We start from the raw sequence: 48,115 nt of genomic DNA on the forward strand, positions 1-48,115 counted from the left end.
CTCAGTACCATTCCCATGATGAGCATCCCAATCAAGGATCATGATCCTTCTCATGCCGCGTCTTTGCAGATGCCGAACCATAATGGCAACATTATTTAGATAACAAAAGCCTGCCCCACTGGCTTTTCCCGCATGATGACCGGGGGGTCTTGCGAGAACAAATGCATTTTTGACTTCCTGATTTAATACTGCATCAGCTGCTTGTATTGCTCCTCCTGCAGCGAGTAATGCATCATGAATGAGATCTTTCGGAATAATCGTATCAGCATCAATTATTCCACCATGAACAGAAGTTTCTTCTAAAAATCGCAGATATTCTGCGGAATGAACTAACAGAACATCATCCCTTTTTGCAGGTACCGGAGAAATGAGTTTAATCTCAGGAAGATCAAAAATTCCTTCTTCTTCTAATTGATCCAAAGTATATGACAGACGCTCTCTTCGTTCCGGATGAGTGTGACTTTGTTCATGCATAAGATAGGCATTATCATAAACAATACCGCAGATCATAATGCCTCCACAGTAATTCCGGGAGTTATTCCTAAAATTATATCAGTAATTTTTGCAGTCACTTTCCATCCACGAATTACATCATACGAGGAAAAATGAAAGACTGTAACATCTTTAACATCCTCTTCCGGTGCCCCTTCTGAAATAGCCAGATTCTGCACCAATTCTTTTGCATATGCCAATAAATCCTCATTATCCATGATATGAACATAGGGACTTTCTTTTCCATTCACCGTCATGCGTTTTTTTTCAGTATCCACGTGAATATGAACTTCAAGACATAACCGTGATACTGCAGCACCAACTGCATTTGCCGAACCAGCATGCTCTGGAACAATTCCGAGGACCTGTGCGCGTTCGGATATATCCGAGAGAAGATAATGAGCTAGATATCCGGTTCCAATAATCGCAGAAGGCCGGTATTCCCTTACTGCTGATGAAACCATTTCCAGATAATATTGAACAATTTCATGGGCAAGGTCAGGATCTATCACATGAGATCTACTCTCGTCTCCAATCCGTGCTCCACATACATTCAGTGCATCAGTCAGCGTGGGCTCACCTCCCCCAAATGAGCGTGAATTACCGACCCTGAATGAACACAGGTTCTCTCTTATACAGGAATCACCACCATACGGTATACTCCGTGCCTCAACTGCGTTAATCAGGGTTTTAGAATTTTCAACAATTACAGTATTAAAAAGAGGTTTTCCGTTTACAAGAGGCACTAACTCGGTAGTAGTCCCACCAATATCAATAACAAGACAGTTTTTATTCCGGGTCAGATAATATGCCCCGTTCGCAACAGTTGCCGGACTTGAATGATAAAGTAATGAAGGATTCTGGATGGCACGCTCCGGAGAAGTAAGACCTCCGGTTGAAGTTACAAAGAAAAAATCCTTTCTTGTTTGCTTTATTTCTTTAATTAATCCAGCAACTTTATTTTTTATTCTCGCATTCAGAATTGTTGTCTTTATTCGGGCAGGAAAATTTAACGCTCCAATCGGCGCACTTACAGCAATCTTATCTGGAGAGATATAATCAGAAACAATAGAAAATACCTGTTGTTCAAGAGAATCATTTCTTACTGAAAATTTTCCGGAGATTGCAACTGCTTGAGCATGTGAACTTTTCATAAGGGTTTTAATTTCTTCAGGATTAACAGGTTCAACCACATCACCTCTATGTGATACAGCACCCTGAATTGCACCAGGATACACGAGACCCGGACCCGGTATGGTAATACTCTTTATCATTGCAGGGGGACCCGTGAGTATTTCATTGAGCGGCTGAGAAGAACTAACGGCAAGGCGCCCATTTGATGAAATATTCTTTAGAGCAGCACTTACACCTTTAGAATTAGGAACTTTATATGTCTGAATAAGAGAATCGATGATAGCAATATCAGTATTTGTCCCCCCAATATCAATTCCGGTAAACATCTGTTATCACGGTTTTTTAGATTCCCAAAATATATCAGATGATGCATATACTTCTGGGAGAAAAACACAATAGGATCATCGCAATGAGCAGCAACTGTCAGGAAGGGGAAAAATTGCTCAAAAAAGGAGTTGCTGCAGTATTTTTTACTCCTAAGACCCGGTTTATTACCAAATTTTATATTACAAACTTCCGACTTATCATAAAAAATCAAAAACAACAATATATTAAACTCTCTTATGAACACATCCATGAAATTTACGTAGAGAATGAACGCTACCTCTGCATACGATGTAATACTCCTATGCGATTTTTTAATGGGAAAGAAGAATACGTCCGCATTTTTATGCATGGCCTAAAGAGAAAAGAAGGTGGAGGTCTGACTCTGCTTGATGATTCCAAATGGCCGAAATACTGGAAAAAATTCATCAATATTCAGATAAATCAATATCAATCAGAAATTGCCCGAAAAAAACATCAAATGCAGGAGGAAGAAGAAGACCTCTTTCTTATTGAAGGTGTGGTCCGATCAAAAGAAGGGCTTGATCAATTTGAAATAGTCAAAACACGTGAAAGACTGAATCTCTGGTTCGATGATTTCTATTATGAAAACTGCATGTTATATGCAACAAATAACCGGCTTATTATAAAAATTAAATCAGGAGATTTTGTAATAGTTCCTTATTCGGTTATTTATACATTCCAGACAGATAAAGACTATAAAATTACTATTAATTTCTCTTTTCCCCAGGTTGTTGAGGGGTTCGATAACGAAATCTCAAAAATGTCCATCAAAAGAATTCCTAAAGATGGGGAAGATTATCCGGCAAAAATTCAGGAGAGGTGGATAGAGGAATGGAATGAATTCTTCAAAAAAGTAACATCTCAGTTTCAAGAGCACAAAGGAGCAGTCAGCAGAGATGAGATGCTCGAAATGCTGATTGAAATGAAACACAGCCCCACAAAATATACGCTTTCCACCTATGCCAAACAGGGATGGGATAGAGCATGCGGCCTTGCACTTGAACGTTTTGGATACGATAGTGCAGATTTGTTCATTTATATGAATTTTGTCCTGAAAGAATACGAAGAGATGAAAACACGTTCGATGGCTGAACCAGACCCGGCAAGACAGGAAGCATACAGGGGCTCTGAGATGGCATATAGTTCAATTCTTGCGTATATTAATCACCATACAAAAGCCCGCTGATCAATGGAGATATATACTCGCCCGGATATTTTGGTTATGGATCCTGAACAGGATGGCCTGATGATGATAGCATCACTCATGGCAGTTTCTGCACGGACGGCACCTAAAGGTAAAGGTGTTGACACAATCGTAACGAGAATAATATCAGGAGATGACTTAAACCGCCTTGCTGATGAAATGATTACTTTAGGAGAAAAAACCGGACTTCCTCCTTTTCCTCGTGATGCAAAAAATGTCCGTAATAGCGGTTTATGCGTTCTCATTGGATGTCGGGGAACAGAAGATCTTGGCCTGAACTGTGGAGGCTGTGGTTTTCAGACATGTAAAGAAATGCGGGACAAATGTAAACAAAATCCAGTGAAATCTCTTTTTTATGGCCCTAATTGTGTTATCCGGATGGCAGATTTGGGAATTGCAGTTGGATCAGCTGCAAAAACGGCACAAATACACAATGCTGATAATAGAATTCTATTCACTGCAGGTGTTGCTGCGCTTTCACTACAAATGTTAAGTGATTGTACCTGTGCGTATGGCATCCCGTTATCAATAACCGGGAAAAATATCTTTTTTGACAGGAAGATAAACTGATGACAATTTTAAAAATCCGGGGGGGAGATCTTGATCTGGTTGAATATGACTTTACCTCTTTTCATCCAGGTGAAAACATCAATACCTGCGGATATGAAAAAAAATATTTTTTAAATCCCTCTGCAGAGCCAATCAAAACACGAGTTCCGGGTAGAATTCATCTCACTGTACTTGATATGAACCGTTTTGCACCAGGACATGCAGGTGGAGGAGGTATTGGTTTTGCGATTGAAGTTTATGCAGAGGTTGAACTTTCCTGCATTTCAGGGGAACATATTATCCATTATTCAAGACCGGCTATTATCAGACATTTCCTGGAAGTATTTTGTAAAACCGTCGGATATTCAGAGGGTTTTGAAGTAAAAGCAACAGATCATGATTATAAACATGTTGGTCTTGGATCTACCTGTACTATCCTTACTGCTCTTGCAAATGCAGCAAACCGTGCTATTGGGAATCCACTAACTCAGGATCAACTCCGGATACTAATCGGAAACAATTATGTTGAAGAGACTGAAGGTGGACTGATAGCATATGGATTTGAAACCGGTGTCGGGCCTGCAGTAAGCACACGAGGAGGTATGGCAATTCTGGGAGATAACCTGACTGTTGTTCATCAACATTCATTCGCTCAGGGAAAAAATGTCCACATTGTCATCCCTCCTTCCTCGATTTCATCAGCAGGAGAAGAAGAATTTTCACTTCTCATGAACAAAGCACGCTCTCTTGATTACCGTGACAGAGAGCTTAAGGCATATATTATTCTGATGGATTTTATCCCCGCATTAAATAATAATGACATAAAAAAAATGGGAGATGTTATGTGGGAGATTGAATTTCGGGGATCTAAAAGAGCAGAAATTGAACACCATTCATTTGAACTTTATCAATATATGCACCAGCTACGAAAAGCAGGTCTTGAATTTGTCGGGATGAGTTCTGTCGGGCCTTCAATTGCAGTGATTACAGATCTCTCAAAAGAAGCATTATCAAAAATATTAGACCCGTTGGATCTGAAAATCGCGGTTAGTACCCATGTTGATAATGCTGGTGTGATATATCTTTGAATGCCCCCGAATAATTTTATATAAATTTAATCTGGTGTCCTGTTTTGAGAGATATTAAACCACTTGGCTGCTATATTTCCGGAGGACTTATATGGTTTTCTCCGGTTATAAGCAGGATTCTTCGAATCCTTATTCCTTTTTTACTTGCAGGGTGCCTGACCGGAGCAATATTTTATTTTTATGAATATTCTTCTGCACTTGAACTGGGTGGTCTGCTTTTATTATATTTCATTCCTCCAGCAGGAAAAGAGAGTATTATTCCTACAGCAATTGCTTTGGGATTTCCATTTCAGATAGTATGTACATCAATTGTACTGATAGACATCGCTTGTTGTCTTTTTATGATATGGAATTTTGAGTTGATCTGCAGAATTACTTATCTTGGCTCAATAATTCAGCATCTCATCAGGAAAGGTGAACAATACCTCTCAGAACACCAGTGGGTTGAACGTCTCTACTTCGTCGGACTCATTTTATTCGTTTTTTTTCCACTTCAAGGAACCGGATCGGTTTCAGGATCGATAATCGGAAAAATGCTGGGTATGAAACCCTTGGAAATTCTTGGATCGATCACAATCGGTTCAATTATGTCCAGTTTTTTAATTGGTTATTCAGTATATGCGCTAAATGAATATCTTGACATTAATATCTGGTATATTGTGGGAGCGATTGTACTTCTGCTTGTGGTAATCCCCGTGATTTCATATTTTATTATCAGGAGAGATAAAAAACCCGATAATAAAAAGAATATTAAAAACAAATAAGAGTATTTATCCTAAATCACTTGTTAAAATAAGGTTTTTTCAAATATTAAAAATCAATCAGATTTTTAATAATATTAAAAAAATCCATTCAGACAATATCAAACCATTTAATTTGTTGTGAGTGTACCTTGGATCCTGCATTACTGCTCAAAGGAGTCCTTTTCTAATGCATGAATATAGTATAGCATATGACATTGTTGTTACATCCCGGAAAGCAGCACTTGAAAACAATGCACAGTACATCAGCAGTATATATGTGGATTTTGGTGAGTTAGCAATCATAAACCCAGAACAAGTAGAATTTTTATTTAATACAATCGTTGAAGATGAACCTTTGTTTAAAAATACTAAACTTGTTTGTACTATTGTTCCTCCATTAACCCGTTGTTCCTGTGGATATGAAGGAAATGAAATATTTGTCTGCCCAAAATGTGGTCAGTTACCGGTATTAGAAAAAGGAAGAGAAGTAGTTGTTACGAAAATCGAAGTTGAGGCTGAGTAAATGAAAATATCATTAATGCATGGTGCTGGAGGAGAAGTGATGGGAGAAGTCATAGACCTTTTCTTAAAAATTTCTAATACCAATGCCGGAGGTATAGGCCTTGAATCCCTGGATGATGGTGCAGTTATCCCTATAGGAAATAAACAATTAGTATTTACCACAGATTCACATGTTGTCCGGCCATTGTTTTTTCCTGGCGGGGATATTGGGAGAATATCTGTTTGTGGTACCATCAATGATGTTGCTATGATGGGCGGTAAACCCATTGCCTTATCCTGTGGACTTATCCTTGAAGAAGGATTTGAATTTGATGATCTATCCAGAATTATTGATTCTATGGATAAAGCATTAAGTGAAGAAAATGTTTCCCTTGTCACAGGAGATACAAAAGTTCTTGAAAAGGGTGCTCTGGATAAAATTGCCATTAATACGGCAGGAATTGGGGTAGCAGACACCATCATTCGTGATAATGGACTAATGCCAGGCGATAATATTATTGTTTCCGGAACGCTTGGAGATCACGGATTTGCAGTACTTGCCAGCAGAGAAGAATTTGATTTCGCGGATCAGATTATATCCGATGTGGCACCTCTCTCCGGTATGGTGCAATCCGTTTTAAAAATTGGAAAAATCAATGCAATGAAAGATCCTACCAGAGGAGGATTTGCAAGTGCCATAAATGAAATGGCAAAAAAATCCGGGGTGATGGTCAGGATCCATGAAGAAGAGGTTCCGATCAGATCATCTGTCCGAGCAGCATCTCAGTTACTGGGTATCGATCCTTTGGAAGTTGCAAATGAAGGGAAAGTTGTAATGGGTGTCCCTGCAGAAGACACTGAAGCCGTTTTAAAGGCACTTCGGTCACACCGATATGGTCGTGATGCTGCAATAATCGGAACGGTTACGAAAGGAAAGGGAGTCATTATGGAAACCACTGCAGGAGGAGAACGCTTTATTGAGACTCCTATCGGTGATCCCGTTCCTCGTGTCTGTTAATTATTTTCTTTTTTTACTGATTATTAGAGAAAGACCAATACTCATCAGAACCAGCCAGAATGGAAGAGGAGTTTCCTTACCTGCCCCATCATCAGAATTTCCATATCGTGGAGGAACACCAAACGCCTTAGCTGCTTTATCAGATAATTCAATAGAACTACCGGAATCTGTGCTTATTGTGACTTTTTCAGATGATTTGTAACTGTACGGATAGACTTTAAGATATATTTCTGATACTGAATCCGAAATTGTAATGGTTTCAGGAACTTTTCCCATTTCGTCGTTTACTTTAACAACAGCCCCATCTTCTGTCGTTTTATATTCTAATACATAATCTTCATTATCAGAACTCTGTATAGAAATCGGAGTTGAATTCGTTAAAATAAGGAAATATGCAGGAGAATCTCGGGAAACTTCAGTGCTTGCGGAAATACCGGTAATTTTTCCGGATTTTTCCTTTGATATTTCTTTTTTTTCATTACCTTCATCAGTGTTGATTTTTGTTGGTTCGGTAGTAATTTCAGCGGTTTTTTCCGGGGTTTGAACTTGCTCAGTATCAAGTTGACGATAGTTATCTTTCTCTTCTGAAACTATTGTATACGTTCCGATAAAACCATCATAATCAGAAAAAGAAATTGAATATGAACCTGGTTCTTCTATGGGCAATTCATAGTCAACTGCCCCATGGGATACCGGAATCGACTCCGGACCAAAAAGAGTCACTTCATCCTTCTTAACTTCCATTTGAATGGCATTTTCTTTATAGCCGGAAATTTTTGCTTCGATATCCAGTTCTTTCTCAAATTCCTGCCAGGTAGGAGAAGTAAATGTAATCAGGTCAGATCTGTCTACCAGTTTTATTACCCTGAGTGAACGTGAACCTGCCGAAAAATCGCGTTTGGATTCAGAAAGACCCTCAACCTTATAATTGCCCTTTTCAAGTCCTGTTGTTTGAAATGTAACATTAAAAGAATTATCACCTTTTTCAGTTATCTCTATTGATTGCCTCTCAATTTCTACCGGAACATTAATAGATTTCGAAAAAACGATGTCAACTCTATCAGGTGGAGGGGTGTTCGTAGATCCAGAGACATTAATAGGTTCACCTACCTTTACCTGTGCTGGCGCATCGATGGTAAGATAATATGCGCTTACCGGACTGGAAAATATAACAAATAGAACCAGTATTATTAATGTTAGAACAAATCGGTAATTCATGAGTAATAACCTCTGAAAAGGATGGTGAATATTGTGGAACTCAACAACCTAATTAATTGTTGGTATGTGCAATGAATATCCATCTACTAATGAGAAGATTCCAGGAACAACCATCATGAAACCTATTAAAAAACCCGAAGACCCACTGGCAATTTGGAATGGCCAGGATCGTATCGCAGATAATATTCTTACCAGTGTGACAGCAATTATCCGTTCGGGAGGCTGTTCCTGGAACAGGTGTAAAATGTGTCAATACAGACACGAACGCTTTGTAGGAATAGAAACTGGAGAATTAATCAGACTCATGTCAGCCCAGTTAAATAAACTTGAAGAAGAAATCAACAAGGTAAAACCTCAGGTAATAAAATTATACACATCGGGTAGTTTTCTTGATCCTGCAGAAGTTCCATCAGAAATACAGGACAAAGTCATCAATCTGGTAAAAGGAAAAACCCTGATTGTTGAATCGCGATGTGATTACATTAATAAAGACAAACTGAAAATGATGGTTGAAACCCTTAAAGAAGAGAATGATTCAGCAGATCTTTTTATTGCAATAGGTCTTGAAACCACATCAGACATTATCAGAGAGAAATGTATTGACAAGGGGCTTTTATATAGCGATTTCCAGAAAATGACTGAAGTTATCCATGCCTGTGGAGCAAAGGTAAAAACATATCTTTTGCATAAACCGCCATACCTTACCGAATCAGAAGCTCATTCAGACATGATGAAATCAATAAAAGAAATTATTCCAATAAGTGACCTTATATCAATGAACCCCTGCACAGTCCAGAGAAATACTCATGTCGAATCCATGTGGAAACAACAGGCATACAGACCCCCATATCTTTGGAGTGTAGCTTCAATCCTGGCAGGTTCTAATGCACATGTTACCTGTGACCCGATTGGAGGAGGGCAAACCAGAGGCCCGCACAACTGCGGCAGATGTGACTCAGTAATTCTGGATGCAATTAGAGATTATAATTTGAGTGCTGACCGGGATCTGATGCAATCAGTTATGGAGATGGACTGTTCCTGTAAAAAAGAATGGGAATATATAATGAGTGAAGAAAAATCCTGGACTATGCCCCTAACCAGGTAAGTTTTTTTATTTTTTTTGCAGGTCGTGGAGTTGTTCAAGTAACATGGGAAAGAAAGCTCCGGCATCACTCACTACACCAATTGCCTGGGAAGTGCCTCTATCCATTAATTTAGTTAAAGTTGACGGATTAATATCAACACAGACTGTCATCACATAAGACGGCAGACAGTTCCCAACTGCTATTGAATGTAACATCGTCGCAATCATCAGGACCATTCCAATCTCCGGAACATATCGGCGCATTTCATCCTGTGCAATCATGCTGTCAGTGATAACATCAGGAAGAGGTCCGTCATCCCTGATTGATCCTGCAAGAACATAAGGAACATTACGTTTGACACATTCATACATGATACCGGAATTCAGAACACCAATCTCTACAGCTCTTTTAATGGAACCAGCTCTCATTATTTCACTGATAGCATACAGATGATTTTTATGACCGGCCGAAACTAGTTCCCCGGTTCTGATATCCATTCCAAGAGAGGTCCCATATAAATTAAATTCTACATCATGGGTTGCCAGAGCGTTGCCTGCGAATAGAATATCAATATAGCCTTCATGAAACATGGATGCAGCTGCGGCATCAGCTCCGGTGTGTATAATTGCCGGACCTCCAACCAGTGCAACTTTCAGACCTTTTTTATGAGTATCAAGTATCTCACGGGCAATCTTGCGAATCGTTGTTACGGTTGGTCGTTCAGATGAAACAGAACCTCCCATGAATTCAAATTCTTCATGGGACCGGGAACGTTCGGGAGGATGAATTTTGACACCATGTTCACCAATCACCACGAGGGATCCTTTATCCAATTTAGACATTGGGGTAGCCCTGGCACTTTGTTTATCTGGTGAAACTACGATTAGACAATCCATTTCGATCTGTTCTACCGGTATCCATTCGTTGTTAATCCTTATCTCAGTCGGATAATTTGTGGTCGAATAGAATCCTTTAGGAACAATACGATTTCCTTCAGCAGGAACGAGTTTCACATCATCTGAATCAACTAATCTCGCCCCATGCCTGTGAAGTGTGCTGATAATTGAATCCAGGTTATCTGCACCAGTTCCGGTGATGCGAATACGTGCATAACTGGTATCTGTTTTTCTTTTACCTACAGAAAATTCAAGAATCTCGAAATCTCCACCCATATCAAGGATGGAATCAAGGACATGTTCCATGATCCCTGAGTCTATAATGTGCCCATCAAGCTCTATTTCCCGGGAATCATTCATAACAGAAACGTTAGTCTTAGGGCTATAAGATGATTGGTTGTTGATTGAGTCTTTTACAACCTGATGAGAATATTTTTTCCGCTAAAACTAATTCTTCACGGGTATTAATATTTAAAGAAAGAAAGGGGTCCTCAATCAGGATTTTTAGTTCATCCTGCACTTCTTCAATGAGGTCTGCTCTGAGTATATTCAGACCCACAGGTTTTCCAGGGATATCATGATTCGTATCTTTTATCCGGAATATCGTTTCTGTTGGTAAATCAACAGCATATGGTGTCCAAACAGAACATGCAGGATAACCAGATTCCTTGTAAAGGTCAAGAACCGAATTGATTTGTTCGGGAGTAATTCCGGGCAAATCTGCACAAATTGTAAGAAAGGGCCCAGTAATTGAGAGATCTAAAACTGCCTGCCAGATATCTTCCACATACCCAGCACCATCGGTTAATATCAGGGGAATTCCTTGGATTCTGCAATAGTTCGAAGTATAAGGAGTCTGTGATGTGACTATCACAAATGGTTCTAATCCGGCTGAAGTCACTGATTCAATAACATAAGATAGTAATGGGCGGTTTAAAAATCTGACAAGAGCCTTTTCTCCCATCCCAAGACGGGATGCTTTTCCTCCGGCTAATATCAATGCATACATGAATGAAACGACTCTAATGCCCTGATTAAACGGTCATTTTCTTCAGGAGTCCGGACGGCTATTCGAATACTTGTCGGAAGTTCAAATGAAGTACAGTCACGAACCAGAATACCATGCTTCAAAAAGAGATCAGTAATGATACGCGCATCTGTTTTTGTATCAATTAACAGATAATTTGCACTACCCGGGAAACAAACCCAACCATGATTTTGGACAACAGAAATTAACCGGTTTTTCTCTACAAGAATGCGTTGTCTTGAATACTCCAGTTCATGATAATGACTGAATGCTGATAAAACGACAGATTCAGCAAGAGCATTAATGGTCCAGGGGGGGCGCATTACTTCCATGGATGCAATCAAGGCAGGATCTCCTATCCCATACCCAAATCTTATACCAGGAATTGCAAAACTTTTCGTTAGAGAACGAAGAACAAAAATTCCGGGAGAATGCTCTCCGATAATACTCTGTTTTGGATCGGAAAGATCAATAAAGGCTTCATCAATACATACAATTCTACCTTCTTTTCTGAGATCATTTATCTTCTGGAAAAGATCATCGCGACTTAATAATACCCCGGATGGATTATCCGGATTGCAGATAAAAATCACATCTGCCTCATCTTCTTCAGATGGTTCAGCACCAGCAAGACGGGCTGATACTTCATATTCTGCAAAAGTATGAGGAGGCACATAGTATTTTTTCCCGCATCCAAGGACGGTGTGACAAAGGGTGCGGATAACTTCAACTGAACCATTTCCGAGCGTAACATTTTCCGGTGAACATTGATGATGTCGGGCGATGATCTGTTTTAACACTAAATATTCATCATCCGGGTACCGGTATAATGCGTCTACCGGAACAGAGAGGTCAATTTTCGGGGGAAATGGATTAATACTAGCGCTGAAATCAATTATTTCACTCCTGTTTTTTGCAATATATCTGGCTCTTCCTCCATGAACAGCACGGAGTTCAGAATAATAATTCATCAATAATCTCTTTCCTATTCATATTCGTCAGATTGTTTACAGATATCTATTTGGTTTGATTAAATATCGAAAACTTTATTTATCTAAGAGGTGTATTCTGTGTATCTCGTTGTGTCTGACTCTTGTCACCTATGTGTCAGACGGATGACAGACAGATGACCGACAAATGTCAGATCATGAGGCCCAGTTATGAAGCGGATCACCATCCGGTTGCCTGAACAGCAGATAACAATGCTGGAGAAGATGGTTGAGGCGGGTGAATTTCCCACCGTCTCCGAGGCTATCAGGGATGCTGTACGTATGCTCATCGAAAAGCGGGCAACCAGAGTGCTCGCTGACAGTGATCAACTGTCATTTTAGACGTGAGGGGGATTAAAGTATGCAGAGTATCATCAATGCCGCAGTCATCAATGCGGAAAGAGAGAAAGAACTCAAGAACAATTCACAGTGTTATGATGATGATATGGATGGTCAACCACGTATTGTCATCATTGGTTGTGGTGGGGCAGGAAATAATACGATTAACCGGCTTCATCATATGGGTGTCTCCGGCGCTGAAACAATTGCCATCAATACAGATAAACAGCACTTGGACATGATACAGGCAGATAAGAGAATCCTTATTGGAAAAAGCCTTACAAAGGGACTTGGTGCAGGGGGTTATCCGGAGATTGGCAGAAAAGCAGCAGAAATGGCACGCCCGACCCTTGAAAATCTTCTAGAATCTGTTGATCTCTGCTTTATCACTGCAGGCATGGGAGGAGGCACAGGTACCGGTTCAGCCCCTGCAGTTGCCCAGATTGCCAAGGAGCAGGGAGCAATTGTTGTAGGTATGGTATCATACCCCTTTGATGTTGAAAAAGCCAGGCTAATCAGAGCTGAAGACGGCCTTGAAGCAATGTCAAAAGCCTGTGATTCAGTTATTCTGCTGGATAATAACCGACTCAAAAGTTTTGTTCCAAATCTCCCGCTGGCCCAGTCATTCTCAGTGATGGATCAGCTCATCGGAGAAACCGTAAAAGGAATTACTGAAACCATTACAGAGCCTTCACTGATTAATATTGATTACGCTGATGTCAGGGCAATAATGAGCAAAGGTGGAGTTGCCACTATGCTTGTTGGAGAATCAAAGCAGCAGAACAAAGCCGAAAGTGTTGTTCGTGAATGTCTTTCTAATCCAATGCTTGACATTGACTACCGTGGAGCTACCGGGGCATTGATCCACATCACCGGCGGAAGTGATCTGACACTCATAGAATCTGAAGAGATAGCTTCCTCTCTTACCTATGAATTGGATCCTCACGCAGATGTCATCTGGGGAGCCCGTATACGCTCAGATATGGAGGGAAAAGTCAGAGTTCTTGCAATTATGACCGGAGTAAAAAACGGCGATACCGTTGCCAAACCAAAACAGCCATACCGGGAAAAACTCGACCGCATTGAAGAACAGATCAGATACCCCAAAACCCCGGATATTGCGCGAATCAAACCCCGGTCAGTAGCCACTGCAATTGATTATGCAAGTGGACCTGACATTATGTGGATGTAAACCACAAAGACCTAATTACAACTGCCATAGTACCTTTCAATATCATTTTTCCCTTCTTCTTCTTACGAAATTATTAAAAGCGATGTTATCTTTTTAATAGTAGAAGGTCACAGGATCCCTTCGCGATTTAATGAACGAAGGACTCTTGTTCATGAGCCTTTTGGTATTGGGAGTCGAACATACGTGGATCGTGTAACGAACAAGCACTGTAGTCGAACAGATGAATGTTATACTGCCCTTTCAGGGTGGCAGGTTTCCGGATTAAGAAACCTGAAGCGATACTTATCTCTGATTCTGCCGTTTTCACACGTCCTTTTGTACATACTTCGTATTGCTTTTGCGTATGTCCCATCTCTCGCACCGGTAGGGGATACCAGACGTGCCTTTTTAATGCGAGGATTGGTTAACGATGTTGAATGAACTGATTGATAAAAGAAAAGTAACTGTCTCGGGATCTGAGGATCACAAAATAAAACGGAATGAGTATAATGCACAGGCAAGCCAGTTCGCCCGTGAACGAAATACTCTAAATAACCAGACCCGTGAATGTGTTGAAGAGGCTCAAAAGCACAAAGAGCTCCGGGACCAGTTCAACAAGGAAGTTCAGGAACTTAAGGACAAGAGAAACGAACTCAATGAACAGGCAAATGTCCTCTTTGGTGAAATTGATTCCTTCAAGAAAGAACATGGTGGTATTAAGAGCCGCAGTATCAAGGAATTGCACAAGCAAATTGAGCATCTTGAATTCAGGCAACAGACCGAAGTGTTCACTACCGAGAAGGAACGTGAACTCATTGAGAAGATTAAAGCTCTGAAAGAACAACTGCGGGAACAGGAAGCTGAGATTGAGCAGAATAAAGAAGTCAGAGAGAAAATTGCCCAGGCAAAAGAACTTCGCAGACAGGCATCTGAGATCCATGATCATGTTACCCAGTTAGCCGAAGATGCTCAGAAACACCATGACCTTATGGTAGAATGCTATCGAAAAGCTGATTCTTCCCGTGAGAAAGCAGACGAATCACATAAAAAATTTGTTGAAGCACAGGAAGCCGCTGATAACGAGCATAAACTCTTCATTTCCTGCCAGAAAGAACTCCGCGATTATGATAAGGTAATTGGCGGTCTGCGCAAGAAGACTAAAAAAGTTAAAAACACCAAAGAGCAGAAAGAAGTTCGGAAAGAAGCTGAACAGATATTCTCACAGTTCAAGGCGGGAGAAAAACTTACCACCGAAGACCTGCTTCTTCTCCAGCGCTCCAGACTTATTTAACCCAAAAATCTTTTTTTAAAGAAGTCATTTATAGGGATGAAACCAATATCTTGGTAATGGGTTTTATCCGGACATTAGTTCTCAATATCGACCGCGATGATGATATTGGATTTAAATCATCCATTGAAAGTCCGGTAATTGGAAGAGAAGCCTGTCTGAATGCGGCAATTAAACTCGCTTTGACTGATCCTGAAGACTCCGATTTAAATGCAATTTTTCAGGCAGTCTCTACTTATGATAAATTAATACAAGATGGAGAAGATGCAGAGGTTGTCGTTATCGGTGGAAACCACTTCAGGTTTATTGAGGGTGATAGAAAAATTGCCCGTTTACTTGATGAAATAATTGCACAAACCGGTTGTAATCAGTGTATACTCGTCACTGATGGTGGTGAAGATGAATATATTCTCCCAATCATTCAGGGAAAAATAACAATTTCTTCTATCCAAAGAGTTGTAGTTTCACAGATGCCCAACCTGGAAGGTACATACTATATTCTGAAAAAATTGGTAAGTGATCCAAAAATTTCAAAAATTGTTCTGGTTCTTCCTGGTCTGACTCTTCTTCTCTATGCCATAAGTTATACAGTAAACCGACCTGAAATAGCAACAATTGTAATTGCCGGATGTATTGGCGGATACCTGCTTTATAAAGGCTTTTCACTTGATGATATTGTCCGAACACAAGTAATTGACCTTCGTTCAACATTATACCGGGGTAGGTTTTCCTTTGTTACATATATTGGAGGATTAATATTTGCCATTGTGGGAGTTATGGAAGGCACTAATGCGCTGACTAATTACTGGGATGGAAGTGGCATATTTCCAATGGCAATAATATTCCTCTGGGGGGCGGTAGCCTGGTTTACCCTTGCAGCCATAACTACCTCTCTGGGATCGATGATAGATAGTTTTCTCTACGAACGCGAAAGTTTATCCCGCGCAGTAATTTTTTCCTACTTCATCTGTGCAATTGGTGTTCTAGCTTTTGGAGGAATGAGTTATACACTTTCCAACCTGGGCATTAGTCAATTCCCTGTTACTCAGGAACTGGGTATAACATATATTATTCAGGGTGCCTTTGGTGGACTTATTTGTGCCTTTGTCGGGATTATCCTACAGCATTTCATTTCAATATGGGCTCAAAAAGAAGAAAAAGCCATTATCAAATCTGAATTTTGATTCCTTTTTTTGCAGTTATAAACCTTCCAGGGGACAAGTTTAAGTTCTTATCAGTCTCTTTTGACCTTATCTGATCTCCTGGAGGGATGATTATGAGGGATATTATTCAGCACATAATTGTACTGTTTATCTTTTCTTTGTTCGTTAGTTTATGCTGCACAAGTGTAGATGCGATAACTGCTAAGGCCAGTATTGCACCAGTTCAGGGACCAGTTCCACTGAATGTTATGTTCACAGATATCTCAGAAGGAACCCCCGTAGAATGGCATTGGGATTTTGGAGATGGATTTACCGGAGATGGGCCAGGGATTATTCATACATACATATCTCCAGGAACCTATACCATTAAACTCATGGTTTTGGATGAGAAAGGATTTTCAGACACAGTTATTTTCGAAAATATTATCATAGCCTATTCAAATCCATTTATGCCAGTAATTCCAGTAACGATTCCATCTTTTTCAGCTGATTTTACCGGTCAGCCTCAATCAGGTCCGGCGCCTCTCAGTGTCACCTTTACTGATCTTTCTAAAGGAGAACCATCGACGTGGATTTGGGATTTTGGAGATGGAACTACATCTAATATCCAAAATCCGGAACATGTGTATAGTAATCCCGGAACATACTCAGTAGTCCTGAAAATTTCTAAGGGCACCAGCACCGGCATGAAGGAACGAAAATATTACATCAAAGTTTTAGAATCAGCAGCGATTTTTTCTGATGAATTTCATTCTGAAATAACTACACCAATTCAAAAAACAGCTACTTCTGCTCTTGATATTCCTGAAAGCAATTTTATACACCAGGAAGTAACTGAGCAAAAATTACTACAGGCATCTGATAATGAATGTGATTCAGGACTAACTTTTTCAAGTGAAACTGAATTATTAAATCAGAGGGAGATATTTTCACTGAAATTGAAAGGAAACCCTTTAGAAAGAGTATACCTATGGATAACACAGGATTTACAACCAGATTTAGAAAAATCAGAGGTATATCCAAGATTTATGAATGAGGATTTTTTATATGATGAAAAAACAGGACCATACACAATCGGCTCATTCATTCCAAATACTACAACCGGATTATCGATAATTGATACTATCCCGGAAAAAACAGGAGATTATTTTACTGCCTATTATGGACTTGTTGCCCTTGATAAAAATGGAGAACAGGATATTGTGATTGATACCAGTGATTCATCTCCCGGGATATACGCAGTTCATGCACTATCAGGTGATAATTCGGCATCATGTATTAAAAATTTTATATTTACGATAAACTGAAACTGATAAAACAAAAAATTAAGGATTGATTATATTATAAAAAGAGGGGAAAAATGAGAGACAAAATTCAAATCTTATTGTCTATTACGATAATTTTTATATGGTTTATAAGTTCTTTTGTATCCGGAATCCAGGTCACATTTCCAGGAATAATAGGCTTTACAAGTATGACTGATAGTATCTCAATGGGTACGATTTCTTCAGGTATGGGTTCATCGAGTAATCTGGAATTCAGTTCAGATACTCTGATTGTGACAGGCGGTACAACAAAACCAACACCAGTACCAACAATAGCGGCTACTGCCGGACCCGGTTCCCTTGTAATCCCGGCTCAATGGACACAATCGAATCAACCGGGAATTTTTGTGGACCCAATTACATCGACAAGCTGGATATATGATCCTGTTTTTATGAGATACATCGCTCCGGCAGTTGGTTGGTTTTTGATAGTAAAGGGCAACCAACTTGGAGAAGTTGAAGGATTCTATTATTACGATATTGTTGGTAAAAAATTATACAACTCCCTTACCGGAGAGATAATACCAATAGAACAAACGGGGATTACTTCAGGTGGAACTCCTATTTCCGGTGGAATTTCCGGGGGGGCAAATCCTACTTCCATACCCTCAAGTATCCCCACTTCAATTCCATCCGGCCCTGTAATTGTTGCTGGTTCACAGGATCAACAAACAGAAACAAACGGACAGTATTCAACTCAGTCTACCAATCCAAATGAGGGATGTCTGGTTGTGTGTCAGTCTTGTCCTTCCGGATATTGTAATGATTGTAATAATAATGGAACATGCGATGAGGAAGAAGGCAGTCTCCAAACTGATTCAATTGGAGGTATAGATGAAAACCCACAGGACAGTATTCAACGAGACAGAAACCTGTCAAATCAATCTGGTGATATTGATGATGGGGGATTATCTGAAGAACCACAGTCTTCAATCCACTATATGAGAGGAATAGGGTACGGTCCATTCGAGGTAATCGAATGTATTGATCCTTATCCATGCCTCTATTGTATAGATGAAAATAGGGACGGGCTTTGTTCAGAAACAGATTGCCACCTTATCAGTTGTGATAAATCAATGGATTGTATCTACTGTCTTGATTGTGACCATGACGGAGATTGTGACACGGATAAAATCATTATCACAAACTGCACAGAAGAAGAACCATGTATTTCCTTCGATTATTGTGATGATTCGGATTTGGATGGAATGTGTAATTTAAAACTGATAGATCCGGAACTGAATGCTGATTCATTATCGCAGAATATGAGTAATCTGATACCGGTTGAGGAGTTATAGGTGATAAAAATGAAAAAAACCAGACAAATGTTCCATATAACATTATGTATTTTAACTCTCGGGTTTTTAGTATCAGGAGTTTATGCATACTCAGTTAGTTCAGGGAGTTATTCTTCATCAGGTTCGCTTTCATTTGATTCTTCAAAGGGAATTTCCAAAACATCAGTTACTACTATCTCATCTCCTTCCCAAAGTCAATCACCTCAGGGCGGACAGACAATAGCACCTGCATTACAAATTCCACCGACATGGATTCTTGATATAAATACAGCCACATTTTTTGACCCCATAACCAATTCAGCCTGGACATTTGACCGGATATTGCAAAAATTTTATAGTCCGAAATCCGGGTTATTCTTAATCACATTATATCAACAGGACCAGTCAGGAAATGTTGCATACACACAATATTACTATAATCCTTTTACAGGATCTTTTTATGACATTTTATCCGGACAAATTCTCTTTACAAATCCCTTATCTATCGGTTCTCCTATTCAACCCGGAATCAGTGCAACCGCTCTACCAACACAACAACCCACCAATATAGTTGCATCTTCAGTATCACAAAGTAGTTCAACGATTGTGGCAAGTCCTAGCAGAGTCGACGAAACAAGTCCAGGAGGATTGGATGAAGCTGCTCAGAGTTCTTTCATGCCATATGAATGCCCGATCCTAAACTGCCCGGACTGTGATGGAGGATATTGTATTGATTGTGATAATGACGGGATATGTGATGAATCAGGTGAATGGATCTAACCTTTTTTAATTTATTATTTTTTTGTAAATTATTTATTTTAACATAATTTCATTTAACATCAATAATTACGTTCTTTATTCTGAAGAATAATGTGATATCATGGATGATAAAAAAATGAAAGCTCATACAGGAGATTCACATTACTATAAACAAATCATTATCCTGATATTTTTGATTTTTATCTTACATGTATGTAATAACCCGGTTACATCGGTAGGAAGTGTCCATACTGCCGGTGATGCAATTTTAAAAACTGACGAATTACGAAATCTGACTGGTGCAGATGGTTCAGGGATAATTGTAGGAGTCATATCTAACGGTGCAAAAGGTATTTCAGATGCACAAAACACCGGAGATTTACCGGATAATGTTGTGGTATTAAAAGACGGAAGAGGAAGTGAAGGAACTGCCATGATGGAGATTATCCATGACATTGCCCCAAATGCAACATTATTGTATCATGATTTTGGTGGAGGGAAGGATGAGAAATTTATTGAGGCATTTCATAATCTCATTCAGGCAGGAGCATCAATAATCGTTGAAGATGTAGGAAATTATGAGGTTCCATATTTTGAAGATGGCACCATTGCTGCAGGAATAAATGACATCTTAAAAAATAATCAGGAAATAATAATAATAAGTGCTGCAGGGAATTTTGCCGATGTCCATTATCAGGGAATGTTCCTAGACACTGGGGATGGTTACCACTCATTCAATGGATCATCAGGGATACCAGTTACCTTAAATCCTGGAGCACGGTTAAAAGTTGTTTTACAATGGGATGATCCATTCCATGCTGCAACCAATGACTTTGATCTCTTTTTGTATGATCTACAAACTAATTCCGATATCAGTCAGTCTAGCAAAGAGCAAACCGGAGTAGAAGTTGCATTCGAAAAATTAGATTATCAGAATGTTGGTGATAACCCGCAAAAAACCGAGGTAAGAATTAAAGCAAAAGAAGGTACAGGGAAAAATCCCGTCTTACTAGAATTATTTCTCATGGCTGATAAAGAAAAGGCAGAAATAGACAAGAGTTTTCTAACTCCAGATGATTCAATTTTTGGTTGGTCTGCACTACCAGGGGTGATATCAGTTGCCACGATTTCGGCAGATAATATGGAAATTCAAAAATTTTCTTCTCAGGGTCATGTGACCATATCAAATCCGGCACTTGACATCCGGAAAAAACCTGATATCACCGGAGTTGATTATGTAGATGTGACGGGATCTGGAAATTTTATGAAAAAATTTTCCGGGACCAGTGCTGCAGCTCCTCATATTGCGGGATTATTAGCACTTATCACAAGTCTTTATCCTAATCTCTCAACTGATGAAATCCTTGATGCGTTATTCAGGAGTTCTCATGATCTTGGAGAAGATGGATGGGATCAAATATATGGCTATGGTCTGGCAGATGCCATATCATTGTATACCTATTTAGATGAGAAAGGAATTTCCTCGGAACATGAAACAGATAACCAAACCACTATCACTCAGGAAAAAATTGTCACTCCTTCTCTTACGCCCACTCCTTCAAGTGAATTTATTATTACCGAATCATCTGTCTTATCAAAACCAGGTAAATATACAATAGGTGAAGATATTGTCGATTTTTCAGATGCAATAATCACCATCGGAAGTTCAGATATTGAACTTGACGGAAAAAGCCATACTATATCAGGGATTGGAGTTCAATTCGGAACAGCAGCTCCAATTCTACAGACTGGCATTCTTGTTTGGTCTTCTGAAAATGAAATATTATCTAACATCACCCTGAAAAATCTTGCTGTCACTGGCACTTATGCCGGAATATCAGTAAAACAAGCAGAAAATTTAATAATTAAGGATTGTGAATTTCCCTACAATTCCCGGGGTATTGATTTTTCAAATGCACAAAACCTTCAAATAAATAATTGTGTTTTTTCAGGTAGTGGATATGCAGGGATTCTCGCGGATGCAAAAACTTCTGATCTTACGATTTTTGAGAATGAGATTCAGAAAAACTTGTATGGAATTATTCTGGATGGAAGTAACTCATGTCAGATTCTTAAGAATACCATTACAGAGAATCATTACGATGGAATAAAACTAGACCATGGTGTTTCTAATACTAATGTTGAAGAAAATTATTGTTCGAAAAATAGAAATGGCGGAATATCACTCTATTCTGCCACAAACAACAGTATAAACAACAATATCTGTGAATTTAATAATCCGTCAGGTATACTTCTTCATGAAAGTTCAGAAAACGCTCTTTCTCAAAACCGACTCATGAGAAATATCAGGGGAATTAATTGTTATTATTCTGACCATAATACCCTTATTAACAATGAAATTATTGGAAATGATGCTACCGGAATCATGCTCCAGCCATCTGGTCATAATAAAATTTTAAAGAATCTGATTATTGGTAATACTGCAGAAGGAATACTAATCACAAATGCCGTCAGCAGGAATCAACAAAACCTGATTACGGATAATTATTTTGAAAACCAGAAAAATATTCGTGTACAGGAAGGAGGTAATCCAAATTATGTATGGAATGAACCACTTTCACCTGGAACCAACATTGTTGGCGGAGGAATGAAAGGAGGAAATGTATGGGCAGATCCAGAAGGCCAGGGATTCTCTCAGACATGCCAGGATCAGAATAATGACGGTATTTGCGATCTTCCCTATTCCATCATTACTGGGAATACCGATGAATTTCCATTAAAATATTCCGGACAGACCATGACTCCTGATGAACTTAAGAATATTAGTCCCGGGTTTGAACCGGTTACTGCTGATGACTGGGTTACAAAAGGGAAGATTATGATGGGAAGTTCCAATTATGAAGAAGCAATTATAGCATATGATAATGCAATCGCCCTGTCTCCTACTAATTATCAGGCCTGGCGTGATAAGGCGCTGAGTTTACGAGAATTAAAACGTTATAATGAATCCTTTTCAACACTTAACACAATACTTAAAATTTTTCCGGATAATCCTGAACTCTGGTCAACAATGGGAGATATTTATCTGGTAAATCTTGAACAATATGCTGATTCAATACCATTTTTTGAAAAGGCAATTGAAAATGATAATCAGGATATTCATTCACTTGTGAACCTGGCCTTTGCATATGATAAAACCGGACAATCCGAAATCGCACTTGATCTTTATCGGAAAGTCCTTGAAATAAATCCATCCCTTACAGATGCATGGAATAAAGCAGCAAATATTCTTACTCGCGCAGGTCAATATGACGAAGCAGACATGATGTATGATAAAGCTCTGGAAATTGACCCTGGAAATGCATTTGTTATGAATAATAAAGGATATGCTCTTTTCCTGGCAGGAAAATTCCAGGAATCCGTAGAAACTTTACAAAAAGCGATAAGTATTGATCCCGGATATTCTTCTGCCTGGAAAAATTTAGGAGCAGCATTAAATGCAATGGGTAAAAATGAAGAAGCACAGGCAGCGTATGCAAAAGTTGACAAATAAGATAAACTATCCACAACACTTTTTAATACGAACTTACGATCAAAGAGTATGATGCGGAAAACCGTATACATGGTGTGTGTCGTTCTTCTGGTTTTTTCTCTGACGATGAGTGTATCGGCCTTGGTGGCATGGAGTTCTTCGACCCAGTTCCAGTCATCATCAGGTTGCACATTTGATCCATTTTTCGGAACAAGGTGTGGTTCTTCCTCAAGTTTTAGCCAACAGCAAAGCATGGTAAATACCGGACCCGGACCTGCTGTAATAGCGGCAGCACCTGCTCCCAGAATTGGAGGTATGTGGGGTCCGGCATTTGGATATAACGTCTGGAATTATGGAGGTTATGTCTTCTTCGCAAATGGATCTCAAATGGAAGACGTTACTGGTGTTTGGGATACCGATCTTCTCGGTGAAATGAATCTGAAACTCACCGGAGATGACATTATTCGTGGCTCATACATGAATCATGACCACCAGGGATATGTCCAGGGAAATTTTAGTGCAGCAAATGAAACTCTGCCTGTAATGACTGATGGTGTCTGGTTTGAAGAACCATCTTTCCAGCCACCATATTCATTAGGAGTAATGGAGATTACATTCCTGAATGATACCGAACTTGAAGGTATTTTCTCTTATTCAGATGGAACCTGGGGACCCTTTACCGGTAAAAAGATCAGTGGAACATTGACAGAAGAAACAGAACAATTGCTTATGGATATGCCAGAAGCTAACTGGACCATAAATATGGATGAAGAAAAAGATTACATTGTAAGTAATCCTCTGAATGAAAATCCGATTATGGATGCGCCTTCTGACATTTCAGAAGCCTAAATTTTTTTATTTGAATATAAAATCACACCGTAAAAGAGAATTCTTACCTAATTAATTGATCATTAGTCAAATTTTTTTGAATTTACTAAAATTTATTTTCAATGCACTATAAATATCATGAAAACCTATTTTCTGCATCTGGAATTTATTACAGAGGTGAACTATGATGGGAGATCAGGGAACTGACAATGAATACCTCATTAGTGAAATAAAAAAGACTCTAGAATTTCATAAGTCAGGATTATCTGATACAAGGGTTGATGTATCCAGATTATCTGATGATAGTAAAGATATCGGATCTCTTTTCAATGAACTCTTAAATGTATATCAGGAAAATCTGAACCATATAGAAAAATCAGTTAATAATCTTCAAAAAGGAGATTTTGAAACAGAGGGATTTAATCTACCAGGAAAGTATGCTACGATTTCTGATGGAATTGAAACCCTTCGTTCATCAATGCTTATGATTGAGAAAGATATTTCTCGGTTTTCTTCAGCGTTTGACAATGGAAATCTTAATCTGCATGTTGATTCTGCCAAATATAAAGGGGGTTTTGCAGACATCATTGAAATGATGGATAAGGGAATTGAATCTGTTTCTAATCCGGTAAAGATAATGCTTATCGGTATTGCGGATTTTGCAGAAGGAAAAATCCCGACCTTAAATGATGAAAATCAATTTAAAGGTGACTTCCGTAGGATGATTCAGCACCTCAACCAAATCGTTAATGTATCGAAAATGCGAGGTGATGACATTAATTCCCTTATTCGATCTGCTGAAGAGGGAATCCTGGATGCACGTGGTGATCCAACAAAATATCCCGGTTATCATGGAAATATTCTCTCTGGAATCAATAAAATACTGGATGCCTACATCAGTCCGATAAATGTTTCGGCTGAATACATTGACAGGATTAGCAAGGGAGACCTCCCTCCAAAAATTACTGATGCGTATCGTGGAGACTTTAATGAGATCAAGAATAATCTCAATGCTCTTATTGATGTTGTCCATATGAGAAATACAGACATCAATATGCTTATCCAGGCTGCTCTTGATGGCAGACTGGATTATCGGGCTGATCCCTCAAAATATCCAGGGGATAATGGAAAAATGATTCAGGGGATAAATAAAATGCTCGATTCATATCTCGATCCCCTGAACGTATCAGCGGAATACATTGACAGGATTAGCAAGGGAGACCTCCCTCCAAAAGTAACTGAGGATTATCACGGGGACTTTAATGAGATTAAAAATAATCTCAATGCTCTTATCGATGTTGTCCACATGAGAAATGAGGACATTAAGATGCTCATTGAGGCTGCTACTGATGGAAAACTCGATGTGAGAGCTGACCATTCAAGATACCCAGGCGAGAACGGAAAGATGATCAAAGGCATCAATGACATGCTCGATGCATACATCGGACCAATTAACGTCTCCGCCGAATATATAGACAGAATTAGTAAAGGAGATATTCCACCGAAAGTGACTGAGGATTATCATGGGGACTTTAATGAGATTAAAAATAATCTCAATGCTCTTATCGATGTTGTCCACATGAGAAATGAAGACATCAAAATGCTCATTGATGCGGCCCTTCAGGGTAAACTCGATGTGAGAGCTGACCATTCAAGATACCCAGGCGAGAACGGAAAGATGATCAAAGGCATCAATGACATGCTCGATGCATACATCGGACCAATTAACGTCTCCGCCGAATATATAGACAGAATTAGTAAGGGAGATATTCCACCGAAAGTGACTGAGGATTATCATGGGGACTTTAATGAGATTAAAAATAATCTCAATGCTCTTATCGATGTTGTCCACATGAGAAATGAAGACATTAAAATGCTCATTGATGCTGCCATACAGGGTAAACTCGATGTAAGGGCTGATCATTCCAGGTACCCGGGAGAAAACGGGAAGATGATCAAAGGCATCAACGACATGCTTGATGCATACATCGGACCAATTAACGTCTCCGCCGAATATATTGACAGGATTAGTAAGGGAGATATTCCACCGAAAGTGACCGAGGATTATCATGGGGACTTTAATGAGATTAAAAATAATCTCAATGCTCTTATCGATGTAGTCCACATGAGAAATGATGACATCAAATTACTCATTGAGGCTGCTCTTCAGGGTAAACTTGACGTAAGAGCTGATCATTCAAGATATCCGGGAGAAAACGGGAAGATGATCAAAGGCATCAACGACATGCTCGATGCATACATCGGACCAATTAACGTCTCCGCTGAATATATTGACAGGATTAGTAAGGGAGATATTCCACCAAAAGTTACCGAGGATTATCACGGGGACTTTAATGAGATTAAAAATAATCTCAATGCTCTTATCGATGTTATCCACATGAGAAATGATGACATCAAATTACTCATTGAGGCTGCTACTGATGGAAAACTCGATGTGAGAGCTGACCATTCTAAATATCCGGGAGAAAACGGGAAGATGATCAAAGGCATCAATGACATGCTTGATGCATACATTGGGCCGATTAACGTCTCCGCTGAATATATTGACAGGATTAGTAAGGGAGATATTCCACCGAAAGTGACCGAGGATTATCACGGAGACTTTAATGAGATTAAAAATAATCTCAATGCTCTCATCGATGTTATCCACATGAGGAATGATGACATCAAATTACTCATTGAGGCTGCTATTGATGGAAAACTCGATGTGAGGGCTGACCATTCTAAATATCCGGGAGAAAACGGGAAGATGATCAAAGGCATCAATGACATGCTTGATGCATACATCGGACCGATTAATGTCTCCGCCGAATATATTGACAGAATTAGTAAGGGAGATATTCCACCGAAAGTGACCGAGGATTATCATGGGGACTTTAATGAGATTAAAAATAATCTCAATGCTCTTATCGATGTTATCCACATGAGAAATGAGGATATCAAGATGCTCATTGATTCTGCTACTGATGGAAAACTCGATGTGAGAGCTGATTATTCCAGATACCCAGGTGAAAACGGAAAAATGATTAAGGGCATTAATGACATGCTCGATGCGTATATCGGACCAATTAATGTGTCTGCCGAATATATAGACCGGATAAGCAAAGGAGATACCCCCCCGAAGATCACCGAAGAATATCGTGGAGATTTTAACGAAATAAAAAATAACCTTAACGCTTTGATAGATGTTATCCAGATGCGTGGAGCGGATATTCAACTATTGACTCAGGCGGGTATGGAAGGAAAACTGGATGTACGTGCTGACCCATCAAAATATTCCGGTTATCATGGTGGCATGATAAAAAACATCAATAATATGCTGGACACCTATATCAGTCCCTTAAACCTTGCTGCAGAATACATTGACAGAATTAGTAAAGGGGATCTTCCTCCAAAAATTACTGACGATTATCGTGGAGATCTGAACGAATTAAAGAATAACATCAATCAATGTATTGAAGCAATTTCTTTACTTGAAAAGGATGTTACGATGCTTTCAGATTCCGCTCAGGCAGGTAATCTGCATATCAGAGCAGATGAAACCGGACATCAGGGTTCCTATGCAGTGCTGGTAAAAGGTATCAATGATACTCTTGATGCAGTAGTTGAACCAATCGAAGAAGCAATGCGGGTTGCAAAAGAATATGCTCAATGTAATCTTTCAACCACATTTAATCAGGAAATTTCAGTAAAAGGAGAATTTGCAGATTTCAGGGATTCACTTAACACCATAGGTTTTGATATTTCAAAAACGATTAAAACCCTGAATCTGGAGATAGAATCATTACATAAACATGCCGGAACAGCACAATATGGTGTTGAGGATGTAAGCAGAGGAGCTAAGGAAATCGCCCAAAATGCAGAAGAAACCTCAACAAATGCTTCAAAAGCAGAAGATGGAATCGATCAGGTACTTCATGCAATGGCTGACCTGACAATTATGGTCAGTGAAATATCAGCAAATGCGGATTTAGTTGCAAGATTAAGTGAAGATGCCAATGCTCTTGCACAAAAAGGCACTGATCATGCCGGGGCAGCAGACAAGGGAATGGAAAGTATCACCCGTTCCACAAATGAGGTTGAACAGATTATCGGAGCTATCCGCAGTGAAATGGATCAAATCCGAAAGATTGTAAATATAATTACCGATCTGGCCAATCAGACTAACCTGCTTGCATTAAATGCTGCGATAGAAGCCGCAAGGGCAGGAGAAGCCGGAAGAGGTTTTGCTGTAGTGGCATCGGAAGTAAAAGCATTGGCACAGGAATCAAGAACTTCAGCAGAGTCCATTGCAGATATGATAATGGGTCTTGAGAGAAAATCTGACAGTGCCGCTCATGCCATGGAGACTGCAGGAAAAGCAGTAAAAGAAGGAAACAGTGCATTGACAGATACGCTGAATGTTTTTACAGAACTTACCAGTGCAGTAGATACAATAAATCAGAAGATGCTTACCATTGCCCAGGCAACAGAACAACAGGCTGCCTCTTTTGAAGAAATTACCGCTAGTGCAAATGAGATGAGTTCGCTGGTAAAGAAAACAGCAGATGATGCAACCCAGTCTTCAGCAACCAGTGAAGAGGCTCTTGCGGTAGTATCACAAATAAACGAGATTATTAATCTCATCAACGGTGCAGTATCAAATATGCAGACAGAGATGAGTGCATTTACTTTACAGGAATAAAAAACCTTTATTATTTTTGATTTAGTAAAAAGGAACGAATTTCTATAGGATTGATTATTTTATCAACATCACAAATTCTGATTGCCGCTTCAGGCATACTTTTTATTGTGCATGAATCAGGATTCTGAACCACTGTTGTAGCACCAAGGGATTTCAGATGTAAAAGACCCTCTGCACCATCACAGCCCATACCAGATAGAATAATCCCGGTATATTGATTCCTGGAATCCGGAGTTAATGTAAGCATGGTCACATCAATAGCTGGACGAACAAAATTTACTTTTTCTGTTGAGGTAAGAAGAATTTCTTCATTATTACGAAGAATCAGATGAGTATCTCCAGGAGCGATATACAGACTCTTTGGTTTAATATGTTCTCCTCCCTTCGGAATAATAACATCAAGCTGACAAATCTGAGACAATCTTTTTGCAAACCTGGGTGTTGTTGAGAGGGGCATATGTTGAACAATGATTATGGCTGCTTGAATGGAAGGAAAGTCAGAGAATATATCAAATAACACTCTCGGCCCTCCGGTTGAGGACCCAATGATAATAATATGCATATTATATATCTTTTTCAGGATAACATTGTGAGGTAATCATCTACCAGCGCGATGAGGTTTTCCGGTTCAAATGGTTTTGTGATATAATCAAATACGTATTCTTTAAGATGGTCAAGTGTTGTATCAGGAACATCTTTTGCAGTAAACATAGAGATGATGAGATCCTGCATTTGTCCTTTATCAACGATATTCTGAATAGTATCCCACCCGTCCATTCCAGGCATCATGATGTCCATCAGGATAACTCCCTTAAAGCCATTATCAAGATAATCCAGACACTCCTGACCGGAATGTGCTAATAATATAGGAAATGGTCTTTTCTTAAACAAAGAATGAACAGTAAAGAGGATATCTTCATCATCATCGACTACCATAAGTCCAGATATTGTTGTATCCATACCCTTACCCTGTACAGGATCCATATGAATGGGATATTGTTAGTCTGACTATATTATATGCTCGTTTATATACCTGCGATAATTGATACTCTGCATTAAAAATAATCAGGAAGAAAACCAGAATGGGAAAAAATAAACCTTTTTATGTAACTGAAAACGATAAAAAAAGAAAAGAAACTGCATTGTCTTCGAAAAATAAGAAGCAAACCGAAAAAAAATCAACACAATTAACCTCTAGTAAAAAAACAAAACTTAGAATTCCTTCACGTCTGGAACGATTAATTGAAGAATATATAGAATATAAAACCAAAAACCCATATCAATCGCCAGTAACTCTGAACAGAATCCGGCAGTATATTCTGGCACAAAAAGCTGGATATTGGAATAGTAATCCTAAAGCCAGATATGGAAAAGGATATGATGTTTTTGCATACCTTGCATATCAGGCGCCTGGATATCTTATTCAGTTCAAACATATTCTAAAATTTCTGGATTTAAAAGGAGTCCTTCCGAAAGATATCATTTTACTGGACCTTGGAACCGGTCCGGGAGTTGTACCTCTTGCCACTATATGGTATCAGAAAGAAAGAAAAAAGGGTAGTCTGACCATTCATGCCATAGAAAGATCCATTGAATTTCTCGAAGCTTTTCGATTTCTGGTTCCGGAATTCATCAAAGGGACTTCCAGAATTTATACAGGAGATGTTCAATCCTGTGACATTACCGTTCAGGATTGTAAAATTCCAGATAATATCACAGTCTTATCATGTCAGAATGTTTTAGCAGAATTATCCCATCTTTCAATATCTGAAAAAGCGATAATGCTTATGAAATACTGTTCTCATGTTTCTGAAGAAGGACTCATAATTATTATTGAACCTGCAGAGCTCAGGCACTCTATTGAACTTCGAAAATTACAAAAAGAACTTGAAAGTAGAGGATTGTTTGTATATGCTCCATGCAGAATGCTCAGGCAGGGTACCTGTGATTATGAAACCTGCTGGTCATTTGAAGAACTCCCACCAATGAATCCAACCAGACTAATGAATGAACTGGCAGATGAAAAAGATGGGTATCGTTTTATTAATCAGGATATAAAATTTTCATTTACAATTTTTACAAAAAGAAATATCCAAAAACCGCTTCCATCAGGGTTTTTAAATAGTGCCACCCCACTCAGTGAACTTCAAGACCATCTCGGAGAATTGGTAAATGTTACCGGAGTTAAAATGTCCAGAGATATTGGAAACCCAAATTTTTCGGTTTTTTTAATTTGTGACGGGGCAAGTATTACAAAAACCTACCTGATAATTCCAAGAGTTCTGCGTAATGACGATGTAAAATTTGCATATAGAGCAGGATATGGAGAAATACTCACTATTCAGAATGTCAGGGTCAGATGGAATGAGAAGAAGAATGCATTCAACCTCGTTTCCGGAGTTAGAACACGTCTTTCTGCAACGAATATATAGAAACCTAAGTAATTCTTATTGGGTATAATTTACAAGTTGTAATACACCGGGTGCCTAAATGTCAGATGAGGATCCCATAAAAATTCTGCAAATACGTTTTGCCAAAGGAGAAATAACCCCCGAGCAATATGAGCAGATGATTTCATTTTTAACCAGGGATATTTCATCATTTACGAAAAATGAGCCGCAATTAAAAGAAACCGGACAAATAAAGAAAGAAGAAACTATCCAGGCACCTATTCCTGAAGAAAATGAAACAACCTCTCTTGTAATTACTGAAAAATCTGATTCCGAAGAACTTACCGAAGACGATAATTCACCACTTGTCACGACAAGAGTTAAAGAAATTGCAACCGCAATTGCAAATGCAGAGGAACCGGTTTCGTCAGATTCTGAAGAAGAACCCGGAGAGGAATCTGGAGAAGTTAAGGCTGAACGTGAGACTTCAGGTAAAGAAGAAGATATTTTTGCTTCAGGAACAGTCCTTGATACCTCAATCACCGATGAACAGATTGAGGCAATTGAAATATCAGAAGATACCACTGAAGAAATCCAGGAGCAAAAAGAATCTTCTGAACGCTTTTTATCTCAGGAAGATCTTGGCAATGTCTGCTATGTAACTGCAGTTAACCTGGTTCAGGCAGGTGAATTTGAAAAAGCCTACCCTTTTATTGAAAAATCACTAACCATTCAACCAGACCTGACACTATCCTGGTTATATAAAGGATTTATTCATCATAACCGGAAAGAATACCCGGAAGCAATTAACTGTTTTAATAAGGTGATTGCAAATGATCCTTCAGAGCAACGGGCATGGCTCTTTAAAGGATACAGTTTATTTCACCTTCATGATGATGAAAACGCACTTGAATGTTTTAACAGAGTAATTGCTGATGATAAAAACCATCTTCGGGCTTTAATATACAAAGGGTACTGCCTGAAAAATCTGAAAAACTATAGAGATTCAGAGACTGCATTCAAAGCAGCAATTCATCTCAATCCAAAAGATGTGAACCTGCAATTAAACCGTGGGATCTGTCTTTTTGAAGATAAACAATTTTATGAAGCATTGAGTGCATTTGATAAAGTTCTTGAACTTGATAAAAGGAATCTGGCGGCCTGGCTTTTTAAAATTCGAAGTTTAATCAAGATGGACCGCATTCAGGAAGCATTTCAAAGTTCGGGTAAACTTTTAGAGATTCAGCCCAGGGAAGTGTGTGTGTGGCTTGCTAGGGCAGATCTTTTATTGAAAATGAAAAAATTAGAAGAAGCTCTGGATGCAACAAAAAAAAGTCTTCTTCTTGATAAATGGAATCCGGACACCTGGAGCCTTCGGGGACTATGTTTTTATAAACTTGGCAAATTCGATGAAGCGTTACAATGTTATGATAATGCCCTGAAAATCAAGCCGGAACATTTTGATGCAATGAGAAACCGGGCAATGTGTCTTCATAAGCTAAAACGTCATTCAGACGCCCTTGAATACTATGACCATATTATTGGTGAAAACCCACAAAATGTAGAAGCCTGGTTTAACAGGGGACTCATCCACCATAAATCAAAAAAATATGATGAAGCCCTGAATTCGTATATTAAAGTCATCGAACTGAACAAATTCCATGCCAAGGCCTTTTTTAACAAAGGACTTATTCATCGGCATATGGAACAGTATTTTGAAGCGCTTCAGGCATTTACTCAGGCCACCGGTATTGACCCGGGATTCGCTTCAGCCTGGTATCATATGGGACTTATTTACACCGACCTTGTCAGACATAAAGAAGCACTGCAATGTTATGATAAAACATTACGATTAAACCCCAAACATGTTGGTGCTTTACTTAACAAAGGTGTAATTCTAGAAGATGCAGGACTTAAAAAAGAAGCTTTTATGTGTTTTCAGAAGGCAGCAAACCTTGATACAAAAATTGCTGCTTCAATAAAAGGAAAGTTTGCTCACTGATCACGTTCCGTGATCCCAGCTTTCCATATATTCTTTCTGATCTTTTGAAAGAACATCAATCGAGATGCCAAGTGAACTAAGTTTTAATGATGCTACAGCCCGGTCAATTTCATCCGGTACATCGTGAACCGCAGGTTTCAGGCCGGAGTGGTGTAATGCAATATATTCTGCACTCAATGCCTGAATGGCAAAAGAGAGATCCATGACTTCAATTGGATGGCCCATCCCTTTTGGAACTGCAAGATTGACAAGCCGCCCTTCTGCAAGCAGGTGTATTACTTTGTCTCCAATCCAATAGGATTGAATGCCGTCACGTTCTTCTACTGATCTTGCATGTGCAGTGAGCCAGGTACCATCAATTTCAATATTAAAATGACCGGCATTTGACAAAATTGCACCGGATTTCATACACGCCATGTGTTCTCCGGTAATTACATCACGATTACCAGTCGTTGTGATGAAGATATCACCAACAGGAGCTGCTTCTTTCATCGACATGACATGAAAACCATCCATATAAGCTTCAAGAGCATATCTGGGATCGATTTCAGTTACAATTACTTTTGCTCCAAGAGCTGCTGCTTTTCTTGCAAGGCCACGTCCACAATATCCAAAACCTGCAACAACGATCCACTTTCCAGCAATCAATGAATTGGTGGTAGCCATGATTGCCGTAAGAGCGCTTTCTCCGGTCCCATGAACATTGTCAAAAAAATGTTTCATCGGTGTGTCGTTTACTGCAATGACCGGAAATTTTAACTTTCCTTCCGAAGCCATTGCACGAAGCCGGTGAATTCCGGTAGTGGTCTCTTCACATCCTCCAATTACCCCGGGAAGAATATCCTGCCGGGCAGTATGAAGCCGATGAATAAGATCCATTCCGTCATCAATGGTAATTACAGGCTTTGCGTCAAGGACGGTATCAATTGCTTTATAATATTCATCAACCGAACAACCACGGGATGCATAACAATATACTCCGGGAACTTTATCCAGAGCTTTTGCGACATCATCCTGGGTTGAAAGAGGATTACAACCGGTAATGTGAACAGTAGCGCCGCCATCAACAAGTGTTTTTACCAGGTTGGCTGTTTTTGCTTCAACATGAAGAGCCATTCCGATTACTTTCCCTGCAAAGGGCTTTTCTTTTTTAAAACGTTCAGATATTGCACTTAAAACAGGCATATACTGACGAGCCCATTCTATTTTTAACTGACCTGATTCCATAATTTCCTCAAATTTACTATCAACAAAGATATTCTTAGATGTTTATGTTATATCTCATAAATCATCTCTCCATAATCCTCTTCAGGTACAGAGTACAAGGAGTAATACTATGGGACTGACCCGCAGAATCATCCCCTGTCTTGATATTAAAGACGGACGCGTGGTAAAGGGAACTAATTTTGTTGGACTGAGAGATGCAGGAGATCCGGTAGAACTGGCATCCAGATATAACCAACAAGGTGCCGATGAAGTAGTGTTCCTTGATATCACAGCATCCAAAGAAAAACGCTCAATGATAATTGATGTTATTCAAAGGGCGGCGGACGAACTTTTTCTTCCCCTTACCGTTGGAGGGGGTATCCGCACTATTGACGATATTCAAAAGACACTCCGTGCGGGAGCTGATAAAATTTCCATCAATACCAGTGCTGTTGAGAATCCTAACCTGATTTCAGAAGCAGCAAATTCATTTGGAACCCAGTGTATCGTAGTTGCAGTCGATGTAAAAAGAAGAACAGAAGATTCAATAGATAAAACCAGGATTCCTCTTCAGGATGGTAATTCCTGTTGGTATGAAGTTGTTACCCATGGTGGATCCAAACCAACCGGTATAGATGCCATTAAATGGGCCATGGAAGCTGAAACCCGTGGCGCGGGAGAAATACTCCTGACCTCCATGGAAACGGATGGAACAAAAGAGGGATTTGATATACCTATTACCGCTGCAATTTCTGACAATGTCGGTATTCCGGTAATAGCCTCCGGAGGCGTTGGAACCATGGAGCATTTTTATGATGGTTTTGTATACGGGAAGGCAGATGCTGCTCTTGCTGCCAGTGTATTCCATTATGGAGAAATGACCGTTACACAGGTAAAAGAATACCTGACAAAAAAGGGAATTCCAATCAGGCCTCCAGGAAAATAACTATTAAGCCTTCTTTTTTCCAACAGAAGCTAAATAAATACAAAATTCTGATTCACCATCAATTCCCAGGATACAATTCAAATCATTTTCATTATAAGAACCAATAGCACAGGTTCCAAGATTCAAACCTGCTGCAACGATATATAAATTCTGACAGATATGTCCGGCTTCAATAAACAGATACCTCCATCCACGTGAACCAAATTTCCAGATCATCCGTTCGGGTACGGCGGTCCAGATAAAAGTTACCGCTGATTCAGAGACAAGGCCCGGCCTTTTGCAGGTTTTTGCAACAGACTCATGATCTCCGGAGTGACACACTTCTTTTACCAGGGCATGATCCAGAGGTAAATACCGATATATCCCTGGATCAAATCCACTAACCCTGTTAATTACTATGCGTGTTTCAAAAGGGTGTAATGCTCCTGCAGAAGGGACTGTTCTAAGGTGTGAAGCGTTTTTTTTCTCCCGGACACCCTGTGTATAATGAACAAGAAGAGAAAGTTCCCATTTTTGTAATTCTTCATCTGAATAATCGCGAATTGACTGGCGTTCATCGAGAGTATCCCATAATAAAACTGGATCTTTCGGTATATCTGCAGGAGACGGCAGCGTGATTATTTTCTGAAACGGTTCACATACCCCGCAAACTTTGGTTGTTGGTTCCTGACTTTGGAGCGATGAAGTTTCCTGCAGAATTGTCTCTTTCAAAAAACGATAACCGGTCCGTGCAGAATCAGATTGCATGTATAGCAATAGCGCGAGGAAATACCTGAATCTTACTATAGAAATGAGTGGGAGGAGTAAGCCCCCTTCTGTTCATTGCGGCATTCAGCTAAGCATCGAACCCGGGCAGATACCGGGTTATCTATATGCCCTGTTTCGATTTGCACCCGCAGGGATTCGCCGTTTCATCAGTGATGTCCATCTTAGTTCTGCAGTACTGCATCATTACTCCGGACATTCCGTATCGTTTCTGGTCCATTGCCGTGATTCTCACCACCCCTGATTGAACAGGGCTGCGTACCCGGTTGGTGGAGGGACTTTCCTCAGCTGCGTTATTAAACGCTACCGTCAGCCGCACTCTCCCTCTCACTATACCATTAGCGTATTCAGAGAAAAATTATCTTAAATAAAATTCAAATTTTACAAAATTCAAAAAAAATATTTCTAACAACAGAGCCAGTTTTCATATCTCAAGAAAATCATTATTTACAATAATTACGGACAACGAGAGATACTAAGTATTTCATAATATCCGTGAAAAAGATAAAAAACATCAGATATATATAGAAATATCCAGATTAATGTTAATAAATACAGGAGGAGCTTATCACCGCAGTTGCATTTATCCACCATAAAGGCGGAACAGGAAAAACAACCTCATGTCTTCAGATTGCAGGTATTCTTAAACATATGGGGAGGAAAGTTTTAGTAATAGATACAGATCCCCAGGCAAATGCAACAATAGGTCTAGGAATCCATCCGGAATCATTACAAAAAAATATTTACCAGTATTATATCTCTCAATGTTCCGATGATAAACCAGAAATTTTATTTTCAGATTTTATTATAAAAACATTATCCGGAATAGATCTGGTTCCTTCACATCTGGACCTTGTTGGTGCTGAAGCAGTTTTATATCAGAATCCTGAACGATACCATATTCTTTCAACGGGCATAAAAGAGATCAAAAGCAGATATGATCATATCCTCATTGATACACCTCCCTTTCTGGGACAGTTTATGATGAACGGAATGATTGCAGCAGACCATTCGGTTATGGTTTTTTCACCGGATACTTTTGCGATAGCGGGATATGATCATCTTAACCTGGTTATACAGGATATATCTGAAATTCTCGGGAAAAAAATTCATGTCGGGATGGCAATTTTAAACAGATGGAATGAAGGTACAATGAAACCTGCTTCATTTTCAGAGAAAATTGCTTCTTTTTTTGGGATTAATGCACCAAAAAAATCAGATTCACTTCAGGAGATTCAAACGTATCTCGAAACACGAATCAGAGTTGAAATTCCTGAGGTTGTCATTGTAAATGAAGGAAAAGAAATTTCACAATCAAATAAACAGGGTATTCCACTTGTCGTTTTAGCACCAGACGATCCAGCCTTACCGGGTTTTAAAAATGCATCAAAGATTATTGATTCATGGAATACAGGGGGAACATAATGCAAAGCAATCAGGAAGAACAGACTGGACGAAGAGGTTTATTTTCGATAAACCCAAAAGAGCCCAAACCGATTCAATCTGAATATCAAAAGAATGAACTTCAATCCATTTTATCCACCATCCTCTCATATGAAAATGGTGATTTTCCCCCATTACCGGAGTTATTTCATCCAATTCTCGAACGATTGAAGCATGATACACTATTATTACAGGAAAAAACCCGTGAAAATGATGAACTATCATCAGAATTTAATAAAATCCTTGAAGAACAGAGCACTATAAAAAAGGAACATGAAACATACCTGTCCGACCTGATTTCTGCACATACTGAATTTGACCGGGCACTTGAAATTTTTCAATATCATTCAATCCCAATGATTCTCATTGGATCTGAATTTCAAATCCTGGATGCAAATGATATCTTCTGCTCTATCTTTTCGGTGGAAAGAAGTTTAATAACTCATGAGTTTCCTCCATTTTCCCGATATGTTCCTGATGAAAAATCATTCAAATCACCTGATGGAAAAACATATTCCACAATATCTCTAAATCCCCCGATTGTTCCATTCGACCATGATGCGATTTCCTTAAAATTATTGATTGAAACTCCCGAAGAAGAAAAAGATACCGAGGATTTATATTCGGAGATTTTTAAAACGATCCTGGAACGAATTTTTGTTCCAATTGCAATAATAGATGAATATAGTACCATTCAATTTGTTAATGATGCTCTCTTATCACTCCTATCCCGGGAACATCCGGATGTCTATCTTCGGGATATTGCAAGTTGTGGTTTTGCTCCGGATATTGTAACCATTATCAATGATGTTAAGGAATCGGATCAGGGTAATGATTTTCAGACAGTAATTACTCATCAGAATAATGAAGAAATAAAAATCTGGATACAAGTTTCCCCTCTCCTAATTAAAGATAAATCACATTTATTGCTACAGGTTTTTCCAGACGAAGAAGAATCTGAAACCGAAATAGATAGAGATGTAGATTTAAAAGAAGAAAAAGAAGAACCATCCTCAGAACCCTTAAGCCCTATCGAAATCCCCAATACTTATTTAAAGACCCTTATTGATTTTAATCCATCCCCAATTATTTTATTTGATAAATATTACACCATCGTTCTTGCAAACGAAGGTTTTTCTGAATTAATTGGAGTTTCCACAGATCAACTCATCGGTCAGAATATTTCTGATATCGGCCTTAAAATTCCAACAGATGTAGATTTTCATGATCAGATAACCGTACTATCTAATGAAATCTGGATAGAATCACCGTTTGGGATGCTGGCATATTCCGGACTTATTATATCAAATAATTCAGAGGAAGCAGGATATCACATTTTGATCCTCCAGTCATCAGGTGATGAAACCCCATCTCAGGAAACAAAAAAAGAAATTGTAAAACCTGTATCCCAAATCCAGAATAATGAAAAAATTCCCGAACCTAAGCCCACATTGCATCATGACATTTCAATAGAAATAATTCCAATTCCGGTAATCGAATATGACGGAACAAATGTCACCAGAATAAATAATGCATTTTGTGAATGGACCGGCCTTACATTGGAAAGTATTACGGACTATTTACCAGGAATTATTTCACAGACATCCCAGGGATCTCTCGATAGTAACCGGATATTCTCATCGGATTTTCCAACAGGGTCCAGGCACTACCAGTTAGTATCAGTTCCTCATCCGGACCATGCGGAATTTCGGATAATCTGGTTTATTGATAATACAACAGCACAAGGAAAAGTCTCAGAATTAGAGACAAAATTATCAGAATTTAAAAATGAAATCGCACAAATCAGAGAGAAACTTACAGACAAAAATTCAGGAGAAATTCAACTTTCTGATGAGATATCTAAGGAAATTGATATAGTCGAATTTGAATTATCCGGAAACCGCTATGCAATGGATATCGGAATGGTGAGAGAAGTTGTTGAAATGCTTCCGATTACTCCGCTCCCAAAAACTCCCCCGCATGTCATCGGAATAATTAACCTCCGCGGAGAAGTGACTCATGTTATTGATCTTGGCATACTTCTTGGAGAGGGAATGAAAAAAGACAGAACCGGACAGAAGATTATTGTTGTTCCATCGGATGCTGCGCATGGAGAACATTTAGGAATTATTGTCGACAATGTCCGGAGTGTCACTGAGATTGCATATAAACAGGTAACCGCTCTTGGTGATGAGATAAATACCAGAATCCAAACCAGAATTAAAGGGATCATTAAGGTTAAGCATGATGATGTCATAGATAAGCGGGAAGGAACAGAGAAAGGAGACAACCTGGTAATATGGCTGGATATGAAAGAAATTCTTACGGGCCTTGCAGGATTCCGTTAAATATTCTCCTATATTTTTCCCTTTGATTATTATGGATAAGAAAATAACTACCCCTGTTTTCCCCCAGATAAATGTACCACAAGTAAGCGACAAAGGCCTTCCCGAACTTATTCAGGATGTTCAAAAACGTCTGAATATTCAGTTAACTAATTATAAACAGGATTATATCAAACGAAGACTTCTCTCCAGGATGAACTCAACCCGATCAAAAGATTTTGTTGAGTATCATCAATATCTGAAAACACATCCTGAAGAAGAAGAAAAACTGCGTAATGCATTAACCATAAATGTCACGAAATTTCTTCGTGACCCGGATGTATTCAATCTCATTGGAAAAGAGATTTTTAATTCGATTGTAACGGCAAAAAGATCAATAAAAATCTGGAGTGCCGGATGTTCTTCCGGAGAAGAACCATACACCTATGCAATTCTCCTTCATGAACTTTCAAAAGCCGGAATTAATTATAATGGAGCGATAATTGCAACAGACATTGATGAAGAAATACTTAAAAAGGCCAGAACGGGAATATATGAAAAAAATGCACTTGAAAATCTGAGTGAAAATCAGATATCCAGGCATTTTGAAAAGACAGAAGACGGAAAATTTAAGATCAGGGATCACATAAAAAACATGGTACGGTTTCAGTCCCATGACCTGATGAAAGGTGTACCGATAGGAAGAATGTTTGATGTTGTTTCATGCCGGAATGTTACCATCTATTTTAATGAACAACAGAAAAAAGACCTGGTAAAACTCGTATCCGAAAGTCTGGGTAAAGATGGATTTTATATTATGGGAATGTCGGAATATATGTCTAAAGACGTTGAAGCCCTATTTAAACCATATAAACCCATGCTAAAAATATTCCAAAAGGCCTGAAAATATTATTTTCCCTTTTTTAAGAAACCCTTTTTCTTAGGCAGAGGTTCAAGTCCGGACAATTCACGGTTTTTATCTGTTTTCTCATCGTGCGCTTTGACTTCACTATACATCACATAAAAATTTATTCCTACCACAAACAGGATAAGAAAACTTCCAAGAAATAACGCGAGTCCCTGTGGCCGGATCTCCTCAACAGTCCACATGACATAAAGTACCAGAAGTAATCCAAGGATATAAAACGGCCCCCACATCCGGATATTGAGGTACTTCATCTGTTCATCCTGATTTCATTTATTATAATATGAATCTCACTGACATGACTGGTGAATTCACATGATGGTCAAGTAGATAATTCAGGCAGTCGAATGAATACATTATGTGTGTTAATACTCTGAAAACCGGTGTACTTATATTCTTATCTCTTTTGTTTTTCACTATCATAACCGGTTGTGTTGAGGTTACTCCACCATCCGGACAACAGGAAACCGGATCATATGGCCTCGAAACCGGAGGAGACATGAAAGATATGGTTAAAAACCAACAAACAACTTCCCCAGGACAGGAAGCAACAAATACTTCAGATGGACAAAAAACGGGGGATCAACTGAATACAGACAATCCTACTCCGCCCTTGCCTAATGAATCTTTTATTCAGGTAACACCGATGAGTTATGATGAACTTCAGAATGATGAATCAGTTTCATATCTTAAATATAACAGACCTGTTTCTACCACCGAGCGCCAGTATATCACTATCCACAATATGACTAACCAGTTGTTTAGTAAAAATGCATCCGCATATGCGTATGAACTGATTACACCTCCGCTTTATATCGACCTCGGATTTATTCCGAAGATGGTAACCGATGAACAGGAAGTATACAAAAGAACGGGCGATAAAGAAGGAACGATAGTATATACAAAAACCCGTCCATCTCAGGATGCATGGTTTGAAATGAGAGTGTATGACACTACAACAAACCAGGAAATTCTTCGTGAAGGATATGGCAAAACATACAGCCAGACAAACAAATCTGCAGCGGTGCGAAGAGCAGGTAAATATCAATTTGATTTCATGGGAGATGCAATTTGGGTAAATATCACTATGAAGATTCCGGTGGATTCTTCAACCCTTTCTTTATATTCAAACGTATCTGACTTAATCGAAGATCAAAAGAAAAGGGAAACCCTTATGCCGAGTGTTTTTTTAAAGGATAAAGACCTGGGACAAGGATGGCAAAAAATCGGGGATGAAATCCATACAACAACAAAATACTCCTCTGTTTATAATATTCCATCAACCGGATTAAAATTGTCACAGGACATTACCAGATATTCTTCCAGTAAAGAAATTGATGAAGCATACATCGCAACAAAAGAAAATAACAAAGCTGAAAGCCAGGTATCCATTATTACCGGAGATGAAGGGTATGGTTTTGAATCAATCAGAAAAACCGGGATTGTATTTAAAGATAATTTGTACCTGGTTGAACTTACCAGTTATTCAGTTCCGCCTGTCTCTCTGAATGAGTTAAAGCGATACAGTTCCTTAATTTCAGACAGAATATCAAAAATCTAATCTATTTTTTCATTCAAAGATGATAGTGATTGAAGATCATTGATATTTACAAAAACATCGATTCCAGGATCAATATTTCGGATATCCGTTACCGGAATAAGTTTTGCATTAATACCTTTTATTAAGAGTGAAAGACGACGGTTTTGATGGTTTTCATAATACTCCCGAACTGATGAACGTGAGTAAACAGCGCATAATGGTTCATATTTCCCGTCTTCCCAGAAAGGAACCGCACCCCCATATCCTTTTGCAGCGGTAAAAAGATATGAAATAACTTTACACGATAAAAAAGGCATATCACAAGCGGTTATAAAAAAATAGTCCCCACCTGAATTCCATGCTCCTGCATGAACTCCTCCTGCGGGGCCCTGACCCTGCCTGATATCATGAATAAATGAAACACCAAAAAAATGAGGAATTAGTGCTTCCTGATCTTTGTTCCGACCGATGATAAAAATTTCATCAGTACAAAGTCTTAATTCCTCAACCTGTTTTTCAAGAAAGGTTTTACCATCATATGTAAACTCATACTTTGGTAATCCATTCGCTCTCGATGCCATACCACCGACAAGGATGAACGCAGATTTCATACCTGATCCTGTTCATGAATTTTCACTTTTTTCAGGAAATTCGATTCAAGTTTTAAAAGATCCTCTTTTATTGAGATATCAGGTGTAAAGCCACCAAGACCATGAGATGATAAAACACGATGACATGGGATGAGAATTGGTGTAAGATTGCGTTTCATGGCCAGTCCGACAACCCGTGGGGCAGTACCTACAAATTCTGCAATCTCCTTATATGTTTTTATTTCTCCATAGGGAATTGCATGAACCTGCCGGTATATCTCACCGTATGTTCCTTCTTCCCGGAGGTGGATGCTTTCCAGGGGATACAACGTTGTTACTTTTCCGGCAAGATATTTTGATAACGATACTGGAACTGCTCCGGAAACTGCAGTTTTTACAAACCTGATTCTACTTACCAGATTATCCGAATTCCACCGGATATAAACAAACCAGAGACCAAATTTTATTGACCCTTCCATCTCCTTCATTATTTCCAGCCCCTGATGAGAGGAGAAAAGGACTGAACTGATACCTCCTGTAATTCATCCTGCATCCATACAGGAAGTTTCTCTTTAATGGCATCATCCAAAAACCGGTTCTCCCCAATTATCAGAACACCATGATCCTCTGGTGTCCGGAGCACCCGGCCTAGTGCCTGGAGAACTTTGTTCAGGGCGGGAAGAGTATATGCAATAAATTTCCCTTCTTCTCCATACTGTCTTGTATAATATTGCATTATCATCTGACGGACCTGATTCCATGGTGCAAGAGGAAGGCCAATTACGAGAGCTCCATTGAGCATATCACCCCGGTAATCAAGACCCTCAGAAAATTTCCCTCCGCATACTGCAAATAAAATTCCTTTTTTTCCAATTCCCGGAAGATCCATGAATCTGGACAAAAGTGCTCCCGCTTCGCTACTTTCACGCGGCTCAATAAACACTTCCCTATCCAGAATATAGTGTTCTACTTCCCTCGTTACTGATTCAAGCATCTGATAAGAAGGAAACCATACCCCTAAGTTTCCGGGAATATGACAAAATGAGCGAATATAATTAACAATCCTTTTTGTATTATCATTGGACTGTCGTTGGGAGTAGGCTGATGTAATATCTGATGTTACCATGAGCAGCCTGTTTTTCCTTGGAAAATGGTTGGGTAAAGAAAATGTCGAAATTGGATAATCGGTTGGAAGGACACGGAAATACAATTGTTGATAACTCCGGAGAGGCGTTAATGTCCCGGATATGAATACAGAACAGAAGTGCTCTTTAGCAAGAGTTGAAAGAGAAGGTGAAGGATCAATATTCCGAACTTCAAGATAGATATTATCAGGCTCTTTCCTGAATAATGTCAGGTAAGCTGGATTTGTTCCAGAGTTGTGAAGCCGATACAAAAAAGCGGACAATCTTTCTATTCCGGAAGTGCGATAATCTCCTCTCTTGCTGTTTGTTTCCTTTATAGATTCAGCAAGATCCATGAGGTTATCAACCACCTCCTCCATTGAACCAAAAAATGATTCACGAAGGATAATCCTGCTAAAGAGTTGTGGGTCAAACCAGTCTTCTGTTTCTGATGAACGTCTGAGACCATCGAGAAATTTTCGAATTCCAGGAATAAGCCTTCGGATAGCTTCAAGATCCTTCACATCTTTTTTGAGGGAAGAGATATCATGATCTGCCTGTTCAAGAGAACGATGATCAAGACTAATAGACATGATATCCTGCATCGCGTCTCCACAGTTATGTGCTTCATCAATCAGAAGCAGAATGTCTCCAGGTTCTTTCTGAAGATTCAGATACAGTTGTTCCCGGATCTGGTCATCCATGATGTGGTGATAATTACATATCAGTACATCAGACTGCAATGATGCCTGTGCCATGACCTCATACGGACAAACACCATTACATACTTCTTTGAGTGACTCCGGTTTTATGCAATGTTCAATAACCCTTCCTGAAAGCTTTTTGCATGCTTCAGAAGGAACCAGGCGGAATCCTCCTCCCTTTTCATTCTGTATAGCAATTCTGCTTCTAATATAATACGGGCAGATAAGAGGATGTTCCGAATCATTTTTCTGAATCTGCAGGAGGATTTGTTTGTCTCGGGAAGGATCAAGAGAACCCCTGTCTGCTCTTTCCCGAATAAGAGCAGTAGAGAAGGCTTTTACCGCTTCACATTTCCGATAAATATCCCCGGTTCCTCCAAGAGGACACATCGACCCTTTTCCAACCAGGTATGAAAATTTTAATCCGGGTTGTTTTTTCCGGATTAATTCCAGTTCACGTATATATGTTGCAAGTTGAGAAATTGTTCTGACTGCGACTATTATCTGTCGGTCTTTTCTTGCTGCAAGCAATGCTGAAACAACTGAAGATTTTCCAGAACCAGTTGGAGCATCTATCATCAGAACTCCACCGGATTTCGCAGTTTCTGCTGCTTTTCGAAGCATCTCTTCCTGACCTGGCCGAAATGCTTTATACGCAAACCAGTCCTGCAGCTCGTTCATCTCTAGCTCATTGCATTTCTATCATAAAATTAGATGTGAAAGGTGATGATAATAAGTTGATTAAATAAGACCATTTTTTTGAAAGGTTTCTGAATATTTTTTGTCAGTTCCTTTAATATGATTAGAAACCCAGTTTTTCAAAAAACTCATTACTTCCATTGAAATTCCAAGTTTGTTTGCCTGATAATCAGCGATGAATGATTCTACTTTTGAGACAAACGCATCATGTTCTTTTTTATGAGAAAGTAGCCCGATATATTCAAACTGATTCATGTATTTTTCTTCAGTTGAGAAATGGTAGACGGTATAAGCGGCAAGTTTGTCAAGTATATCTCCCATGATTTCTTTTCCTTTTCGCTCAAGCATTGCCTCGTGAAGTGAATTGATAAGATTAATCAGATTTTTATGCTGTTCATCAATTTCAGATATATGAACACTTAAATCTTCAGACCATTTCATTAAAACCATAGTATACCAATTACAATAAAAAGTAATAATATCTTTCCTGCTTTGGGTAAATCAAAAGAATATATCCGGATTATTTATGGGTAAAAAAATATATTAATAATATGAATATGAGGCAGGAAATATCATGGGAAAAACAGATAACCTATCTGGCTCTTGGAGCCCTCTGGATTACACTTTTTTTATTTCCAATAATCGCCTCAGCCGATGTTAATATCTCTGTAAATGAATCAGTTGACGATGAAAGTAACCCATTTATTATAGATAAATTCCCGGTAATTATTGAAAAACCCGGAGATTATTATCTCACCTCTTCATTTACCAGCAATAATACTTCAATATCCATCAGGACATCAGATGTTTCAATAAATGGAATGGGAAACAGTATTGGCGGTAACTATTCTGCCGGGGCAATCGGAATTGATGTCGGCGGATCTCCAATTCAATTACAAAATATCACCCTAAAAAATATTACCCTTCAGGAGTTTGATATCGGAATTAATTGCGATTTATTATCAGATTGTTCTATAAGTAATGTTTCTTTGATCTCAAATTTACGCGCAGGATTTCAGGCTGCAAACAGTTCCTCATTTCTTTTTACTGATAATGAAGTGAAAAAGAATTATAATGATATAACCGGGGGATATGGAATCACCGTTACTAATTCTCATAACATGATTTTTAAAGATAATCTGGTTAATGGAAACGGGAAATCAGATAAAAGTAAATCAGGGGGGTATTTCATCTCAAATTCAACATATTGTGAAATTATTAATTCGAAAATATCAACGAATCCCGGAACAGGTTTGAGGGCAACTTCCGGATCTGATGATCTTGTGATAAAAAATTGTGAAATATCATATAATTCTGGAAATGGGATAATTAGTACAGAATCCGATAGAATAGAAATATCTGACAATGTTCTCGAAAAGAACAAAGGAAATAATATTGATATTTCATCAGCCATTGAACTTTCTCTGAAAAATAATAAGATCAATTCCGGCACCATCGGGCTTAGTATTGCCAATACCGAACATCTGACATTATCTGGAAATTCTTTAACCAATAATCGTATAGGATTTGATATATCCGGATCAGATATCCGACATTTCATTCATCAGGTTGACAATACAAACACCATTAATTCACGGGCTCTTATCTACCTGTATAATGAAAAGAACAAGAAAATTGGACATATGAATAACCCGGGGATGATTGTCGCAGTAAATTGCTCTGACCTAACCATATCTGACATGGTATTATCAAAAACCGGAGCCGCGATTCTCCTCGCAGGATGTCAGAATACATCTGTGGAGGATGTATCATTCATGGATAATGGCATAGGTATCCGGACAGATTTCAATTGTAAAAATATAACGCTTGATCGTTTACATGCCGAAAGAAATATGGTATGCGGGTATTATCTATCAGAAACAAGACAATTTATTCTTCAAAACCTCTATGGGCAGGAAAATCCTCTGGGCATATTTTTAAAGAATTCTCATAACGGAACTATCCAAAAGATATCAATGACACAGATGAGCGGCGTCAAAAACAGATTACCATCCGGGTTGACCATGAGTAATTGTTCAGATATTATAGTTGAGCATTCAGATTTTTCAGAGTGTTCTTATGCGGGACTAATTTCCGATTCACAAAATATTATTATTTCCAACAATTCCTTTCTGAAAAACAGTTATGCAGGGGCTGTTATCTTATCCGGTCCAACTGAACTTACAAATAATTCAATTGCCTTAAACAAAGAATCGGGTGTCATTTTTAGAGCAAAAAATTCACTTATATCAGGAAATTCAATAAAAAATAATGAGAATCATGGCTTGAATATGATTGAATCCAAAGAGAATACCATCTCTCAAAATATTTTTAATAATAATGATAATATCCTCCTTACCGGTTCAAATACCGATAATGCCTGGAATGAATCATCTAAAGGCACACCTGCCAGTTTAGAGGGGGGCAACTTTTGGGGAAACCCGGACAATCAGGGATATTCAGATGTATGCGTAAGTGATTCTTCAGGTTATTGTATGGACCCCTATATAATGGATGAATATAACATCGATTATAGACCTCTTTCATCCGCATATACCGGATATTCAATACTTCAGATATCAGATATAAACGAAAACGGGAAACAGGACCTTCAGGATGTTGTCGCTTTTATGAAAAAAATCAGTTCGGGAGATACCAATCCATCCTATGATTTTAGTAATGATGGCAGAGTGAATCTTCAGGATGTAGTTGCGCTATTTCAATTGGTAAGTCAATAATTATTCGCAAAAATTTATCTTTTTCCATGAAAAACCGGATCCATTAAGAGGGTAAAACCCTCAAATCGGATCAGGATCT

Annotated in this window: 41 protein-coding genes and 1 other RNA gene (1 of these 42 running past the window's edge); 26 read left to right on the forward strand and 16 right to left on the reverse strand. The window is 38.9% G+C overall.

Annotation, left to right across the window (positions count from 1 at the left end):
- Positions 1-510 carry the 5' end (the start) of a histone deacetylase family protein gene (locus DLD82_RS05770; protein ID WP_109940149.1) on the reverse strand. It extends 579 nt beyond the left edge of the window, so 510 of the gene's 1,089 nt are visible here — the first part of the coding sequence; the start codon lies at positions 508-510; its stop codon lies off the left edge, out of view.
- Complete coding sequence (locus DLD82_RS05775; RefSeq protein WP_109940150.1) at positions 507-1,952, reverse strand: hydantoinase/oxoprolinase family protein; 1,446 nt, start codon at positions 1,950-1,952, stop codon at positions 507-509. The genes DLD82_RS05770 and DLD82_RS05775 overlap by 4 nt, the downstream gene beginning before the upstream one ends.
- An 83-nt stretch (positions 1,953-2,035) precedes the next feature.
- Between DLD82_RS05775 and DLD82_RS05780 the strand changes: the two genes are divergently transcribed.
- The 6 genes from DLD82_RS05780 (at position 2,036) to hypE (ending at position 7,077) form a co-directional block, all read left to right on the forward strand.
- The gene (locus DLD82_RS05780) at positions 2,036-3,160 is read left to right on the forward strand and encodes a hypothetical protein (RefSeq protein ID WP_146199706.1); all 1,125 of its coding nucleotides are present in this window, start codon (positions 2,036-2,038) and stop codon (positions 3,158-3,160) included.
- Between the two features lie 3 nt (positions 3,161-3,163).
- Positions 3,164-3,748, forward strand: a complete 585-nt coding sequence (locus tag DLD82_RS05785; RefSeq protein ID WP_109940152.1) for a ferredoxin domain-containing protein — start codon at positions 3,164-3,166, stop codon at positions 3,746-3,748.
- Entirely contained in the window at positions 3,748-4,815 is a 1,068-nt protein-coding gene (locus DLD82_RS05790; RefSeq protein WP_109940153.1) for a GHMP kinase, read from the forward strand. Before DLD82_RS05785 ends, DLD82_RS05790 begins: the two co-directional genes overlap by 1 nt.
- 44 nt (positions 4,816-4,859) lie before the next feature.
- Positions 4,860-5,579 (forward strand): small multi-drug export protein, encoded by a 720-nt coding sequence (locus tag DLD82_RS05795; RefSeq protein WP_181391276.1) that lies wholly within the window; start codon positions 4,860-4,862, stop codon positions 5,577-5,579.
- A gap of 166 nt (positions 5,580-5,745) precedes the next feature.
- Entirely contained in the window at positions 5,746-6,081 is a 336-nt protein-coding gene (locus DLD82_RS05800) for a hydrogenase maturation nickel metallochaperone HypA/HybF (RefSeq protein WP_109940155.1), read from the forward strand.
- Positions 6,082-7,077: a hydrogenase expression/formation protein HypE gene (gene hypE / locus DLD82_RS05805; protein ID WP_109940156.1), complete on the forward strand. Its 996-nt coding sequence runs from the start codon at positions 6,082-6,084 to the stop codon at positions 7,075-7,077. It abuts the gene before it with no gap.
- On the opposite strand, the gene DLD82_RS05810 is transcribed toward hypE, so the two are convergent.
- Positions 7,078-8,295: a hypothetical protein gene (locus DLD82_RS05810; protein WP_109940157.1), complete on the reverse strand. Its 1,218-nt coding sequence runs from the start codon at positions 8,293-8,295 to the stop codon at positions 7,078-7,080.
- Between the two features lie 115 nt (positions 8,296-8,410).
- On the opposite strand from DLD82_RS05810, the gene DLD82_RS05815 reads away from it, so the two are divergent.
- Positions 8,411-9,400, forward strand: coding sequence for an archaeosine biosynthesis radical SAM protein RaSEA (locus DLD82_RS05815; RefSeq protein ID WP_109940158.1), 990 nt, complete (start codon positions 8,411-8,413; stop codon positions 9,398-9,400).
- A gap of 6 nt (positions 9,401-9,406) precedes the next feature.
- Here DLD82_RS05815 and DLD82_RS05820 read toward each other — a convergent pair whose 3' ends face one another.
- Genes DLD82_RS05820 through DLD82_RS05830 form a run of 3 tightly spaced genes read right to left on the reverse strand, consistent with a single transcriptional unit; the run spans position 9,407 to position 12,274 of the window.
- Entirely contained in the window at positions 9,407-10,636 is a 1,230-nt protein-coding gene (locus tag DLD82_RS05820; protein WP_109940159.1) for an ornithine cyclodeaminase, nickel-pincer nucleotide-dependent, read from the reverse strand.
- Between the two features lie 22 nt (positions 10,637-10,658).
- A complete protein-coding gene (locus DLD82_RS05825; RefSeq protein ID WP_109940160.1) occupies positions 10,659-11,285 on the reverse strand; it encodes an NTP transferase domain-containing protein in 627 nt (208 codons plus the stop codon).
- Entirely contained in the window at positions 11,273-12,274 is a 1,002-nt protein-coding gene (locus DLD82_RS05830) for a pyridoxal phosphate-dependent aminotransferase (protein ID WP_109940161.1), read from the reverse strand. The genes DLD82_RS05825 and DLD82_RS05830 overlap by 13 nt, the downstream gene beginning before the upstream one ends.
- A gap of 189 nt (positions 12,275-12,463) precedes the next feature.
- Between DLD82_RS05830 and DLD82_RS05835 the strand changes: the two genes are divergently transcribed.
- From DLD82_RS05835 to DLD82_RS05885, 11 genes are all read left to right on the forward strand, one after another.
- A complete protein-coding gene (locus tag DLD82_RS05835) occupies positions 12,464-12,634 on the forward strand; it encodes a ribbon-helix-helix domain-containing protein (RefSeq protein ID WP_109940162.1) in 171 nt (56 codons plus the stop codon).
- Between the two features lie 19 nt (positions 12,635-12,653).
- Positions 12,654-13,823: a cell division protein FtsZ gene (ftsZ, locus tag DLD82_RS05840; RefSeq protein WP_109940163.1), complete on the forward strand. Its 1,170-nt coding sequence runs from the start codon at positions 12,654-12,656 to the stop codon at positions 13,821-13,823.
- A gap of 183 nt (positions 13,824-14,006) precedes the next feature.
- Positions 14,007-14,243 carry a hypothetical protein gene (locus DLD82_RS18215; RefSeq protein WP_146199707.1) on the forward strand — a complete coding sequence of 79 codons (237 nt, stop codon included), beginning with the start codon at positions 14,007-14,009 and terminating at the stop codon, positions 14,241-14,243.
- The gene (locus DLD82_RS05850) at positions 14,233-15,093 is read left to right on the forward strand and encodes a coiled-coil protein (protein WP_109940165.1); all 861 of its coding nucleotides are present in this window, start codon (positions 14,233-14,235) and stop codon (positions 15,091-15,093) included. Before DLD82_RS18215 ends, DLD82_RS05850 begins: the two co-directional genes overlap by 11 nt.
- A gap of 56 nt (positions 15,094-15,149) precedes the next feature.
- Complete coding sequence (locus tag DLD82_RS05855; RefSeq protein ID WP_109940166.1) at positions 15,150-16,274, forward strand: DUF373 family protein; 1,125 nt, start codon at positions 15,150-15,152, stop codon at positions 16,272-16,274.
- 92 nt (positions 16,275-16,366) lie between these two features.
- On the forward strand, positions 16,367-17,560 hold the full coding sequence (locus DLD82_RS05860) for a PKD domain-containing protein (RefSeq protein ID WP_181391277.1): 1,194 nt from the start codon (positions 16,367-16,369) through the stop codon (positions 17,558-17,560).
- Between the two features lie 167 nt (positions 17,561-17,727).
- Positions 17,728-18,876, forward strand: coding sequence for a hypothetical protein (locus DLD82_RS05865; RefSeq protein ID WP_109940168.1), 1,149 nt, complete (start codon positions 17,728-17,730; stop codon positions 18,874-18,876).
- A gap of 9 nt (positions 18,877-18,885) precedes the next feature.
- Complete coding sequence (locus DLD82_RS05870) at positions 18,886-19,635, forward strand: hypothetical protein (RefSeq protein WP_146199708.1); 750 nt, start codon at positions 18,886-18,888, stop codon at positions 19,633-19,635.
- Positions 19,636-19,735: 100 nt separating this feature from the next.
- Entirely contained in the window at positions 19,736-23,128 is a 3,393-nt protein-coding gene (locus DLD82_RS05875) for a NosD domain-containing protein (protein ID WP_109940170.1), read from the forward strand.
- Between the two features lie 48 nt (positions 23,129-23,176).
- Complete coding sequence (locus DLD82_RS05880) at positions 23,177-23,956, forward strand: hypothetical protein (RefSeq protein WP_146199709.1); 780 nt, start codon at positions 23,177-23,179, stop codon at positions 23,954-23,956.
- A gap of 163 nt (positions 23,957-24,119) precedes the next feature.
- Positions 24,120-28,640 carry a methyl-accepting chemotaxis protein gene (locus tag DLD82_RS05885; RefSeq protein ID WP_109940172.1) on the forward strand — a complete coding sequence of 1,507 codons (4,521 nt, stop codon included), beginning with the start codon at positions 24,120-24,122 and terminating at the stop codon, positions 28,638-28,640.
- Positions 28,641-28,650: 10 nt separating this feature from the next.
- Here DLD82_RS05885 and DLD82_RS05890 read toward each other — a convergent pair whose 3' ends face one another.
- Together DLD82_RS05890 and DLD82_RS05895 are read right to left on the reverse strand one after the other, a co-directional pair.
- Positions 28,651-29,202, reverse strand: a complete 552-nt coding sequence (locus DLD82_RS05890; protein ID WP_109940173.1) for a CheB methylesterase domain-containing protein — start codon at positions 29,200-29,202, stop codon at positions 28,651-28,653.
- A 14-nt stretch (positions 29,203-29,216) separates the two neighbouring features.
- Positions 29,217-29,624, reverse strand: a complete 408-nt coding sequence (locus DLD82_RS05895) for a response regulator (RefSeq protein ID WP_109940174.1) — start codon at positions 29,622-29,624, stop codon at positions 29,217-29,219.
- A 98-nt stretch (positions 29,625-29,722) separates the two neighbouring features.
- Between DLD82_RS05895 and DLD82_RS05900 the strand changes: the two genes are divergently transcribed.
- Both DLD82_RS05900 and DLD82_RS05905 read left to right on the forward strand, forming a co-directional pair.
- A complete protein-coding gene (locus DLD82_RS05900) occupies positions 29,723-31,072 on the forward strand; it encodes a hypothetical protein (RefSeq protein WP_109940175.1) in 1,350 nt (449 codons plus the stop codon).
- 58 nt (positions 31,073-31,130) lie between these two features.
- Positions 31,131-33,032: a tetratricopeptide repeat protein gene (locus tag DLD82_RS05905; protein ID WP_109940176.1), complete on the forward strand. Its 1,902-nt coding sequence runs from the start codon at positions 31,131-31,133 to the stop codon at positions 33,030-33,032.
- Here DLD82_RS05905 and DLD82_RS05910 read toward each other — a convergent pair whose 3' ends face one another.
- Positions 33,033-34,259 carry an adenosylhomocysteinase gene (locus tag DLD82_RS05910; RefSeq protein ID WP_109940177.1) on the reverse strand — a complete coding sequence of 409 codons (1,227 nt, stop codon included), beginning with the start codon at positions 34,257-34,259 and terminating at the stop codon, positions 33,033-33,035.
- A gap of 109 nt (positions 34,260-34,368) precedes the next feature.
- On the opposite strand from DLD82_RS05910, the gene hisF reads away from it, so the two are divergent.
- Positions 34,369-35,184 carry an imidazole glycerol phosphate synthase subunit HisF gene (hisF, locus tag DLD82_RS05915; RefSeq protein WP_109940178.1) on the forward strand — a complete coding sequence of 272 codons (816 nt, stop codon included), beginning with the start codon at positions 34,369-34,371 and terminating at the stop codon, positions 35,182-35,184.
- A 3-nt stretch (positions 35,185-35,187) separates the two neighbouring features.
- Here the strand turns inward: hisF and DLD82_RS05920 are convergent, their stop codons facing one another.
- Both DLD82_RS05920 and rnpB read right to left on the reverse strand, forming a co-directional pair.
- Entirely contained in the window at positions 35,188-35,931 is a 744-nt protein-coding gene (locus DLD82_RS05920) for a SagB/ThcOx family dehydrogenase (protein ID WP_109940179.1), read from the reverse strand.
- A 45-nt stretch (positions 35,932-35,976) separates the two neighbouring features.
- An RNA gene (gene rnpB, locus DLD82_RS05925) (RNase P RNA component) lies at positions 35,977-36,278 on the reverse strand.
- 256 nt (positions 36,279-36,534) lie between these two features.
- Between rnpB and DLD82_RS05930 the strand changes: the two genes are divergently transcribed.
- The 3 genes from DLD82_RS05930 to DLD82_RS05940 are packed head-to-tail and all read left to right on the forward strand — an operon-like array spanning position 36,535 to position 40,620.
- The gene (locus DLD82_RS05930) at positions 36,535-37,374 is read left to right on the forward strand and encodes a ParA family protein (protein WP_281267984.1); all 840 of its coding nucleotides are present in this window, start codon (positions 36,535-36,537) and stop codon (positions 37,372-37,374) included.
- The gene (locus DLD82_RS05935) at positions 37,374-39,740 is read left to right on the forward strand and encodes a chemotaxis protein CheW (protein ID WP_181391279.1); all 2,367 of its coding nucleotides are present in this window, start codon (positions 37,374-37,376) and stop codon (positions 39,738-39,740) included. Before DLD82_RS05930 ends, DLD82_RS05935 begins: the two co-directional genes overlap by 1 nt.
- A gap of 31 nt (positions 39,741-39,771) precedes the next feature.
- On the forward strand, positions 39,772-40,620 hold the full coding sequence (locus DLD82_RS05940) for a CheR family methyltransferase (protein WP_109940201.1): 849 nt from the start codon (positions 39,772-39,774) through the stop codon (positions 40,618-40,620).
- Between the two features lie 5 nt (positions 40,621-40,625).
- Here the strand turns inward: DLD82_RS05940 and DLD82_RS05945 are convergent, their stop codons facing one another.
- Entirely contained in the window at positions 40,626-40,895 is a 270-nt protein-coding gene (locus tag DLD82_RS05945; RefSeq protein WP_109940182.1) for a hypothetical protein, read from the reverse strand.
- Positions 40,896-40,999: 104 nt separating this feature from the next.
- Here DLD82_RS05945 and DLD82_RS05950 point away from each other — a divergent pair, with 104 nt between their 5' ends.
- Complete coding sequence (locus tag DLD82_RS05950) at positions 41,000-42,202, forward strand: hypothetical protein (protein WP_109940183.1); 1,203 nt, start codon at positions 41,000-41,002, stop codon at positions 42,200-42,202.
- Here DLD82_RS05950 and DLD82_RS05955 read toward each other — a convergent pair.
- Genes DLD82_RS05955 through DLD82_RS05970 form a run of 4 tightly spaced genes read right to left on the reverse strand, consistent with a single transcriptional unit; the run spans position 42,199 to position 45,748 of the window.
- Positions 42,199-42,792 (reverse strand): molybdenum cofactor guanylyltransferase, encoded by a 594-nt coding sequence (locus DLD82_RS05955; RefSeq protein WP_109940184.1) that lies wholly within the window; start codon positions 42,790-42,792, stop codon positions 42,199-42,201. The genes DLD82_RS05950 and DLD82_RS05955 overlap by 4 nt on opposite strands.
- Entirely contained in the window at positions 42,789-43,259 is a 471-nt protein-coding gene (locus DLD82_RS05960) for a methylated-DNA--[protein]-cysteine S-methyltransferase (RefSeq protein WP_245920379.1), read from the reverse strand. Before DLD82_RS05960 ends, DLD82_RS05955 begins: the two co-directional genes overlap by 4 nt.
- The gene (locus DLD82_RS05965) at positions 43,259-45,280 is read right to left on the reverse strand and encodes an ATP-dependent DNA helicase (RefSeq protein WP_245920380.1); all 2,022 of its coding nucleotides are present in this window, start codon (positions 45,278-45,280) and stop codon (positions 43,259-43,261) included. Before DLD82_RS05965 ends, DLD82_RS05960 begins: the two co-directional genes overlap by 1 nt.
- Before the next feature lie 60 nt (positions 45,281-45,340).
- Positions 45,341-45,748 carry a bacteriohemerythrin gene (locus DLD82_RS05970; protein ID WP_109940185.1) on the reverse strand — a complete coding sequence of 136 codons (408 nt, stop codon included), beginning with the start codon at positions 45,746-45,748 and terminating at the stop codon, positions 45,341-45,343.
- A gap of 101 nt (positions 45,749-45,849) precedes the next feature.
- Between DLD82_RS05970 and DLD82_RS05975 the strand changes: the two genes are divergently transcribed.
- Positions 45,850-48,036 carry a NosD domain-containing protein gene (locus DLD82_RS05975; RefSeq protein ID WP_109940186.1) on the forward strand — a complete coding sequence of 729 codons (2,187 nt, stop codon included), beginning with the start codon at positions 45,850-45,852 and terminating at the stop codon, positions 48,034-48,036.
- Positions 48,037-48,115 lie beyond the last annotated feature (79 nt).

The sequence above is a fragment of the Methanospirillum stamsii genome, from assembly GCF_003173335.1.
GTDB lineage: Archaea > Halobacteriota > Methanomicrobia > Methanomicrobiales > Methanospirillaceae > Methanospirillum > Methanospirillum stamsii.

Bases quoted from the DNA above. Each gene is read 5' to 3' on its own strand.
- DLD82_RS05905 (WP_109940176.1), top strand. From the start codon at position 31,131: ATGTCAGATGAGGATCCCATAAAAATTCTGCAAATACGTTTTGCCAAA.
- DLD82_RS05835 (WP_109940162.1), top strand. From the start codon at position 12,464: ATGAAGCGGATCACCATCCGGTTGCCTGAACAGCAGATAACAATGCTG.
- DLD82_RS05890 (WP_109940173.1), bottom strand. From the start codon at position 29,202: ATGCATATTATTATCATTGGGTCCTCAACCGGAGGGCCGAGAGTGTTA.
- DLD82_RS05880 (WP_146199709.1), top strand. From the start codon at position 23,177: ATGATGCGGAAAACCGTATACATGGTGTGTGTCGTTCTTCTGGTTTTT.
- DLD82_RS05810 (WP_109940157.1), bottom strand. From the start codon at position 8,295: ATGAATTACCGATTTGTTCTAACATTAATAATACTGGTTCTATTTGTT.
- DLD82_RS05800 (WP_109940155.1), top strand. From the start codon at position 5,746: ATGCATGAATATAGTATAGCATATGACATTGTTGTTACATCCCGGAAA.
- hypE (WP_109940156.1), top strand. From the start codon at position 6,082: ATGAAAATATCATTAATGCATGGTGCTGGAGGAGAAGTGATGGGAGAA.
- DLD82_RS05860 (WP_181391277.1), top strand. From the start codon at position 16,367: ATGAGGGATATTATTCAGCACATAATTGTACTGTTTATCTTTTCTTTG.
- DLD82_RS05875 (WP_109940170.1), top strand. From the start codon at position 19,736: ATGGATGATAAAAAAATGAAAGCTCATACAGGAGATTCACATTACTAT.
- DLD82_RS05945 (WP_109940182.1), bottom strand. From the start codon at position 40,895: ATGAAGTACCTCAATATCCGGATGTGGGGGCCGTTTTATATCCTTGGA.
- DLD82_RS05895 (WP_109940174.1), bottom strand. From the start codon at position 29,624: ATGGATCCTGTACAGGGTAAGGGTATGGATACAACAATATCTGGACTT.
- DLD82_RS05850 (WP_109940165.1), top strand. From the start codon at position 14,233: ATGTTGAATGAACTGATTGATAAAAGAAAAGTAACTGTCTCGGGATCT.
- DLD82_RS05960 (WP_245920379.1), bottom strand. From the start codon at position 43,259: ATGAAGGAGATGGAAGGGTCAATAAAATTTGGTCTCTGGTTTGTTTAT.
- DLD82_RS05790 (WP_109940153.1), top strand. From the start codon at position 3,748: ATGACAATTTTAAAAATCCGGGGGGGAGATCTTGATCTGGTTGAATAT.
- DLD82_RS05955 (WP_109940184.1), bottom strand. From the start codon at position 42,792: ATGAAATCTGCGTTCATCCTTGTCGGTGGTATGGCATCGAGAGCGAAT.
- DLD82_RS05920 (WP_109940179.1), bottom strand. From the start codon at position 35,931: ATGCAATCTGATTCTGCACGGACCGGTTATCGTTTTTTGAAAGAGACA.
- DLD82_RS05830 (WP_109940161.1), bottom strand. From the start codon at position 12,274: ATGAATTATTATTCTGAACTCCGTGCTGTTCATGGAGGAAGAGCCAGA.
- DLD82_RS05935 (WP_181391279.1), top strand. From the start codon at position 37,374: ATGCAAAGCAATCAGGAAGAACAGACTGGACGAAGAGGTTTATTTTCG.
- DLD82_RS05970 (WP_109940185.1), bottom strand. From the start codon at position 45,748: ATGGTTTTAATGAAATGGTCTGAAGATTTAAGTGTTCATATATCTGAA.
- DLD82_RS05780 (WP_146199706.1), top strand. From the start codon at position 2,036: ATGAGCAGCAACTGTCAGGAAGGGGAAAAATTGCTCAAAAAAGGAGTT.
- DLD82_RS05865 (WP_109940168.1), top strand. From the start codon at position 17,728: ATGACTGATAGTATCTCAATGGGTACGATTTCTTCAGGTATGGGTTCA.
- DLD82_RS05855 (WP_109940166.1), top strand. From the start codon at position 15,150: ATGGGTTTTATCCGGACATTAGTTCTCAATATCGACCGCGATGATGAT.
- DLD82_RS05950 (WP_109940183.1), top strand. From the start codon at position 41,000: ATGTGTGTTAATACTCTGAAAACCGGTGTACTTATATTCTTATCTCTT.
- DLD82_RS05885 (WP_109940172.1), top strand. From the start codon at position 24,120: ATGATGGGAGATCAGGGAACTGACAATGAATACCTCATTAGTGAAATA.
- DLD82_RS05910 (WP_109940177.1), bottom strand. From the start codon at position 34,259: ATGGAATCAGGTCAGTTAAAAATAGAATGGGCTCGTCAGTATATGCCT.
- DLD82_RS05940 (WP_109940201.1), top strand. From the start codon at position 39,772: ATGGATAAGAAAATAACTACCCCTGTTTTCCCCCAGATAAATGTACCA.
- ftsZ (WP_109940163.1), top strand. From the start codon at position 12,654: ATGCAGAGTATCATCAATGCCGCAGTCATCAATGCGGAAAGAGAGAAA.
- DLD82_RS05825 (WP_109940160.1), bottom strand. From the start codon at position 11,285: ATGTATGCATTGATATTAGCCGGAGGAAAAGCATCCCGTCTTGGGATG.
- DLD82_RS05785 (WP_109940152.1), top strand. From the start codon at position 3,164: ATGGAGATATATACTCGCCCGGATATTTTGGTTATGGATCCTGAACAG.
- DLD82_RS05820 (WP_109940159.1), bottom strand. From the start codon at position 10,636: ATGAATGATTCCCGGGAAATAGAGCTTGATGGGCACATTATAGACTCA.
- DLD82_RS05775 (WP_109940150.1), bottom strand. From the start codon at position 1,952: ATGTTTACCGGAATTGATATTGGGGGGACAAATACTGATATTGCTATC.
- DLD82_RS05975 (WP_109940186.1), top strand. From the start codon at position 45,850: ATGAATATGAGGCAGGAAATATCATGGGAAAAACAGATAACCTATCTG.
- DLD82_RS05965 (WP_245920380.1), bottom strand. From the start codon at position 45,280: ATGAACGAGCTGCAGGACTGGTTTGCGTATAAAGCATTTCGGCCAGGT.
- hisF (WP_109940178.1), top strand. From the start codon at position 34,369: ATGGGACTGACCCGCAGAATCATCCCCTGTCTTGATATTAAAGACGGA.
- DLD82_RS05900 (WP_109940175.1), top strand. From the start codon at position 29,723: ATGGGAAAAAATAAACCTTTTTATGTAACTGAAAACGATAAAAAAAGA.
- DLD82_RS05815 (WP_109940158.1), top strand. From the start codon at position 8,411: ATGAAACCTATTAAAAAACCCGAAGACCCACTGGCAATTTGGAATGGC.
- DLD82_RS05870 (WP_146199708.1), top strand. From the start codon at position 18,886: ATGAAAAAAACCAGACAAATGTTCCATATAACATTATGTATTTTAACT.